Origin of the sequence: Mycobacterium paraffinicum (assembly GCF_025822865.1) — a bacterium.
In the GTDB taxonomy this organism is placed as follows: Bacteria; Actinomycetota; Actinomycetes; order Mycobacteriales; family Mycobacteriaceae; genus Mycobacterium; species Mycobacterium paraffinicum.
The window spans coordinates 1-55,312 of sequence record NZ_JACKUR010000041.1 but is presented as its reverse complement, the minus strand read 5'-3'; the positions used below and the strand labels follow the sequence as shown (position 1 = coordinate 55,312).

The following is a 55,312-nucleotide window of genomic DNA, read 5'->3' as shown; positions in this document are numbered from 1 at the left end:
CGCCTGCGGCGCGCGCGGCAGTGGGCCGTGTTCGAGGGTCGGCACGACGCACCGTGATGTGGCGGTCAGGACCCGCAGCCGCGCGTCGCCGACGGCCAATTCCGCACCAACCCAATCGTTTTCGGCGTAGGGCGGATAGCCCGGCGGCGTCGTGATCACCAGGTTGGGCCGATACCGCAGCGCCTCGACACCGATGTGGTCGAGCGTGGCGGTGGTGATCGCGTGCAGCGGGGCCTCGTCGGTGAACGCGTCGCCCGGGGTCGCCTTCGCGATTTCGAGAATGCGGCCGCTGACCTCGGCGTCCAAGCCCAGCTCGAGCAACTTCTCCGGGTCCGGGCGCACCAGCGTGGCGCCCTCGGGGCGCTGGGCGATCAGTCGAACCGGTCGCCCCACCAGCCGCGAAAGCAGATCATCGATGGCCGGGTCGTCGGCCGTCACATTCGTGCCGTCGGGCAGCGCGACGTTCACCCGACCGGCGTCTGCATTCGCGGTGCACTTCAGCAGGCCGCGCCACAACCGGGCGTTCTTGGCACTGGCGACATGCCCGGTGGCGGCGTCGAGCAACGCCAGCCGCCGGTCGCCTTCGGCACCGTGCTCGTCGACGAACATGCTGGGCACGGCTTCTCCGAGCATCGACTTCACCGGGTAGCGGAGCAGGCTGTGCACCCGCATGTCCAGCGCGGGGAATCCTGAAGATGCCGTCGAATCCTCCACTACCCTTCCCCACTCGGCGAGACCGCACCAACTATCCCGCTCAGCGTATGCGGGAGGGGCGCTAAAACCGGTGGTGGGTCAGGAAGCGATCAGCCCGGGCAGTAGGTCGACTCCGCCGCGCTGACCCAGCCGGTCATGTCCGAGAACGAGAAGCCCTTCGAACTCATGCTGGAATGCAAATCGGCCGCGATCGCATCCGGTGTTTTGCCGGCCATCCGGTCGGCGCAGACTGCGTGTCCCATCGCGATCATGTCGGAGTCACTCCCCGACGGCCAGGTGAATCCGAGGTTGTGCAGTTTCGCAATGTATGCGTCGTCCGTGCTGTCGGCCGAAGCAATGGCGGTGGTTGCGGTGAGGGCAGCGCCAACCATGACGGGAATTGTCAGTTTGGCCAGCCAACGCTGTGCAAGCATTTCGTGCCCTTCTTTACTTGTCGGTGTCGAGGGAAGGTCAGTATATGAGTGAGCGATGCCGCGAATATTAAAACTAAGAAAATTGCTGCGGCCGGTGCTTAACCGGCGGCGGGGACCACATTTGCCGACCCCAGCGTGAGTATTGATCGCACCCGCACGGCCGCCACGGATGCCCCAAAGCCGGCGCTCAGCCGGGAGCGGTGGTGACGACAATCGATTCCTGTCCGGTTTGCCAGCCGGTCATGAAGGTCGGAATGGCGACCTGTTCGTCGGGGTGATCGGCGCCCGGGTCGTTAAGGTGGACGATCTCCCTATTGGTGTCGATACCGGTGACGACCAGGAAGTGGTCGGCCTTGGTCCGCTGGTCGCTGGTGTTCCAAATGACGGCGGAGTTGACCCAGGCGATCACCTTGCGATTACCGACGAGGTATCGCTCCAGTGCCGGTAGACCGGTCTGATCCGGATGCGCCACGTAGGTCATCTCCGATTTGATGCCGTAGTGGTCGAGTAGCACTACCGCATCGGCCATTTCGATGCCGCCGTCGCCGTTGGTATGGCTCGGGTCGTCGCGCGGCGCGTAGATGGGGCCCGGATTGGTCTGTGAGGGCGTCGACTCCGCCAGCTTGATCATCTGCTGTTCCGTCGGGGCGTGGCCGGTGATCTCGCCCACCACGTCGGCCACCGACATCAGCCCGCAGTTGTCCTCCAGCGACTGTGGCTGCCAATACTTTGCGGCCGCGGCGGGATCACCGTAGATGCCGTCTTCCATCGACGGTTGCGCGCCGGCCGGCTGCGTCGGCGTGGGATTGCTGGGGGCGCTGCTGGTGATGGCCGACGACGCGTTCGCTCGCGGCGTCGAGGGCGGCGCAGGGCGGCACGATGAAACCAGGAACACACCGGCTACGCCGACGCACGCGGCGACCACCGCGGCGCGGGCCGTGGACGCCGTCGTGAATGTGAACATGGGCGCTCGCGAAGTTCGACGAGAAAAGCTTGGGAGCGTGCAAACGGTAACACTTCGGCGCGCCCATATCGGCGAATGATGCCGCGCCGGTGGCGCGGCGCTTACGTGCTCAACAATTCATGGGGTTCGGCCGATATCAACCGCGAAATGACGCCTCAACACACAAAAAGCATGCGAAACAATTGCCCGTGACATCTGTCGATATTGGACGTCTTTCTACAGGCGGCAGTAAATCCACCGCGATCACCTATCCCCCTTTTTGGCTATCAGTGCGGGAGCAGGCGTTGCTTTTGCTCGTTGAATTCGTCCTCGGTGATGATTCCCGCGTCGCGCAGGGATGCCAGCTCCCGCAGCTCGGCGGCGATGCTGGTGATCGGGCCACCCGCCGGGACCTGCGGCGCCGCCGTGCCATCCTGCGTCGCCTTTTGCGTTGCGGCCCTGAGTCGTTCGGCGCGGCCCGCGAGACCCGCGCCTGTCGTACCGGCCATGGCGCGCCCGGCCATGCTCGCCGCGGCCATTTCCCCGAACAGGCTTCCGGAGCCGCCGGACGAGGCCTGCGCGGCGGCACCGACGGTGGTCGCGGGCAAGGCCAGGGCCGCGGGGCGTACCGCTGGGGCGGCCGCCGCCCAGCCCGGGGGCACTGACAAACCGCCGACCATGTTCGCCTGGCCCAGGCTCGCCGTCGCGGCCGACCCGCCCGCGAGATTGGTGATCACCGGGAAGGGCGTGGGGGGCACGGGCGCCCACCCGGGCCAGGACTGGACCCCTGCCCAGCCGCTGACGATGTCATCGGTGTGGAAACCGGTCAGGGCGCCGGAAACGTCGTACGGCAGCGCTACGACGGCGGCGGCGAGCCCCGCCGTCCCGACTTCCGGGTCGACGAACACTGCACTCAGGTCGGCGGCCAGGCCCAGCAGGTCGCGCCCACCGAAGCCGAGGTCCAGGGGGCTGGCCAGGCTGAGCAGCGCGTCGGGCGTCGCGGTGAACGCCTGCTGGGTTGGCGAGAGGGCGCTCTGCACCTTTCCAGCCGAGGTGCCGGCGGCCTGGTTGAGGGCGGCCGCTTGCCGCACCGACCCGCCCGAATCCGTGCTCTCCTGCGGCGGGGCGAACGGTGTCAGCCTCGCCGCCGCCGACGCCGACGCCGCGTAGCCGTACATGGCGCCGGCATCTTGGGCCCACATCTCCGAGTACTGCGCCTCGGTGGTCGCGATCGCCGGCGTGTTCTGCCCCAAGATGTTCGTTGCGATCAGGGACATCAACAGGCTGCGGTTGGCCGCGATGACGGGCGGCGGCACCGATTCCGCGAACGCCGCCTCGTAGGCGGCGGCCGCGGCCTTGGCCTGGCCGGCGGTCTGTTCGGCCTGCGCGGCGGCGGTCCGTGTCCAGGCCACGTACTGGGCGGCCGCGGCTGACATCGCCGCCGCCGATGGCCCCAGCCAGGGCCCGCCCGTCAACGCCGTCACCTCCGCCTGATACGAGTCCGCCGCGGAATGCAACGCGACGGCCAGCGCGTCCCAGGCCATCGCGGCGGCCAGCATCGGCGCCGCCCCCGGCCCGGTATACATCCGCCCGGAGTTGATTTCCGGAGGTAGTGCTGCGAAATCCATGAGACGTCTCCTCCGGACGGTTCAGTGGTGGCCACAGTGTTAACGGATCGTTGCTGGCCGTAGTGGGATTGCCCAACAAGCAGCAAACAAATCTCGATCCATCTAAGTAGTACAGGTACCGCGATGACGGCTGACCGAGCCCTGCCCCCTAGCCGCGGAGCCTTCGCGGCAGGCGCTCGAGCATCGGCGGTGACCAGGACTTCTAGGACGTCGGGGTGTCCCAGAGCACCCGCTAAGTTACCGCTGGATCGCGGCGAAACCCGTCAACCGCACCGGACGCGCCACGCCTGCGTCGCGCGGCACCGGCGGGGTCCGCGTCCGGCGGCCCGACCCGGCCGTTCTGCTTGGATCGATACCGTCACCGCGAGTTAGGTCGGAGTGAATGAAATTTGTGCTGGCAGCGTACGGGAGCCGGGGCGACGTCGAACCCTGCGCCGCCCTCGGCCGCGAGCTGTCGCGCCGGGGTCACGACGTGCGCATGGCGGTACCGCCCGACAGGCTCCCCTTTGTCGAATCCGCAGGCCTTGAGGCCGTCGCCTACGGGCATGACACGCGAGAGCAGATAGCTGCGGCCACGAATCTCGTTCGCCGCGTGCAGGATCCGATCAGCGCGCTACCGCATGTCGCCGAGCGGGTCACCGAGGTGTGGGCGGAGAAAACCGCGGCGCTGAAGACACTGGCAGAAGGTGCCGACCTGCTGATCGCCGGCATGAACGAGCAACGTCTTGCCGCCAACATCGCGGAGTTTTACGGCATGCCGTTCGCCGCGGTGCACTTTTTCCCCGCGGGGGCGCTGGAAATCGGCGGAGTCCAGGCGCACATAACGAACGTCGCCGAAGGCGCGCAACGGGAGGCGCTTGGCTTACCCGAGGCCGCCGGATCGTCCACCCGACAGGTGTTGGAGATTCAGGCCTATGACGCGCTCGGTGTACCCGAGCTGGCGGACGAATCGGCGGAATCAGGGCATCGACGGCCTTTCGTGGGGCCGCTGACCCTGGAAACGCCGACCGATATCGACAACGAGGTGTTGTCATGGATCGCCGAAGGACCGCCGCCCATCTATTTCGGCTTCGGCAGCACGCCGGTCACTTCGCCTCCCGAGACGGTCGCAGTGATCAGCGGGGCCTGCGAGCAGCTAGGTGAACGGGCGTTGATTTGCAGCGGCCCAAACGATTTCACCCACCTCGTGCGGCCCGGCCATACCGAGATCGTAGACGCGGTCAACCACGCGGCGATCTTTCCGGCATGCCGCGCGATTGTGCACCATGGGGGCGCCGGAACTACCGCCGCGGGCCTGCGGGCCGGCGTTCCCATGTTGGTGCTCTGGCTCTGGCTCGATCAGCCAATCTGGGCATCCGCGGTAACCCAGCTCGGAGTGGGTATCGGCAGACCCTTTTCGGAATCGACCTACGATTCGCTAGTCGCGGATCTGAGCTCCCTACTCGCCGGGGACCACGTCGCTCGCGCCCGCGAGGTCGCCGCCCAGATGACCAAACCCGCCGAAAGCGTCGCCAAGGCTGCCGACCTAGTGGAAGACGCCGCCCGCTCGGACTGATCGACGCGTAGGTCCGATCAGTGGTGCAAAGCGGCCGGGTCGTGTAGAAGGTTCTGGTGCAAGATCCACCTCCTGACCCTTTCGACCCATCGATGCTTTACGAAGCGATGGTCAGGCGGTTGTATCGCCGTTCGTCGGCCGAAGGCCACATCAGGGTGCCTGCCGTGCCGAGCTTGCTCGACGAGTACGTCCAGTTGTGCGGCAACATCTGCGCCACGCTGGGCGTCTGGCACACCCCCGAACAGTCGGCTGAGCTCAGGTCCACGCTGGAGGCCGAGCTGTCGAAGGGTTTCAAGGCCTCTCCCCGTTCGGACATCGTCATCTCGTTTCACGCGCCGTTCGGGATCAGCGTGAACATCCATGCCAAAGCCGAATGGCGGACACGCGATGCCGATTACGACGAGTGGGTGGCGGTGCGTCCACCGCCCCTGTTCGGCACCGAGCCTGACGCGCGGGTGTTGGCGCTGGCCGCCGAAGCGGCCGACCCGACGGCTTGCCGCGTGCTCGATGTCGGAGCGGGGACCGGGCGCAACGCCCTGCCCCTGGCCCGCCGCGGCCACCCGGTGGACGCGGTCGAGATGGCGGCGAAGCTCGCCGGCGTCATGCGCTCGGAGGCAGAGAGCGAATCGCTGAGCGTGCACGTGATTCAGAGCGATGTCTTCACCGCGATGGAAACCGTCCAGGAGAAATACCAGCTGATGGTCCTCTCCGAGGTGGTGCCGGACTTCCGAACGACGCACGAGTTGCGGGGGGTCTTCGAGCTCGCCGCCGAATGCCTCGCTCCCGGCGGGCGTTTGGTGTTCAACGCATTCTTGCCCCGCGAGGGCTNCGTCCCCGACGACGCGGCGGTGCAACTCGGTCAGCAGTGCAACACCATGATCTACACGCGCGACCAGATGACGGCCGCGGCGGCCGGGCTACCCCTCGAGCTGATTGCCGACGACCCCGCCTACGAATACGAGAAGGCCCACCTGCCCGAGGGTGCCTGGCCGCCCACGGCCTGGTTCGAGGGATGGGCCAACGGCCTCGACGTGTTCGACGTCGACCGCGACCACTCGCCGATCGAGTTGCACTGGCTCGTTTACCAAAAGGTGGACTGAGTCCAGCGCGTCGAACCTGTATGTTCTGCGAGAATTTGGCGGAATTTTCGCGCTGAGTGCACGTCCGGTGCGGGATCTAGGCGGTCAAATCGCGGGTGGCCGGCCCCTCGAGGAGGGTGCCGTCCGGGGCGAAGCGCGACCCGTGCAGCGGGCATTCCCACGCCTGGTCGGCGTCGTTCCAGTTCACGATTCCCCCGAGGTGGGGGCACACCGGCGACACCCGATGCTCGGTGCCGTTAACACGGCAGCGTGCCTCCAGGTGCCACGGCGGCCCGCTGACCACACCGCCCTCGTCAGTCCCGGGGCTGCGGCGACCGGTGCGTAGCAGCGGGGTGACCCAGCCCTTGGCCAGGTCGAAGCCCACCTCCAGGTTGGCCTGCATTGCGGTCGGGATGCCGGACAACTCGTGCGGGCTCCAGCTGGCGAACGCCCTGGCCCAGTCCATCCGTCCACCCAGGATGCGGCTCGACAGCGCCAGCGCCGCGGCGGCGCCATTCGTCATCCCCCACTTGTTGAATCCCGTTGCTACAAAGATGGTTTCGCTCTTGGGCAGGATGGGCCCGACGTAGGGCAGCTGGTCGATGGGCGTGTAATCCTGCGCCGACCAGAAGTGCGTCTGCTCCGCACCCGGATAGTGCTTGCGGGCCCACGACGCCAGCTCCTCGAGCGCCTTCGACGGGCTCTTCTTGCGTCCCACGGTGTGGCCGGCCCCGCCTACGATCAGCCGTTCGCCGTCCGCGACGGGCGCGTAGCGCACCGAGCGGGTCGGCGAGTCGGTGGAGATCATCATCGGCCGCGTGATGTTGCCGGGGACCTTGAACGCCATGCAGTAGGACCGGCTCGGCTTGACGCGCGCGAAATATCCGCCGCGGTCCAGGATCGGGATGCCGGTGGCGAGAACCAGTTGTCCGGCTTGGAGTTCCACGTCGCGCTGGGCGGCGTCGTTGACGTGCACCCGCACGCGTTCGCCGCGGGTCGACACCCGCCGGACTCGCGTGTGCTCGACCAGCCGCCCGCCGCGGTTGAGCAGCTCGGTGGCCAGCGCGTCCAGGAACGGCATGGGATCGAACTGCGCCTGGTCGGGCAGCCGGACCCCGCCGTGATACGGGAACGGCACGCCGGCGTCGTCGTCCCAGACGGCCGGCAACCCCAGCGCCTGGCAGGCCTTGAGCTCCAAGCGCGCGGACGGCACCCCTTTGGCGGATTGCGCGTAGGTGTAGGCGTCCTCGCGCTGCACCGGTATGCCTTGCGACTCGCAATATTCGACCACCCAGTCCTGGCCTTCGCGGTTCCCGTCGACGTAGGCGCGGGCCAATTCCCTGCCATGCCTGGGCAGGATCTTCGACAAGTGGGTGCCCTGCAGCAGGCTGATCTTGGCGGTGGTGTTCCCGGTGGCGCAGGCTCCGACCGTGCGCGCTTCGAGCACCAGCACATCCTTGCCGGCGCGGGCCAGCAGAACCGCGGTCATCAGCCCGGTGATGCCGGCGCCCACCACGATGACATCCGCCGAGCGGGAACCCTCGTCAAGCTTGCTTGCGGCCCAAGGCTGTTCGGCCCGATCGGCCAACCATAAAGACGTCACGCGTGGCCTAGTACCCCGGCTGGACTCAGGGAAACACCGCCGCGGCCCGACGGACGCTGTCAGACCCGCTTCAGCTGCGCTTTCGCCTCCTTGACTGATTCTCCCGCGGCGCGGCCGGCTTGCTCGGCCCGCTCGTAGTGCGCTTCGGCGCGTTCGAGTTCGCGCTCGGCGGTTCGCAGAGCCGCGAGCGCCTCGTCGCGGCGCTGCCGGGCCGCAGCGCGCTCCGCCCGGCGCTCCGAGAGCCTGGCCTCGGCGTCGGCCTGCTCGCGCTCGGCGGCTGTCACGGCCGCGGTCAGCTTCTCGAACCGGCGCTTGGCGGCCGCGTCGCGCGCGGGCTGCTTCGCCGGCTGTGGTCGCGACGTCGTTGAGCGCTCCTTCGCCTTTCCGGCCCGCGCAGCCGTTACGGGCGCCGCGGCGCCGAAGTCGCCAAAGCCCGACCACTGCTCGGGCCGGGCCAGCCGGCCGAGGCGCTCCCTGACCTCGGGGTCGGCGATGGCCGCTTGCAGCGTGCTGGTGATGTCGTCGCGCACCGCCGAGGATGGGTTGCTGACGTCGGCGGCGTGCAGTGCGGCCCGAGTGAGCTCGCCGACGAGCTGGTGCTGCTCGGCGGACAAGTCCCGGATACGAGCGCCGTCCATCGCGGCGTGCGCGGCGCGCAGGCGGTCACCCAAGTCGGTCAGGCGCCGTTTGGTGTCGCCGTGGCGCAGCGCGAGCCGGTTGACGATCCACGCCGCGGTGGTCGGTTTGTTCGCCGCGGAAATCCGCTTGGCGCCGGCGTCGTCCCCCCGGCGCTTGGCCGCTGCGGCTAACTTGGTGCGCTGCGCCGTGAAATCCTTCGGCGGCGCCGCGTACAGACTGTCGAGTTCGTCGTCGGCCATGACGCCATGATCCCCGCCGCCGCGCCGGTCGGTTTAAAAACCGCACGTCCGTGGCACCTGATGGACAACATCGTCCTGCTGGGCAGCGATTCGACCCGGCAACCAACAGAACGCAGGGGGTCCGACAGCTCAATGATGTCCAAGACCAGTGACCGGTCCGTCCGCCGGATCCTCGCGGATCGCAAGGCCCGCCGATTGCTGATTGCCGCGCTGGTGGTGGTCGCGGTGGTGGGCGCCATCGTCGTCGCGGCATCGCTGGACTGCTTCAGCGGTGGCTGCGGTCACCGCAGCGCCTCGTCGAAAACCTCCGGGCCGGCGCAAGTCACGATCACGCCGGGGCCCGATGCGCGCGACGTCGACCCGCTCGCGCACGTGATGGTCAAGGCCGAGGCGGGGACGTTGACCGACGTCCGCATGGTCAACGAGAGTGGCAAGCCGGTGCAGGGCGTCATGACACCGGATAACACGGTATGGAAGCCCACCGTCCCGCTGGGCTACGGCCGCACCTACACCCTGACGGTCACCAGCCGGGGCCCCAATGGCGTTGCGTTGACGCAAGTTTCGTCCTTTTCGACGCTGAAGCCGTCCAACCAGACCAAGGTCTCGTTCACCACCACGTCGGAGGCCGCCCTCAAAGACGGCGGGACCTACGGCGTCGGGATGGTGGTCGTGGCCCACTTCGACGAGCAGATCGCCGACCGCGCCGAAGCCGAGCGGCATCTGGCGGTGACCACCGATCCCAAGGTGGAGGGGTCGTGGTTCTGGGTCGACGACCAAACCGCCCACTGGCGGCCGGAGCACTACTACGCGCCGGGCACGACCGTCACCGCCGAGGCCAAGATCTACGGAATCGCCTTGGGCGGCGGCCTGTTCGGGCAGGACGACACCAAGGTGTCGTTCCGGATCGGCGACGCGCACGTCTCCATCGCCGACGACGCCACCCATCAGGTCAGCGTCTTCAACAACGGAGCCTTGGTCCGCACCATGCCCACCTCGATGGGGATGGGGGGCACTGAAGACGTCGGCGGCAAGAAGATCTCGTTGTGGACCCCGTCCGGCGTCTACACCGTGCTCGACAAGGGCAACCCGGTCGTCATGGACTCCTCGACGTTCGGGCTGCCCAAGAACTCCCGTCTGGGCTACCGCGAAACGATCAACTACGCCACCAAGATCAGCACCGACGGCATCTATCTGCATGAGCTCGACTCCACCGTGTGGGCGCAGGGGCATCAGGACACCTCGCACGGATGCCTGAACCTCAACGCGGACAACGCGAAATGGTTCTACGACTTCTCCGTGCCGGGTGATGTGGTCGAGGTCCGCAACAGCGGCGGCCCGCCGTTGACACTGGCCCAGAACGGCGACTGGACGATCAGCTGGGACGAATGGCGCAAAGGCAGCGCGCTGAAGCCGACCTGAGACCAGCGTGATGTAGCCCATTCGTCACCGCGAGTTGTGCCTCACTTCACAATAAACTCTTGACTCGTTCCAGATAAGTGCGCCATATTGGTGCGGTGTCATCGACGGCCGATTACGCGGAGCGACTGCGGATGGCCGATCTCCGGGTGACCCGGCCCAGGGTCGCCGTGCTGGAGGCGGTGGACGCTCACCCGCATTCGGACACCGAGACGATCTTCTCGGCGGTGCGCGTAGGCCTGCCCGATGTTTCCCGCCAGGCCGTGTACGACGTCCTCAACGCGCTGAGCACGGTGGGTCTGGTCCGCCGGATCCAGCCCTCCGGGTCGGTCGCCCGCTATGAGTCGCGCGTCGGCGACAACCACCACCACGTCGTGTGCCGGTCCTGCGGCGTCATCGCCGACATCGACTGTGCGGTCGGCGAGGCGCCCTGCCTCACCCCGTCCGACGACAACGACGTTCTGGATGGCTTCGTCTTGGACGAGGCCGAGGTCATCTATTGGGGCGTGTGCCCCGACTGTTCGACTGCAGGTTCCTAGCTCGCAGCCCAATCACCCCTAAGAAAGGAATGCTGTGCCATCCGATATCTCCGAAGGTCGGCCGCCCCATGAAGACAGCAAGACGGCTAGCACCAGCGAAAGCGAAAACCCCGCAATCGCCTCCCCCAAGCCGAAATCGAACGCACCCCTGACGAACCGGGACTGGTGGCCCGACCAGGTCGACCCGTCGATGCTGCAGCCGCACAACCCCCGGTCCAACCCGCTGGGCGACGACTTCGACTACGCCGCCGAGTTCGCCAAGCTCGACGTCAACGCGCTCAAGGCCGACGTGATCTCGGTGATGACCACCTCGCAGGACTGGTGGCCGGCCGACTACGGCCACTACGGCGGCCTGTTCATCCGGATGAGCTGGCACGCTGCCGGCACCTACCGCATCTTCGACGGCAGGGGCGGCGGCGGCCAGGGCATGCAGCGGTTCGCCCCGCTCAACAGCTGGCCGGACAACGTGAGCCTGGACAAGGCTCGCCGGCTGCTGTGGCCGGTCAAGAAGAAGTACGGCAACAAGGTCTCCTGGGCGGACCTGATCATCTTCGCCGGTAACTGCGCCCTGGAATCGATGGGATTCAAGACCTTCGGCTTCGCGTTCGGCCGCGAAGACGTCTTCGAGCCCGAGGAAACCCTCTGGGGCGAGGAGGACACCTGGCTGGGCACCGACAAGCGGTACTCCGGCGAGCGCGACCTTGCCCAGCCCTACGGGGCCACGACGATGGGTCTGATCTACGTCAATCCGGAAGGGCCCGAAGGCAAGCCGGATCCCATCGCCGCGGCGATCGACATCCGCGAGACGTTCGGCCGCATGGCGATGAACGACGAGGAGACCGCCGCGCTCATCGTCGGCGGGCACAGCTTCGGCAAGACCCACGGCGCCGGCAGCGGCGATCTGGTCGGACCCGAGCCCGAGGCCGCTCCGATCGAACAGCAGGGGCTGGGCTGGAAGAGCTCGTATGGCACCGGCGTTGGCAAGGACGCCATCACCAGCGGCCTGGAGGTGGTCTGGACGCCGACCCCGACCCAGTGGGACAACACCTTCCTGGAGACGCTGTACGGCTACGAGTGGGAGCTCACCAAGAGCCCCGGCGATGCCTGGCAGTTCGTCGCCAAGGACGGCGCCGGTGCCGGGACCATTCCCGATCCGTTCGGCGGGCCGGGCCGGGCGCCGACGATGCTGGTCACCGACATCTCGATGCGTGAGTCGCCGATTTATCGCGACATCACGCGGCGCTGGCTGGACCACCCGGAGGAGCTGACCGAGGCGTTCGCCAAGGCCTGGTACAAGCTGCTGCACCGCGACATGGGACCCATCAGCCGCTACCTCGGGCCGTGGATTCCCGAGCCGCAGCTCTGGCAGGACCCGGTTCCGGCCGTCGACCACGAGCTGGTGGACGAAAAGGACGTCGCCGAGCTGAAGAGCAAGGTCCTCGGGGCGGGCCTGTCGGTTCCCCAGCTGGTCAAGACCGCCTGGTCGGCGGCCGGCAGCTACCGCAACACCGACAAGCGCGGTGGCGCCAACGGGGCGCGGTTGCGGCTTGAGCCGCAACGCAACTGGGAGTGCAACGAGCCCTCGGAGCTCGACAAGGTGTTGCCCGTGCTGCAAAAGATCCAGCAGGACTTCAACGGCTCGGCTTCTTCCGGTGACAAGGGCGGCAAGAAGATCTCGCTGGCCGACCTGATCGTGCTGGCGGGCTCTGCGGCGGTCGAGAAGGCGGCGAAGGACGCCGGGTACGAGATCTCGGTGCACTTCGCGCCGGGGCGCACCGACGCCTCCCAGGAGAACACGGATGTGGAGTCGTTCGCGGTACTCGAGCCGCGGGCCGACGGCTTCCGCAACTACATCCGGCCGGGAGAGAAGGCTCCCCTGGAGCACCTGCTGATGGAGCGGGCATACCTACTCGGTGTGACCGCCCCGGAGACGACGGTGCTCGTCGGTGGCCTGCGTGCGCTCGGCGCAAATCACGGCGGCACCAAGCACGGGGTGTTCACCGACCGGCCCGGCGCGTTGACCAACGACTTCTTCGTCAACCTGCTCGACATGGGTACCGAGTGGAAGCCGTCGGCGACCGCGGAGAACGTCTACGAGGGCCGCGACCGGGCCTCGGGCGCGATCAAGTGGACCGCGACCGCGAATGACCTTGTGTTCGGGTCGAACTCGGTGCTGCGCGGATTGGCCGAGGTCTACGCCCAGGACGACAGCCAGGGGAAGTTCGTGGAGGACTTCGTCGCGGCCTGGGTCAAGGTCATGAACAACGACCGGTTCGATCTGAAGTAACACCCGGATACCAAGCGGCGCCCCGCGGGCCTAGGCTCGCGGGGCGCCGTGCGTTAGGTCGGCGAGCGCGGTCGTTCCCGCGACACATAACCGACGCCGACCACACGCCGCAAACTCGTTTATGTGTCGTGACGTCAACGGGCTCAGCGCGCGAAATCCCACTGGCCGAAGTCGGGCGCCAGGACCTCGTCGATGTCCACGTTGATCCCGCCGAGCAGCGGGCTGGGGTTGCTCGGGCTGTTGACCACCGACTGGTAGAGCACGGCCGCGGGTTCGCGCTGTCCATGCGACCACGATTTCGTCTGCCACGCCCACCGGTGCCCGGGCGTGGTCGAGTTTCCAATGACGCCGTCGCGGATCGCCCAGCCGCACGCACCGGCATGGCCGTAGATGCCGGTGCGGCCCACGCCCAGTACCGAGTTGATTCCCCGAAACCATTGCACGCCAAAGCTATTCCAGACGCCGACGTCGATGTCGTCGTCGATGCTGAAAAAGATCGGGGCCGAGGCCGGACCCCCGGCCGCGGCGTGTAGCCGCGAGGCGGTCTGCGCATCGGCCACACCGCCGTCGTAGCCGCGCGTGCAGTCCGACGGGTCGGGCCACCCGGGTTTGCCGTACTGGAAGTTACTGACGATCTGCAGGCCCGCGGCGCGCAGCGAGTCCGCGTACTCGCGGGTGATGGGCTTTGCCTCGAAATTGGCCCCCGGCCGTGATTCCGACACATAATTCACCACCCCGCCATAGCCCGCCGATTTGATCTCGTCCGGGGCAATCCTGCGTTCGGCGAAATCGATCAGCCGCATGTCCGCGGCGAATGCCTTTGGCGCCGCGGCGCTGGTGGCCAGCGTTCCGAGGCCGAGTAAGGCCGGCGCCGCGGCAAATTTCAGGACGTCGCGCCTCGACACCCATCGCCGCGCGCCGCGTTCGCCTGCTGCAGCCGAATCCTGCACCGCGCGATGGTAACAAACAGCGCCCGACCTGGACGAACTGCGCCGCGGGTGCGCCGGCTGGCCCCGGCGCGTCGGCGAGGCCGTCGGCCGCCGACCCGACCGCCCGGGCTCGCCCCGCCATGGGCTCAGAGCTCTGCTCCCGCGGCGGCCGCACCTGCTCGTCACCCGCGGCTGGGCACAGCGTCAAACACCCGTGCCCCGCCGGGGCCGGCCGAACGGTTCAAACCCGTTCGGGGCCGAGTGGCATGATCTTTGGGTGCCGGATTTCCGTCAGACCATTTACCCGGGATCCGGTGACGCCCGAGCTCGTTGCGCTCGATTAGGTGATCGAACTATAGTCTGGACACATGTCCAGTTTGCTGTCACGGGGTTCGGGAGCCCGTTGACCGCGATGGATTCGGCGCCATTCCGCGGTCATTCACCAGCAAAGAAGAGTTGAGTATGCGAATTGCCCTGCTGTCCTACCGTAGTAAGACCCATTGCGGCGGACAGGGCGTCTACGTGCGCCATCTCAGCCACGGTCTGGTGGAACTGGGTCATGACGTCGAGGTGTTCTCCGGCCAGCCCTACCCCGACCTGCTCGACCCACGGGTGCGGCTGACCAAGGTGCCGAGCCTCGACCTATACCGCGAACCCGACCCCTTCCGCGTGCCGCGGCCCAGCGAGATCCGCGATTCGATCGACCTGTTGGAACTGCTCACCACGTGGACGGCTGGATTTCCGGAACCGCGGACGTTCACCATGCGCGCCGCCCGGTTGCTGGCGGACCGGATGGCCGACTTCGACGTCGTCCACGACAACCAGAGCCTGGGCACCGGTCTGCTCACCATCGCGGGCGCGGGACTGCCGGTGGTTGCCACCGTGCACCATCCCATCACCCGTGACCGGGTGCTTGACCTGGCGGCCGCGCGATGGTGGCGAAAACCGTTGGTGCAGCGCTGGTATGGATTCCTGGCGATGCAGCAGCAGGTGGCGCGCCAGATCCCGGACCTGCTGACCGTTTCGTCGTCGTCGGCCGCCGACATCGTGAGCGACTTCGGGGTCTCGCCGGACCAGCTGCACGTGGTGCCGCTGGGCGTGAACACCGAACTGTTCAAGCCGGGATCCGTTCCCCGGCAACCCGGGCGGGTCATCGCGATTGCCAGTGCGGATACGCCGCTGAAGGGTGTGCGCACCCTGCTGCATGCGGTCGCCCGGCTGCGCACGAGCAGGGACCTCGAGCTGCGGCTCGTCGCCAAGGTGGAACCCAACGGGCCCACCCACAAATTGATCGCCGAGCTCGGCATCTCCGACATGGTCCACATCACCAGTGGGCTTTCCGACGCCGAGCTCGCTGAGCTGTTCGCCTCGGCCGAAGTCGCCTGCATTCCCTCACTCTACGAAGGGTTTTCGCTACCGGCGGTGGAGGCGATGGCCAGCGGCACCCCGATCGTCGCGAGTCGGGTCGGTGCGCTCCCCGAGGTCCTCGGCACCGACGGCGCGTGCGCCGAGCTGGTACCGCCCGCCGACGTCGACGCGCTCACCCGCGCGCTCGGAGACCTGCTGGACTCGCCGGAGAAGCGACGGAGCCTGGGCAAGGCGGGACGAACCCGCGCAGTCAACGTGTTCAGCTGGGAGGCCGTGGCCGCCCAAACCGTGCGGGTGTATGAGCGGGCGATCGCACGCAACGGCGCCTCGGCCACTCCCGAAGGGGAAACGCAATGCTGACAGTCGATTTCGACCGGCTACGGGTGGGGGCGGCGACGAAGGTCATCGACGTCGGCTGCGGAGCCGGCCGGCATGCGTTCGAAGCGTACCGGCGCGGTGCCGACGTGGTCGCGTTCGATCGCGATGAGAGCGAATTGCGTTCAGTGGACACCATTTTGCGCGCGATGGCCGAAGGCGGTGAGGCGCCCGCCGGCGCGTCGGCGAAGGTGGTCCTGGGTGACGCCCTGAAGTTGCCGTACGCCGACGAGACATTCGACTGCGTGATCGCGTCCGAAATCCTGGAACACATACCGCACGACGACGCGGCCATCGCCGAACTGACCAGGGTGCTCAAGGTCGGTGGCACTCTGGCGGTCAGCGTGCCACGCTGGCTTCCGGAGCGGGTGTGTTGGCTATTGTCCGACGAATACCACAGCAACGAGGGCGGCCACGTGCGGATCTATCGGGCCAGCGATTTGCGTGCCAAGATCTCGGATGGCGGAATGCAATTGACGCATTCCCACCACGCGCACGCACTGCACTCCCCCTTCTGGTGGTTGAAATGCGCTGTGGGTGTGTCGAACACCGATCACCGAGCCGTGTCGGCGTATCACCAACTCCTGGTTTGGGACCTGATGCAACGACCGAAGATCACGCAGCTGGCGGAATCGTTGCTCAATCCGCTGGTCGGTAAGAGCGTGGCGATGTATTTCGTCAAACAACCGCCGGCCGAAAGCGAAGCGACGGTGGGATATTCAGTTGCGTCGGTCTAACCCACCATCGGTCCCGGGCGTCCTCACCCCCGAGCAATGCCGTCAAACCGCGCTGTCAATCGCGGCCATGCAGGAGCCCACCGGGGCCATCCCCTGGTCTGAGGGGGGTCATACCGATCCATGGGATCACGTGGAGTGCGCGATGGCGCTCACCGCCGCCGGACTGCTGGAACCTGCCCGCGCCGCGTTCGAATGGAGCCGCCGCACGCAGCGCCCGGACGGCTCCTGGCCCATCCAGCTCCGCGCGGGCGTCGTCGAAGATGCCAACAGCGACAGCAACTTCTGCGCCTATATCGCCACCGGTGTGTGGCATCACGTGCTCGTCACCGGCGACCGGCGCTTTGCCGCTCAGATGTGGCCGGTCGTGCACAAGGCAATCGACTTCGTTATCGACTTGCAGGTCGGCTATGGCGAGATCTGTTGGGCCCGCAGTGAAGCCGGGCTTCTGGAGGAAGCGCTGCTGACCGGTTGCGCGAGCGTGTTTCACAGCATGCGGTGCGCCTTGGCGCTGGCGGCCCTCGTCGGGGAGCCTCAGCCGGAGTGGGAACTGGCACTGGGCCGGCTCGGGCACGCGATAGCCGCGCACCCCGAGGCCTTCACCGAAAAGGACCGCTACTCGATGGACTGGTACTACCCCATCCTTGGTAGCGCGCTGCGCGGGCCCGCGGCGGCCGCTCGAATTCAACAGCGGTGGGACGACTTCGTGGTCGGCGGACTGGGCATCCGCTGTGTGGTGGACCGGCCGTGGGTAACCGGCGCCGAGACATGCGAGCTGGTGATGGCGCTGGACGCCATCGGTCAGCGGTCCGCCGCCCATCGACAGTTCGGCGCCATGCAGCATCTCCGCGAGGAGGACGGCTCTTACTGGACGGGTTTGGTGTTCGCGGACGGCAAACGCTGGCCCGAGGAGCGCACCACCTGGACGGCCGCGGCGATGATCCTCGCCGCGGACGCGTTGTCGAACACCACTGCGGGCGCCGGGATTTTCCGTGCCGAGGCTTTGCCGATGGGCCTGCAGACCGACTTCGACTGCGAATGCGTCGCTACAGGTTCCGGCTGGTGACGTGAGTCCGGCTAGATCTGCTCGCCCGGCTGACCGCTGACCCGTTCCAGGACCCTCAGCGATCCGGTAGCCGAAACCTCTCGGAACCGGCCGGAATCGATTGCGCGACAGTAGATGTAGTAAGGGGGTCGTCCGCCGTCCCTGGGGTCCGGGAAGACGTCGTGGATGGCCAGCGCGCCGCCGACGGCCACCCACTTCGCCCATCCGTCGAAATCCTGGTTCGCGGCGGCCTCACTGTGGCCGCCGTCGATGAACAAAAACCGCAGCGGCGATCGCCACCCGGAGGCCACGATCGGCGACTTACCCACGACCGCGACGACGTGATCGTCCAGCCCCGCCGCATCGAGCGTCCGGCGGAATGTCGGCAGGGTGTCGAACAATCCCGTGACCTCGTCGACCAGCGAGGCATCGTGGTACTCCCAGCCGGCCTGGTGCTCCTCGGAGCCGTGGTGGTGGTCGATCGTGTAGAGCACGCCCGCGGTTTGTTGGGCCGCGGCGCCGAGCAACAAGGTGGATTTGCCGCAATACGTACCGATCTCGACGGCGACGCCGCCGTCGAGATACCGCAGCGCGGCGTCGTAGAGCGCCCGTCCCTCGTCGGCGGGCAGGAACCCTTGCACCTGTTCGGCCAGCGCGAACAAGCGCTCGGGCGCATTCGCGTCGACGTGACTCATCAGCTGAACCTATCGTTCGCGCCACCGGCGCCCCCACGGTGGTCGAGGTGGCCGCCGCGCGACCGGACTGAGGTCGCTTTGCCTAAGCCCAGCGGCCGGACCGGAACCGCTTTACCATCATGCTGTGCTTGCCCGCAGACTCGGTGACATCGGCCTGGCGGCGGTCCTCATCGCGGCCGCGCCGGCGTTGCCCGCTGCGCTCCCGTCGTCCGCAATTCCCAGCGCCGCGGCCGCGAACTGCCCACCGGTGCAGGTGGTCTTCGCCCGCGGCCGGATGGAGTCGCCGGGACCGGGAGCGCTGGGCAACGCGTTCATCAGTTCACTGCGATCCAAGGTCAACAAGAACATCGGCGTCTATGCCGTGAACTACCCCGCCGACACCGAGGTTGCTCAGGGTGCCAACGACATGAGCCACCACGTCCAGGACATGATCAACAATTGCCCGAACACCCGGCTGGTGCTCGGCGGCTACTCGCTCGGCGCGGCGGTGACCGACGTGGTCCTCGCGGCGCCCATCAGCGCGTTCGGCTTCGACAGCCCCCTGCCGCCGGGCGCCGACCAGCACATCGCTGCCGTGGCCCTCTTCGGCAACGGCAGCCAGTGGGTCGGTCCGATCACGAACTTCAACTCGACCTACAACGACCGGACCATCGAGTTGTGCCACGGCGCCGACCCCATCTGCAACCCCGCCGACCCGAACACCTGGAAGGCGAACTGGCCGCAACACCTCGCCGGTGCCTACATCGATGCGGGCATGGCCAACCAGGCGGCCGACTTCGTCGCCGGCAAGCTCTGATCGATCCGGCGCGCCGGATCGCTACACGCGTTGGAGCGATCTAGGCCTGCGACGTAACCCGTTCCGGCGATCTCGCGGTCCGGCGCCGTCGTGCCCGCACTCCCACGAACCCGAGCACCAGGCCCGCGCCGATCTCGGCGACCGCGGTGACCCACGAGAACCAGGTGACGTTGATGCGCGGCCCGGACGTGAAGCTGTCCTGGAAGTCCGGCAGGAACGTCGGCAGCACGTGGGCGTAGACGAACAGCGCGGCGCTGCCGAAACCCACCGCGATCGCCGCCTCGCACGCCCGCGGGTGATGACGCAGGACGAGCACGACGGCGACCAGCACGATGATGCCCTGGATGGTGCCGCCGACCATGATCGACGGCGGCGATGCCGCCATTCCGCGCCGGAGATGATCGATCGCGTGCAGGACGTACGCGGCGGCGAACCCGATCATCGCCGTGGCGAGCGGACGGTTCGCTGTACTCGAAAACCAATTGTTCGACATCGCTTCTCCCAATCGACTTCTACTACCCACGGTAGTAAACGATGGGAACGATGTAAACGGGCGCAATCCGAAATCTCGTGGCACGGCCGTGGCTGTCACGCGACGACTCCGTTCGGCGGGCGCGCATTGCCCCGAAGAGATGGACGGAGTTATCCAAATGATTATTAGCGCGTGCGAACAAGCCCGCGCCCAGAACGCTTTTCGCGGAACTTGCGCACGAAAAGGTTCAGGCCGAGGTGTTGGTGTTGGAGTAGAGCTTGAAGTCGCGAATCAGCGGAATGACCTCGCCACCGGCCACCGCGGCACGCTGGCTGGCGCGGAAAGCGGGATGACGGCGCATCGCCTCACGGCGTTCGCGTTCCTGGCGCCGAGCCGCAGCCCATACCGGGTGGGACTGAAGGGAAATAACCGTCGCTCCCGTTGAATTCGCCACGATCGTTAACTCCTCCCAGTGCAACCCGCAAAAGCTACGCCTGTGGTTATCGGCTTGTGATCTCAGGATGCCCGGCCGATCCTGAGACCAAACCATCCACAAAGTTGAGAATTAGCCATGAATTTCGACTAATCCTTCAGCCGCTACCGCGCCGCCGTCCGTGCAGGCCCACCGGCGATTCGAAACGTTAGCGGCGAGCACCGACAGATTTCGGAGTTCGGTCGAGACGGCGGTGGCTGCTATCGTCCCCGCGTATGCCTAAGATGGACCGCCGCCGCATGATGTTGACGACCGGGATCGGCGTGCTGGCAGCCGCGCTGCCTGCGCCGGAGGCCCTGGCCCGCCCGGCTCGCACACCCGCTCCCGCCGCTCCCAGCGGCCAAACCGGCACCTACATTTTTCACGACGAATTCGACGGGCCCGCCGGCTCGGCGCCGGATTCATCGAAGTGGACGGTGGCGAAGGCCCGGGAGACCATCAAGGATCCGACATATTGGGAGCTGCCCGAGCACATCGGGCAGTACCGCGACGATCGCCGCAACGTCTTCCTCGACGGCAACTCCAACCTGGTTCTCCGCGCCGCCAGGGACGGTCCCACCTATTACAGCGGCAAAGTCCAAAGCCTCTGGCGGGGTGGCGTCGGCCATACCTGGGAAGCCCGTATCAAGCTCAACTGCTTGACGGCGGGCGCCTGGCCGGCCTACTGGCTGGGTAACGATGACCAGGGCGAGATCGACGTGATGGAGTGGTACGGCAACGGCAGTTGGCCCTCGGCCACCACCGTGCACGCGAAAGCCAACGGCGGCGAATGGAAGACCCACAACATTGCGATGGACAGCGCCTGGCACACCTGGCGCACGCAGTGGGACGAGGCCGGCATCCGGTTCTGGAAGGACTACTCCGACGGGGCCCAGCCCTATTTCGACGTGCCGGCGAGCTCGCTGCCGGATTGGCCGTTCAACGGGCCGGGCTACACGGTCTACCCGGTGTTCAATCTGGCGGTCGCAGGTTCCGGCGGCGGCGATCCAGGACCGGGAAGCTATCCCGCCGACATGCTCGTCGACTGGATCCGCGTCTGGTAAGCGGGTTCAGTGGGTGAGCAGGGCGACCGCACTCGACGATTTGCCGCCCGGACGGCGCAAATCCGGCCGAGGCAGCCAGGCAAGCGGACGCATCCAGATCGGTAGGCGATGCAATCGGTGGGCGGCCACCAGTACCGACTCGGCCTCGACGGTCCGCCAACCAAGGTCTTCGAAAAAGGCCAGGCCGTTGTCGGGTGCGAATTTGAACGGGGCGTTTTCCGAGATGCCGGCGACGTTCTTGTTGATCCGCTTCTTCAGGCCCGGAAAGGCGAAATCGAGCATCCACCACGCGACCTCGGGGCGCTTGATCGCGTCTGAAAGCCCGGCGACGGCGGTGGGCTCGAGGTACATCGACAGACCCTCGGTCAGCACGAAGGCCTTCGTCGCACCAGCGAGCGCGTCGTTGAAGAACGTGTCTCGGGCGCGCGGGTCGGCGAGGTCAACCGCTATGCGGCGGAGCCGGCAGCGCGGGGTCTGATCGCCGAGTACTTGCGTCTTTTCCTCGAGCAACTTGGGCAGATCGGCCTCGATCCAGGTGAGATCGGGTGGGAGGTCTAAGCGATAGGGCCGGGTGTCCAGACCGGCGGCCAGGTTCAGCACGCGGTCGCAGCCGTTCGCGAGCGCGTCGGTGATGGCGTCGTCGATGAGCTTGGTGCGAGCGACCAACCAAAAACCGCTGCGATCGGTCCAGCGGACGTTGTCGACGATCGCTCGGCCGTGTTCGCCTGCGAGGCGCTCCGCGAGGTGGTCGCTGAACAGCGCGTCGGGGCGGGCCGATTCGATTGCCCGATGCAACGCCGTCCATCGCGCGGTGTCCGAGACGTGGGTGATCGTGTGTATGGGGGCTGACATACGTGCGTTATAGCAGCCGCCCAGCCTCCCTACTGACCGGCCTTAGGTCCGGCGAACCATGCTTCCATCACCGCCCGGGTCTGCGGAGGTGGATAGACGGTGTCCGGCGTGCCGAGCGGACCGACCTTGACCGTCCACGTCGCCGACGAGCGGTCGATGCAGCTCCCTGCGCCCTGGCTGGGCAGCCACAGCACGCTGATGTTTGCGTAGGGGTCGCCGCAGTAATAGGCGGCCACGTACCCGTCGGCGCGGCCACCTCCCGCGCCGCCGTTGCGGAGCCGGCACTGGGTGCCGTCGTCGAGGGTCAGAGCGAACGGCTCGGGTGTGGCAGTCGGCTGCACCGGCGGGAGCGAACCGTTGTACTTCACCCGGTGCATGGTCTTGGTCCAGGGGTTGTTCACGCACAGCAGTGATCCGGGTGTCGACGGCCAGCAGGTGCCGGCGCCGGCCGCGCTGGGCGAGCAGGAGTAGACGTTGTCGGCCATGGCCGATGGCGACGGTTCGCAGCCTTCGACGGTGACGACGTTGCCCGCCGGGGTTGACTCCCGATACCCGTTCATCGGCTGGCCGTCGGGCCCCACGGCCATCACGCTGATCTGCTGGGTGGGCGGCGGGTCCGCGGCGGCCGGCCCGGGCAGCGCTAGGGCCGCGATCGTCAGCGCGGCGATAGGGACAGCGACGATCCGCGACATCACGTTCACCGCGCAAAGCCTTTCGTTCGGCGGCCCCCTTGTTGAAGGGTACGGTGCGCATATGTCCGATCGAAACCGTCGTTTTCTGCTTCGCGAACGCCCCACCGACCGCATCGGCCCGGGCACCTTCGAACTGAATGAGGAGGCGGTGCCCGAGATCGGCGACGGTGAGGCGCTGGTGCGCGTCGACTGGATATCGCTCGACCCCACCAATCGCATGTGGATCAACGAAACGCCGACCTACCTGCCGCCCGTGGGCATCGGCGAGGTCATGCGCGCCGCCGGCCTGGGCGAGGTCGTCGCGTCGAAGAAAATCCGAACTATGCCGTCGGTCAGACCGTGCAAGGCCTCCTCGGCTGGCAGGAGTACGCGGTCCTCTCGGACACCGCGATGGTGAACCCGGTCGACGTCGCGGAGGGCATCTCGCCGAGCGCCTACCTGGGTGCGCTCGGGATGACCGGGCTCACCGCGTGGATCGGGATCCGCGACATCGGCAGGCCGCGGCCGGGTGAGACGGTCGTCGTGTCCGCGGCGGCGGGCGCGGTCGGGTCGGTCGCCGGCCAACTCGCCAAGGCCGCCGGGGCTCGCGTCGTCGGGATCGCCGGTGGGCCCGAGAAGTGCGCGCTGCTCACCGACCGGCTCGGCTTCGACGCGGCCGTCGACCACCGCGCCGACGACTGGGCCGCCCAGCTGGCGGCGGCGACGCCCAAGGGCATCGACGTCGACTTCGAAAACGTCGGCGGCGACCTGATGGACGCGATCTTTGCGCGCCTCAACATCGGCGCCCGAGTCGCGCTCTGCGGCCTGATCTCGGGCTACAACGCGGCCGATCCCCCGCCGGGCCCGCGCGCATTCGGCAATCTGCTCATTCAACGCGCCACGTTGCAGGGTTTCATCGTGCTCGATCACTTCGGGCGCGCGCCGGAAGCGATGACTGAAATCGCGAGCCTGATCGAGGGCGGAAAGCTGACGCCGCTCGAGACCGTCGTCGAGGGCTTCGAGCAGCTACCGACGGCGATCAATATGCTCTTCGACGGCAAGAACGTCGGCAAGCTGGTGGTCAAGGTCGGCTGATCTCAGCCGAATTCGAGTAGGGCGAAGACGCCGCGATAAGGCTTCGCGGGCGGGAAGCGCCAGAACGCGGGGTACAGCCTCCCGAAGAAGAAGCCGCGGCCCGCGGGCATCGGTACATCGTGCACGGCGCGGATCCCGGGCACGTTTTCCGCGAGCTTCGCCAGTTGACGCACCGAGAGACTGAACGGCATCGGCGGTACCCGGTAGCGCTTGGAGGATCGCAGCCCCCCTCGCGCGACCTTCTTGACGATCGTCGGCGGCAGGTCGAAGAACATCCGGCCACCGGGAAACCGCCTGGCGCACTGGCTGATCAGTCCCAGCGCCTCGTTGGGCTGTAGGTACATCAGCAGCCCTTCGGCGGTGACGAACACGCCGTTGCTCGTGTCGACGTCGTCCATCCAGCGGTAGTCGAGCGCGGACTGGGCGAGATGAGTGATCCGCGTGGATTGCGGCAGCAGCCGCTGCCGAAGGTCGATGACCTGGGGCAAATCCACCGAAAGCCAGCTGAATTGCGCGCCGGGTAGCGCGCGGTCCAGGCGCCAGAAGGACGTCTGAAAACCTTCGGCAAGCGCGACCACGGTCGCCCTGGGATGCGTGGTCAGGTATTCGATCGCGCACCGGTCGACGGCCAGCGAGCGCAGCGCCATCTCCTGGCCCCTGCGCCCGAACTTCTCGAAGTCGAAGTCGAAGGACTCCATCAGCCTGATGGCCATCGGATCGTCGATGATCGGGTCTGGCCGCCCGGCCTGATATGCCCTGCCGTAGAGGGTCAGCAGCGCCGTTTCCGAAACACCGGTCAGCAGCCTGCCATCTACTTTCTGGTTGTCTCCATTCGTCATGACGCCAAACCGTAACCGGCTCAGCGCCGAATGTAGCTGCCCACGCCCCGTTGCATGCCGAGCGGCTAGGCCGGTGCGGAAGCCGGATCGATCGGAATCGCGATCTCGTTGCGACGCCGCATCGGCAGCGTCCAGGGCGGATCGTAGAACCAGGCCTCGGCCTCTCCGGCGGTCTTGATTCCGTTGTCCCGCAACGTTTTCACGAGCTCATCGGTGCGGGACGCGACAGCCTTGGGGCTGCGGTCACCGCTGAATCGCAGCACGGCTATGGTCGCGGGCGGCACGGTGACGAGGCGGACTTGATCGTCCTTAGGCGCGGGAAGGGTTTCCATCGTCCACTTCTCTGGCATGAAAAACCGGATCACCCAGCCACTCTCGGTGCCCGCTGACTGGACGACGGGCGCGGTCATCGCGATCTGCTGGCCACGACGGCCCGGCTGCTGGCTGACGGGTGCCGTCATCGAGATCGATTCGTTGCCCCGATTGCCGCCGAATATGTACCCCGCCAGTCGTCGGAACCCCACGTCACGAGCGCGGTTTTCCTCGGCGTCGACTGTCGTCTCGGCGGCAATCCGCGGACCGTAGCGGCGTATCTCGACGGTGCCGGTGAGCGGATGGCGCGTGTACTTCGGTTCCTCGAGGCCAACGCGAATCCCGCCCACCGCCAGGACCGATTCGGCGACCTGCTCGGCGAGCTTGATCGGGTTCATCATCAGGACCATTTGACCCATCAGACCCTGGTGACGCAAGTGAGGCCACTCCCCACCGGCGGTGTCACCCGACTCTTGTCCTTCTTCGTGGGTGCGGCAGCGCGCGTCCGTCCCGGGTGGCGGGTTGGGATCGGTAGCCGATCAGCGGGTCTGTACTTGGCCCAACGACGACGCCAGTCCGGCGGCGCGCCCCACGAAAGGAAGTCAGAAATGAAGATCGTCCCGGCCAGCATCGAAGAGCAGATCAATCGGGTGGACCGGCAACGCAGCCTGTACATCGGGCTCAGCGCCGGCGCCGTGGCGCTGTGGAGCGCCTTCCGGCTGATCTGGGCCCTCTACATCGGGATGACATTCGGCTGGTTCTTGGGGTCGATGGTCTTCCAATTGGTGTTGTGGGGCGTGATCGGTGCGGTCTCGGCGGTTGCGGCCGCCGGGTTCCTGACCCGCTACGCCAAGGGATCTTGACCCGTCCATAGGGCGGCGCGAAGTTCCGGACCTCGTGGAGGTTCGGAACTCTTGCGTTCGAGGGCTAGAGCTGGGCCCAGACCGACTTCGTCTTCAGGTAGGCCTCGATGCCCTCGCGCCCGAACTCGTGACCCCAGCCGGACTGCTTGTAACCGCCGAACGGTACGTCGTGGTCGAACACCAACTGGCAGTTCACTTGGACGCTGCCGGCCTGCAGCCGCTTGACGATTCGGTGGGCGCGGCCGAGGTTTTCCGTCCAGGCCGTGGCCGCCAGGCCGTAGGTGGTGTCATTGGCCATGGCCACGGCCTCGTCCTCGTCCTCGAACGGCAGGATGGCGACCACCGGTCCGAAGATCTCCTGCTGATACAGCCGCATGCCGGGGTCGACGTTGGTCAGCACCGTCGGGTGCACGAAGTAGCCCTTACGGTCCAGGCGGTAGCCGCCGGTCACTACTTCGACACCGTCACTCTTGCCCTCGTCGATAAAACCCATGACGCGGGTCAGCTGCTTCTGGCTGATCAGCGGCCCGCTGACGCAGCCCTCTTCGCTGGGCGCGCCCAGCTTGAACGTGTCAGCCATCAGCGCGATGCCTTCCACCACTCGGTCGTACACCCCACGCTGCACGAAAATCCTTGAACCGCATACGCATCCCTGCCCGGAGTGCACGAAGATGCCCAACGACGCCATCATGATCGCCTTGTCCAGGTCGGCGTCGTCGAAGATCAGCACCGGCGACTTGCCGCCGAGTTCGAGCATGACCTTCTTCAGGTTGCCGGCCGAGGCCCGCACGATCTCCTTGCCGACCTCCGTCGACCCGGTGAAGGCGACCTTCTCGACGTCGGGGTGCGCGGTGATCGCTGCACCGGCGGTGTGCCCGTAACCGGTCAGCAGGTTGACCACTCCCTCGGGGACGCCGGCGTCGTGAATCAGCCTGTCCAGCAATAGCGCCGACAGCGGGGTCTCCTCGGCGGGTTTGACGAGCATGCTGCACCCGGCTGCCAGCGCGGGCGCCAGCTTTGCGCTGGCGTTGAAGATCGGGCCGTTCCACGGGAAGATCAGCCCCACCACCCCGAAGGGCTCCTTGAGGGTGTAGGCGTGCATGTTGACGAAGGCGTCCGTGGCGATGCCGTCCGTCTTCACGTCGTACGCGACGCCGTTGAGCTTGGAACACCAGCCCGCGTAGTAGCGGAAGAATTCCGAGCAGGTCGACATCTGCAACTGCGCCTGCATCAACGGCATGCCGGTGTTGAGCGAGTCGAGTTGGGCGAACTCTTCGGCATGCTCGTCGATCGAATCCGCGATGCGCCACATGATCTTGGCGCGCTCGCGGCCCGGCAGCTGGGACCAGACGCCGGACTCGAAGGAAGCCCTCGCCCGCGCGGCGGCATCGTCGACCGCCGCTTCCCCGCAGTCGGTGAACTCGGTGATCGTTTCCTCCGTGGCGGGGTCGATGACCGCGATGACCTCGCCCGTTCCCGGGCGCTTTCGGAGGTCGTCCAATACCGTCTACAGCGTCATCCGATCCCTTCCGTAACGCGGCGCCGTTCGGCCGGCGCACAATGCTGAGCACTTGCTTAGCACTGTGCGTGCGGCGCGGTCAAGGCCGCGTTCACGGATCAGACCGCGGCGCCGGGCCGCGAAAACGGTTGGTATCGACTACCTAGGCAGCACTCAGCGCAGTTCCTGGATGCGGATCAGGTTGCCCGCGGGATCGCGGACCGCGCAGTCCCGCAGCCCGTAGGGCTGTTCTGTCGGCTCCTGGACGATGTCGACGTCGCCGGCCTGCAGCTGCTCGAAGGTGCGGTCGAGGTCCTTGGTCGCCAACAGCAACATGGCGTAGCTGCCCTTGGCCATCATCTCGGCGATGGTGCGCCGCTCGTCGTCGGTGATGCCGGGGTTGGCGGTCGGCGGGTTCAGGACGATCGACGTGTCGGGCTGGTTCGGGGGGCCCACGGTGATCCACCGCATCTTGCCCTTTCCCACGTCGAGGCGGACTTCGAAGCCGAGGGTGTCGCGGTAGAAGGCGAGCGAGGATTCCGGGTCGTCGTGTGGCAGGAAGCTCGAGTGAATCGTGATATCCATGGCGTCAGGCTAAGCGGGGCGCGGTGCCCGAAGCTTCTCGATTCCTGATCGGTCTGGTCACCTGCATGACCACGCACGGCGGCATTCCGGCCAGCGCGTCCATCCCCTGGCGCCGGTAGGTGCTCGGCGGCACACCAACCAGTTCGGTGAAGCGAGTGCTGAAGGTGCCCAACGAGGAGCAACCGACGGCGAAACACACGTCGGTGACGCTCAGGTCGCCACGCCGCAGCAACGCCATCGCGCGCTCGATGCGCCGCGTCATCAGATAGGAGTACGGCGACTCGCCGTAGGCGCGGCGGAACTCGCGGCTCAGATGGCCGGCGGACATGTGCACCTCGCGCGCGAGCGCCTCCACGTCCAACGGCCGCGCGTACTCGCGATCGATCCGGTCGCGAACGCGGCGGAGCAGCGCGAGGTTGCGCAGGCGCTGCGCCACGTCGGTTCCTTGGCCCACCGGTAATCCCTAGGCGCCGACCAACTCTGGATGGAACTTGGCCGCCATCCGCCGCAACCCGTCACGCCAGTCGACCGTAGTCCCGCCGATGAGCTCGTGCATCCGGTCGCTGTCCGTGGGATTGCCGCGCAGCGCCTGAGCGCTCACCTCGAACACCGGTTCCTTGCCCACCAGCGAGCCGAGGTAGCCACACCACTCCTGGATGCTGACCGTTTGGTCACCGCACCAGTTGACCGTGATCGCCGGGACCGACGCCACCTCCAGCAGCTTCGGGATGGTCGCGATGATGTCGTCCTCGTGAATCGGGTTGTAGCGCGGGGGTTCTCCGGGCGGGACCGGGATCGGAATGCCCGCCAGCATCATCTCCATGTGGTAGAACGGCCACCCGCCGTTGTCGCCGTAGGGGACGTTGAGCCGGGCGATGGTGGTGGGCACTCCAAGGGCCCGCGCCATCGAACGGGCGACGACCTCCCCGGCGATCTTGGAGATGGAGTAGGTGGGGAACAAGCACTTGTGGTTGTCGCCCAGGGCGGCGGCCTCGGTTCGCGGATTGTCGTCCGGCGGGTCATAGACGGCGGCGGACGAACAATGCAGAAACGCCTTGGCATCGCGGCAGTGCGCCATGAGCAGACCGACCGACTCCGCGTTGGCCGCGAGGTCCTTGTCCCAGCTCCCGCTCTTGGCCACCGCCAGGTTGAGAACGTATTCGAAATCGGTTGGCAGACTCGCGAAGTCACCGGCTGCCAGGTTGACCTTCTCGCAGCGGACGCCCGCCTTCTCCAGGCCCTCCCGTGCTGCCGGATCGGTGAAGCGGGCGATGCCCCACACCTCGTTGTCGGCCGCGAGCGCCCGCGCAATGGGGGTCGCGATTTGACCGGTCGGACCGGTGATCAGGATCTTTGAGCCGCGCATGCGCTGATAGTAGCGACTCACAGCCCCGGTTGGTCTTCGATGATGCCGAGCCAGATCTGCGCGACGTCGATGGCGACTTTCTCGCTGATGAAGGCGTGCTGCGTCCCGGTGTAGATGTCCCGGAAAGCGCGCTCCAACCGAGTGCCCTCCCGGATCGAGCTGGTGCCCGCGACCAGGTGCGCCCACTCGGCGCAGCTTCGGGCCGTGTCGGTCGCAAAGACCGCCGCCACACGCATGTCCGCGCGCAGCGACGGTGTCAGCTCCTCCCCCGACGCGACCGCGGCCTCGGCGGTGGTGAAGGCGTCGAGCACCAGCAGACGAGCGGCGCGCCAGGCCGCGCGGTGGTGCGCCAGCCCCTTCTGGAAGGTCGGGCGGCTGGCCAGCGACGCCATGTCGCTCATCCGGAACTTCGTCGCCGCCAACTCCTGGACGTCGTCGAGCATGCTCTTGGCGACGCCCAGGGCCCACGACGCGTGGCCGGCGGCGGTCACCGGCATCAGCCCCATCCGGGTGGCCGGCGACGTCCCGCGATACGGCTGGCGCACGAAGAGCTCGAAGGTGCGGCTCGCCGGTACGAACACCTCCTGGGCGCTGTAATCGTAGGACCCGGTTCCCTTGAGCCCCTGGACAAACCAGCCGTCGTTGAAGCTGATCTGATCCCGGGGAATCACCGCGACCCGCATCTCGGGGAAGCCCTCACTGATCCAGCGCATTTCGCCGTTGTCCATGGGAAAGAACCCGGCCGCGACGTACTGGGAGTGCCCGATGCCCGAGCCGAAGTTCCACGACCCGCTCACCAGGTAGCCGCCGTGGACGGCGGATCCCTGCCCGTTGGGGAAGAATTGGCCGCCCATCGTGACGCGGTTGTCGTGCGCCGTGAACACCTCGGCAAAACCCTCATCGGGCAGATAAGCCGCGGCAGCGAAGGAAGACGGCAGGTTGGCGATGCCGACCCACCCGAAAGAGCCGTCCTGCCAAGCCATTTCGATCCAGGTCTCGATCATCTCGGTGAACGACGGTTCGGTGCCGCCCGCCGGGGCCGGGTTGAACGCGGACATCAGCCCACTCGCCCACATCTCGTCGACGATCGCCGGGGTGAGGGTGCGCATCCGCTCGGATTCGGCGGCCTCGGCGCGCACCAGGTCGCGCATACCGCGGGCGAGCGAGACGACCCGGTCATCGGTGTCGGCAATCGACGTCATCCACCTGTCCCATCATCGCGACGGCATCAGCGGGAAACTGATATCGGTGACCGTACCAACCGCTTAACGTTGGAAAGAATGAATCGCGGGACACGGGGCCGGAAGCGGTGCGGCGAAATCTCGCCTTACCGTAGGGGGCGTGCGCTGGATCGTTGACGGCATGAATGTGATCGGGAGCCGCCCGGACGGGTGGTGGAAGGACCGCGGTCGCGCCATGGCCGCATTGGCCGACCGCCTCGACCGCTGGGCGGCCGCCCAAGGGGACCACGTGACGGTCGTGTTCGAGCGGCCGCCGTCGAGCGCCATTCCCGCAGCGGCGATCGAGATCGCCTATGCGCCCAGGGCGGCCGCCAACTCGGCCGACGACGAGATCGTCCGGCGCGTTCAGGCCGACCCCCGGCCGCACGACATTCGGGTGGTGACGTCGGACAAGGGGCTGAGCGACCGCGTGGTGAGCCTGGGCGCCTCGGTCCACCCCGCTGCAAGCTTCCGCGACCTCATCGACCCCCGGGGGCCGCGAGCCTCATGAACGCCGGCCGAGGCGGCCCCGCAGTCAACCGGGTCTGCGCATCCGCGGGGATCGACATCCCGATCATCCAGGCGCCGATGACCTATATCGCCGGCGCCCAGCTGGCCGCTGCGGTGTCCAACGCGGGCGCGCTGGGCGTTATCGAGACCACATCCGAGCAGGGCCGGGCCGACCTGCGGCGCGTCCGTGACCTCACCGACCGTCCGGTGGGCGCCAACATCGCCCTGATCATGAACCGCGACCCGGCCACCGTGGATCTCCTGGTGGCCAACGACATTCGTTTCGTCACCACCTCGGCCGGGGATCCGGCGCTGTTCCTCGGCCGGCTCCACGATGCCGGGATCACCGTGTTCCATGTGGTGGGCACCCTCGCGGCCGCCCGGAAAGCCGTCGACGCCGGAGTGGACGGGCTCGTGGTCGAGGGCGTCGAGGGCGGCGGGTTCAAGAACCGATTCGGTGCGTCGACCATGGTGCTGCTGCCGCTGGTGGCGGCGCAGGTCGACGTGCCGATCGTGGCGGCGGGGGGGATCTGCGATGCGCGCTCGATGGCGGCCGCGTTCGTTCTCGGCGCCGAGGGCGTGCAGATGGGCACGCGGCTGCTCGCCTCGGCGGATTCCCCGGTGCACGGCAACCTCAAGCAGGCGGTCGTCGCGGCCGATGACACCTCTACCGTGCTGCTCCCCCTCGACGGCAAACGCATGATGCGGGTGATCCGGACGGCCGCCGCCGAAAGGCTGGACACCGCGATGTCTTCCGCCGACGGCGCCGCGGCGCTGCAGCGAGTGCAGCGGCTGTATTTCGACGGGGACATGGACGCCAGTGTCGCCAACACCGGTCAGGTGGCCGGGCGGATCCAGGACATCCCGCCGGCCGCCGACATCATCAAGCGGATGTGGGCGGGATGCGGCGAAGCGCTGGCGGCCACCGCGGATCGGCTCGGGCCGCCGGGACTCAGCTTGGGCGACTCTTGACGTCGAAGACGACCTGTTCGCCTTCGACTTTGGTGATGCGCATGTGCGCGGTGTAACCCTTGCCCTCCGGGCCGGTGAAGTGACAGTCGAACTCTTGGCCCACCTTGGCTTCGACACCGGAGGGACAGCTCACGTCGGTCGGGTGGAATCCCGTTTGGCGCGAGACGACGTCGACGACGGATTGCGCCGCGCCGTCGGGTTTGACCGTCGACTTCGCGCTGCATCCGGCGACCTGCAGGGCCACCAGAGTCGCCAGCACGCCCGCGACGACCGGAAATCTGCCGCAATCCATAGCCGGTCAGGCTAACACGCGGTCGGCGCGTTAGAACAGCTCACGGCGACGGACATTGTCAGCTCGCAAACGAGTGACTGGACGCCTCCGGTCGGGCCGGATGCAGTCGGCGGATCGGGTTAGCCGGCCGCGGCCAGGGCCGCGTCGTAGTTGGGCTCCTGGGCGATCTCGGGGACCAGCTCCGTGTAGGTGACTTTCCCGTCGGCGCCGACCACGACGATGGCCCGGGCCAGCAGACCGGCCATCGGCCCGTCGTTGATCGTGACGCCGTAGTCCTCGCCGAAGCTGCTGCGGAACGCCGAGCCCGTCTTGACGTTGTCGATGCCCTCGGCGCCACAGAATCGGGCGAACGCGAACGGCAGGTCCTTTGACACGCACACCACCGTGGCTCCGCTCGCGGCGGCACGCTCGTTGAAGGTCCGGACGCTGGTCGCGCACACCGGCGTGTCCACGGACGGGAAGATGTTGAGCACCACGGCTTTACCGCCGAGCTGGTCGCTACTGACCGCCCCCAGGTCGCCGCCAGTCAGGCTGAAGGCCGGCGCCGGGGATCCGACGGCAGGCAGCTCGCCGACGGTGTTGATCGGGTTTCCACGCAACGTTATCTGTGCCATGCGGACAGTCTGCCAACCCCGCTTCGGCCGCCATGGGCCAGGTCCCATGTCCTAATTGGTGGGTTGCAGGGCGTAGACGACATGGGGCTGCGTGCCGAACACTTGAGTCCATGACTCGCAAGGTCGTCATCGCCGGTTTTCCCGGCGTGCAGGCGCTCGACGTGGTGGGACCGCACGACGTCTTCACCGGCGCATCGCTGCTGACCGGGGGCGGGTACGACGTGGTGGTCGGCTCCGTCGGCGGCGGCCCCGTGGCCACCCCTACCGGGCTGGCCTTCGTCGCGTCGCCGCTGCCGGACCCGAACGACCCCACCGAGAAGATCGACACGGTCGTGCTGCCCGGGGGCGGAGGTGTCGAGGCGGCGCGGTCGGATGCCGAGCTGATCGGGTGGATCAAGGCCGTCGCCGGTACCGCCCGCCGCGTGGTCACCGTATGTACCGGCGCGTTTCTGGCGGCCGAGGCGGGGCTGCTGGACGGGCAGCGGGTCACCACACATTGGGCCTTCGCCGGTCGGTTGGCCCGCGAGTTCCCCGCGATCGACGTCGACGCCGATCCGATCTTCGTCCGCACTTCGGACACCGTGTGGACGGCGGCCGGTGTCACCGCCGGGATAGACCTGGCGCTCTCGCTCGTCGAGGATGACCACGGCACCGAGGTTGCGCAGACGGTCGCCCGCTGGTTGGTGCTGTATCTGCGCCGCCCCGGCGGGCAGACGCAATTCGCCGCGCCGGTGTGGATGCCGCGCGCCAAACGCAACGCGATCCGCGCGGTGCAGGAGGCGATCGAGGCGGAACCCGGTGGCGAGCACAGCATCGACGAGCTGGCCCGGCGCGCGGCGATGAGCCCGCGCCACTTCACCCGCGTGTTCACGGCCGAGGTCGGCGAGGCGCCCGGCCAATACGTCGAACGCGTCCGCACCGAGGCCGCGCGCCGGCAGTTGGAGGAGACCGACGACACCGTCGTCGCGATCGCCACCCGCTGCGGATTCGGCACCGCGGAAACCATGCGGCGCAACTTCCTTCGCCGGGTCGGCATTCCGCCGGACCAATACCGCAAGGCCTTTGCCTGAACCGAAAGGACGACACCATGACCCAAATCGCGATCGTGGCCTATCCGGGATTCACCGCGCTCGACATGATCGGCCCGTATGAGGTGCTGCGCAATCTGCCGGACGCCGAGGTGCGGTTCGTCTGGCACGAGGCCGGCCCGATCACCGCGGATTCCGGCGTGCTGGTCATCGGGGCCACCCACTCGCTGGCCGAAACACCCTCGCCCGACGTGGTTCTGGTGCCGGGCGGCCCGTCGACCCCGGTGCATGCCCGCGACGAGGTGCTGCTGGACTGGCTGCGCCGGGCGCATCGGACCGCCCGATGGACGACGTCGGTCTGCTCCGGGTCGGTGATCCTGGCGGCCGCCGGCCTCCTCGAAGGCCGGCGGGCCACGTCGCACTGGCTGACCATTCCCGCACTGAAGGCCTTCGGCGCTGTCCCGGTAGCCGACGAACGCGTCGTGCATGAAGGCGACATCGTCACCAGCGCGGGCGTCTCCGCTGGACTCGATCTCGCGTTCTGGCTGGCGGCGCAGATCGGCGGCGAAAGCCGCGCCAAGGCAATCCAACTCGCGATCGAATACGATCCGCAGCCGCCGTTCGACTCCGGCCACATGTCCAAGGCGTCGGCCACCACGAAGGCGGCCGCGACCGCGCTGCTGTCCAGGGACAGTGTGAAGCCGGCCAACGTGAAGGCCGCCACGATGCTGGCGTGGGAGCAGGCGTTGGCGGCCGTGCGGTCGCGGCGGCGGGGGCGACAGCCGGTGACTGGTTAGTCAGGCGCCCGGCTGCAGGATTTCGTCCGACTCGAGCCGGCCGCCGGCCTGCAGCCAGGCGGCCACCACACCGGGCGCATCCCGGTTGGGGTTGTAGATGTCCTCCTCGCTGGAGAACAATCCGTTCCCGGCATAGACCAGCCGGGTCCAGTTCGGAAACCAGAAGGGTTCACCCTCGGGGTCCGTCGGATGGTCGAGCAGATTCTTGATCATCACGACGACGGCGTCGTTGTCCTCGTCGTAGGCGGTCCAGTCGGACGGAAACCGCATGTGCGGAAACGGTGCCATGACGGCGACGATCCAGTCCCGCACGGCCTCGCGGCCATGGAACACCCCGTAGTGGTGTTCGGTGTAGACGACATCCTCGGTGAAGAGATCGGCGAAAGGTCGCCAGTCGCCCGAGGCGCTGCACCCCTCCACTACCCGCGTGTAGTTCTCGACGGCTTGCTCGATTTCTGCCCTGGTGAATTTGCCCATGGCCGACACACTAGAACGTGTTTCGGTTACAGGAAGCTCGTCTGGATAGGGATATGGCATGAACGTCTTGAAGTTGTTTGATCTGCGCGGCAAGCGGGCGCTGGTGACTGGGGCATCCAGCGGAATCGGCAAGAAAGTGGCGCAGGCATATCTGCAAGCGGGTGCCGACGTGGCCATCGCGGCGCGGCGAGCCGAGGGTCTGGAACAGGTGGCCCGGGAGATCGCGGCGGACGGCGAGGGCAGGGTTGTGCCCGTCCGCTGCGACGTGACCCAACCCGATCAAGTGACCGAGATGCTTCAGCGGGTGACCGCGGAGTTGGGCGGCGTCGACATCGCGGTCTGCAACGCCGGCATCATCACGGTGAACCGGATGCTGGACATGCCGCTCGAAGAGTTCGAACGCATCCAAACCACCAATGTCACAGGCGTTTTCCTGACGGCGCAAGCGGCGGCCCGGGTGATGGTCCGGCAGGGTCAGGGTGGCGCCATCATCACGACGGCCTCGATGTCGGGCCACATCATCAACGTGCCGCAGCAAGTGGGCCACTACTGCACGTCCAAGGCGGCGGTCATTCACCTGACCAAGGCCATGGCCGTGGAGTTGGCGCCGCACAATATTCGGGTCAACAGCGTCAGCCCGGGCTACATCCTGACCGAACTCGTGGAGCCGTTGACGGAGTATCACCGGCTGTGGGAGCCGAAAATTCCGCTGGGACGGATCGGCCGGCCCGAAGAACTGACCGGCCTCTACCTCTACCTGGCCAGCGAGGCGTCCAGCTACATGACCGGCTCGGACGTCGTGATCGACGGCGGATACACCTGCCCGTAGGTCATGCGACGACGATGCGGCGGCCGAAACGGGCTCGCACACCGGGCGAGAAGAGCGCGCGCAAGGGCTCGCCCGCGGGCCGAACCAAGCTGGCCGCCACCAGCTCGTCGTGCAGCTCGACGATGTCGGCCGTGTGCAGCGGCCAGGTCTCGTGTTCGTTCGGTACCCACCAGGTGCGGCCGGCCGTGCGGGTGTGCGCGCCCCATCGGGCGGTGAGCCAGATTTCCAGCGGTGTCGGTATGACCGGGGCACCGATGACGATCTCGACCCGGCTGCGCAGGCCGCAGCGGGGCCACCGGCGCACGCTGTCGTAGGTGACGCGGTCGCCGTGGCGGTACGTCCGCATTTTCGCCCAGGTGTACGGAACGCCGAGGCCGCCCCGGGTGACCGGCACGACCGCGAGCCGCGCCGTTTCCAGCGACCGGAACAGCACACCGTGCCGGCCGGCGTCGTCGACCGAATACAGCCGGACGTTCGTCTCCGGGAAGCTGCCGAAGTACGGAAGTCGCAGCACGGAGCCGACTTTGGTGCTGCCCATGACGAAGGGGACCAACCCGACGTAGGTCATCCCGTCGGCGAAGACGTCGGGCCGGGTGCCGGGCGGGTACATCGTCTCGACGGTATCGGGCCGCACCGGCCAATGGATGAAGGTCAGTTCACGCCAGCACTGGTCGAAGGTGACGGGACCGCGAAGCGGCGGCGCGGTGACCGGGTATCCCTCCAGGCCCTCGCCGCCGGGTTCCGGCGCCGGCGACCCGGGAGTCGCTGTCATCCGACCATCGTGACACGCCGACCGGCCGCCGGGTTCAAAGCATTATCAGCCGCTGATGATCCACTGTCGCGCCTTCTCGATCTCACCGGCGGGGAAATGCTCGATTTTGGCGGACACGAAGTGTGATGTCAGGTGCTCAGCAACGTCCCCGAGATGAGAGTCGGTGACGACGGCGATCTTCTTGACGTGCTTCTGATGGTCCCGAACAAAGCGGAAATGGGTGACCATGGCCCCAAAACTGTCCCATCCTGGGAATGACGAGACGTTGAGAATGAGGCCGGCAAGGTCGCCCTTGGCTTCGATCTCGGGGTCAACGGCCTTGGCGAGTTCGTCGAAGTCGTGTTTGTCCAGCGCGGATTTTGGCCGCACCTCGAGGATGGAGTGTTCGCCGTCCAGGTCATATTCGATCATGTTGTGCTCCAAGCGGATCGCTGCGTTCAGCCGAAATGGCGATGTCTTTATGCTGCCGATCGCCGGGCGTCGTGCGTAAGGGGCCAAAGTCATCGAGGAGGCGGTAGAGTGCCCTATTTCTCCAGCTCTCCGGAGATCCCGCGCTCGAGGCTGGCCTGCGTCATGGATGGCAGGACGACAATGCCGTCGAGTTCTTTGCGCGCGAGGTTGTAGGCATTTCGGCGTTCCTGCGGCATTGCGGCGGAGTCCGACGCGACCCGTAGCAGGTTCTGAGCGCGCACGATTCGCTGCTGGTCTGCTAGGGAGAAGTCGCTGCCGCGTCTGCGTATCGCTTCCGTCTCGGCGGCGTTGAAGGCGGTCACGTAATCCTCGACGGCGGCCCGGTACTGCGCGGCGGCCTGGTGGTCGTCGAGGAGGTCTTCGGCTTTGACGGGGCGCAGGAAGTCGGCTCGTAACTTGGCTTTGTGGAAGGCGACCGTGAGCGGATCGCGCATGTTCGTCATCAGCGGGAAGTCGAGCAGCTTGGCGACATCGAGTTCATACTCGAGCCACCGCGCATCGGTGCGGCTGTGCTCCTCGAGGACGCGGCGCAGCGACCGCCACTGGGCGACGTGATTGTTGCCGGTCTCCGGTGTTTCGGCCCGTTCGGCATGGGGCGGAGGTTCGGGCCGTCGACGGTGGGCGCCGAACGCGCGCACCGCGGCGACCGTGGCACCCGCCAGAGGCAGGATCACGATCAAAAGTTCCGCCAACCGGATGAGTAGACCCACACGGCCAGGATGCCACCGCGGCACCGCCACGGTGGAGGCTCACCGTCACGAGCTGCGGTTTGAGCGCGTAAGCCGGCCACAGGTCCACGTTGTATGGGAGCGGCTGCTACAAAATCCCGAGGCCGCGCAGGGCCTTTAGCCCGAACCAGATCCCGAAAACCACGCCTACGACGATCACGATGGGCCGATCGTGGTCCTGTAGCCAGCGCAAGACCCGATCCAGCACTTCTCGTGACCGCCGCGGGAAAGCCGCTGCCGCGCCGACGATGAGCAGGTTCACGCTTGCGGCAAGCGCCACGAAAAGAACGTATGAACCGATATTGGCGGGCCGGCTCAAGTTCGCGTTGCCGATCACGCTGATCGCCGCCAGCGTGAAGACCCAGGCTTTCACCGACACGGTGATGACGCCGCCGCCGATGAAGAAGGCCTTGGTGGGGGTGGCCGACGTCAACATGGTCATCCACTTCGGGGGCGGGGCGTTGGGATCGTCGCCGCTGAACAGCTCGCGCGCGGCGGTGACCAGAAACAGCACCGCGACCACCAACAGCACGGTGGACACGATCAAGTGGTGCGGGTGATCCGGGTCGGCGCTGCGGGCTCCCCAATGCAGAATCGTGCCGAAGATAAGGCCTTGCAGCAGGCGCGTGCTGACGTGCCCCGCGACCCAGGCGCCGGCCGCCCGCACGCGCGACGGCGTGCCCAGCAGCATGATCGTGATGACGATTTCGATCGGTTCTAGTGCGCAACCAAGGATCAGCGGGATAAGGCTGCCCCACATGGCGAGCACTATTGCGCTCCCAGCGCCGCGCGCATCTCCGCCTCGGCGATCGCCGAGGCCAGATCGGCGGGTTGCGGGCACACGGTGGCATCGATTCGGTCGATACGGCCCGTGAACCGGAAATCGTGCCCGTACGGCGCAACCGGGGAGCCAGTGTCGGTGCCGACATCCAGGGTCTCGCCGCTCATCGAGAATCGGAACGGCACCGTGCGTTCGAGGCGGCCGCGGGCCACCTCGGTGCCGTCGACGTGCAGCGAAACCGAGGCGCCCTTACCCAGTCCACCGCCGTCGTAGTCGAACGAAAGCCCCAGCGCGACTGTGCCTTCCGGCAGCGGCTCAGCCGCCGCAACAGTGGTGAGCTCATGCCCGAAATAGTTGTAGACAAAGTGCGGGATGCGGTCGCGCAGGTACAAACTCCATCCCGACATCGCGCCGCCGATGCTGATGACCACTCCCTGTGCGCCACCCGTCGGGATGGCCAGTTGTGCCCGCAGCTCGAAGGAGGTGCTGGTGTAGCTCAGCGTCACCGGTTCGGGGATGCGCACCTGCCCGGCGTAGTAGGTGACCGAGGTGCGCTCGGCCAACAAGCTTGGCCGGTTAGCGGGCAGCGCGCGGGCCAGCGTCGCGTCGCTGAGCGGGTAGACGCCGTGTTTGCGCGCCTCGGCGTCGAACACCGCCTTCATTTCGGCGAGCTTGTCGGGGCGTTGTGCGGCAAGGTCGACGCCCTGACTGAAATCGTCCGCGAGGTGGTACAGCTCCCACCTTTCAGAGTCGCCGAATGGGGTTGGGCGCTGGGCGCGCACCCAGGGCAGCCGTCCGTGGAAACACGAGGCGATCCAACCGTCGTGGTAGACAGCGCGATTGCCGAAGATCTCAAAATACTGCGTGGTCCGCCGACTGGCCACGCCGGCGTCGTCGAACGAATACCGCATGCTGACACCCTCGATCGGCTTCTGTTCGACACCGTTGACGCTTTCCGGCATCTCGATGCCGGCGGCCTCGAGGATGGTGGGGACGATGTCGATGACATGATGGAACTGGCTGCGCTGCTCCCCCCCGGCCGCGATGCCCCGCGGCCACGAAATCGCCAGTCCGTTACGGGTTCCGCCGAAGTGCGACGCCACCTGCTTCATCCACTGAAACGGTGCGTCGAGCGCCCACGCCCAGCCGACGTTGTAATGGTTTTCAGAGCGGGGTGTGCCGAAGTCGGCCACGTGGGCCAGCAGCCATTCGGGGTCCTCGGGCATCCCGTTCTGGAACGCCGGTGAGCTCCAGGCGCCGTGTATCGTTCCCTCGGCGGACGCGCCGTTGTCGCCGCACAGGTAGACGAATAGCGTGTTTTCCCATTGCTTTAGACCATCGATGGCGTCGATGACCCGCCCGATCTGGGCATCGGTGTGGGCCAGAAAACCGGCGTAGACCTCCATCAGCCGCCGGGCCACCGGCTTGTAGCGGTCGTCGTAGTCTGCCCACGCGGGTATCTGCTCGGGCCGCGGTGTCAGCCTGGCGTCGGCGGGGATGACGCTCATTTCGAGTTGGCGGGCATATGTCCGTTGCCGCAAGGCATCCCAGCCGTCGTCGAATTGGCCGGCGAACCGGTCCGACCATTCGGGCCACACCTGATGGGGACTGTGGGTGGCGCCGGGGGCGAAGTAGAGAAAGAACGGCTTGTCCGGTGCCGACGTTTTCTGTAACCGGATCCAATCGATCGCCTTGTCGGCGAGATCCTCGGTCAGGTGGTAGTCATCGCGGCCAAGGTACGGCTCAACGGGCGTGGTCTGGTCGTAGAGCGCGGGCTCGTACTGCGACGTGTCCCCGCCCAGGAAACCGTAGAAACGTTCGAATCCGAGTCCGGTCGGCCAGCGGTCGAACGGGCCGGCGGGTCCAATCTCCCACGTCGGGGTGAAGTGTGCCTTACCGAACAGCGCCGTGCTGTAGCCGTTCATCCGCAGCACCTCGCCGACCGTGGCGGTGCTCTGCGGTATGAGGCTGTCGTAACCGGGGAATCCGTAGGCGATCTCGCAGATGGTGCCCATGTGCGCGCTGTGGTGGTTGCGGCCGGTCAACAGAGCGGCGCGCGTTGGAGAGCACAGCGCGGTGGTGTGGAATTGGTTGTAACGCAACCCCGCACCGGCGACACGGTCCAGCGCGGGTGTCGGGACCGGCCCGCCGAACGTCGATGCGGCGCCGAATCCAACATCGTCGAGCAATACCACGACGACGTTGGGTGCGCCGGCGGGCGGATAGACGATGGACGGTCGTGACGGCGTGGCGTCGGTCGCCGACGGGTTGATGACCCCGTCGAACCCGTCGTCCTCGCGGGGCAGGTTGACCATCGCGCCTCCTGGTGCTGGTGCAGCGGGAATTCCCGGCCGTCCCCCACGCAACTCGGCGCCTTCACCGTAGTCGGCGGCGAAATGCTTGGCGATGTCACGTCTGCGGGCGCACCCCGAGGACATCGCGAAACAACGCTTGCCGCAACGCGAGTTCGCGCGGGTCGCTCCACAGGTGAAAACCCAGCCGGTTCATCACGTACGCGAAGCCGACGCCGGTGTCCGGGTCGGCGCAGCCGAAAGAGCCGCCGAAGCCCGGAGTCCCGAAGGCCCGGCCCGAAGATCCGAAGGCAAAGTGCGGTACGGGTTTACAGAAGCCGAGGGAATACGCCACGTCGACGTTCATCACCTTGTCGCGAACGCCCTTGCTCGGCGAGAGCGCCGGCGCCGCCAGCGCGTCGACGGTGTCGCCGCCGAGGCCTAGCTCGGCTCCCCCGGTGGCCGCGCTGCCGTACATGTGCGCCACCGAACGGGCGGTGCCGATGCCGTTGGCCGACGGGATCTCGACCGCCCGAACGTCCTCGCGGTTGTAGTCGCCGTTGAACGCGTTGACGCCGCGCGGGACCGCGATGGCGCGGGCCGTCAGGCCGACGGGGTTGAGCGAGGCGCCAACGAAGCCGGGCGGCATGACGTTGAGATGCAGCAGCGTTTCGGCGCGCACCCAGTTGTGGACGTGGGCGACCCGCTCACGGTCGACCGAATCCGGCAGGCCGATGTGCAGGTCGAGCCTCAGCGGCCGGGCGATCTCGTCGGCCATGAAGCGGCCCAGCGTGCGGCCGGCCGGGTCCGTTCGGCGGATCAGCTCGGATTCGTACCAGCCCAGCGTGATCGCGTGGTAACCGTGCCGCGAACCCGGTCGCCACGCCGGCGCCTGGGCCGCCAGGATGGGCGAGAGCCTGGCCGGGTCGGCGACGTCGGCCAGCGCCGGCTTCGGTTTGAGCGCGCACAGGCCGGCCTGATGTCCCAGGAGTTGGCGGACCGTCACGTCGCCCTTGCCCGCCCGCGCGAATTCCGGCCAGTAGTCGGCCACCTTGGTGTCATAGGAGATGAGTCCGCGGGACACCGCGACGGCCACGACCAGGGCGGCGACCCCTTTGGTCGTGGAGAACATGCTGACCATGGTGTCGGCCTGCCAGGGCTTTTTCGCCAACCCGTTCCGGTAGCCGCCCCACAGGTCGACGACCTTGACCCCGTCGCGGTAGACGGCGACGGCCGCCCCGACCTCCGCGCCGTCGCGGAAACTGGCGCGAAAGGCGTCGGCGACCTTCCCGTAGCCGACATCCACGTCGCCGCCGATCAAGTCCGCCGGCACCGCAACCTTGAGCACCATCCACGCCTCCGAAAGGAGACTAAGCCAGCGCCGGACGCGGGCGGCGTTTTTCGGGCCGTCTCAGCCCAGCCGGGTCAGTGGGCGCCCAAGCCGCCGCTCAGGTACTGGGCGCGGCAGGCCCGGCGCGCCAGCTTGCCGCTGGTGGTACGGGGAATGGCGCCGGCCGGCAGGAAACACACCTCGGCGACCGGCAGCCCGTGGCGGCCCAGGACCGCGGCCCCGATGGCCTCGATGGCCGGCCGCGGGTCGGCGCGGCTGGTGCCCGTCGCCCGCTCGGCGATGATCACCAGTCGCTGTTCGGAATCCTCGCTCGGCACGGCGAAGGCGGTCACGTATCCGCGCCGCACCAGCGGCGAGGCTTCGGCAACGGTCGCCTCGATGTCCTGCGGGTAGTGGTTTCGGCCGCCGATGGTGACCATGTCGACGATCCGGCCGGTGACGTACAGCTCGCCGTCGAGATAGGTACCCAAGTCCCCGGTCCGCAGCCACGGGCGATCGAGCACCGAGCCCTCGGCGTGGCTGCCGTCGGCGAGCCGCGATCGCAACCTTGCGCCGAACGCTCGCCCGGTTTCGTCGGGCAGTCCCCAGTAGCCCCGGCCGACGTTGTTGCCCTGCAGCCAGATCTCGCCGACCTGGCCGTCGGGGAGCTCTGACCCGGCGGCCGGGTCGACGATGACGGCCCATTCGCTGCGGCCCACCTGGCCGCAGGAGACCTGCGCCACGGCCTCGGGGTCGCCCGCCGCAACCCGCACCGCGCGGCCGGCGCCCAGTTCCTCGCGGTGGAAGTAGGCGGCGGTCGCCTCGGCGGCGGGCGCGATGGTCGCAACGAACAGGGTGGCCTCCGCGATGCCGTATGACGGCTTGAACGCCGTCGGCGGCAATCCGTACGGGGAGAACGCCTTGTTGAAGGCCGTGATCGCCTCGATGCTGACGGGTTCGGACCCGATGATCAGCACCACGTTGCTCAGGTTGACGTCGTCGCCCGGCGCCGGCAGTCCCCGCTGCGCGGTCCATTCGTAGGCGAAGTTCGGCGCCGCGGTGACGGCCCGGCCCGCCTGGGCCGACAAGGCCTTGATCCAGCGCTGCGGCCTGCGGACGAACGCGGTGGGCGACATCAGCGTGGAGTGTCCGCCGTACACCGCGGGAAAGCCGATCATCGACAGCCCCATGTCGTGGTAGAGCGGCAACCAGCTCACGCCGTGCGTGTTGCGGTCCAGCAGGTCGATGGAAAGGATCATCTGCACGAGGTTGGTGCCGACCGCCCGGTGCGTGATCTCGACGCCGACCGGGGGCCGCGTCGAGCCCGACGTGTATTGCAGGTGGGAGATGTCGTCGTGGCGTAACTCGGTGGGGGCGAATGAATCCCGCGCCGAGTCGGGGATCTCGTCGATGACGATGACCCGTGGCTGGTGCTGTTGCGGGAGGGTGCTCAGAAAGTCCTCGACCGCGTTCCTGGCCGCCGCTGTGGTCAGCACGGCCGTCGGCCGCGAATCGCGCAGGGCAGTGTCCAGTCGTTGCGCGTGGCCGGGCAACTCGGGCGCGAACAGCGGCACCGCAATGGTCCCGGCCTTGATCGCCGCATAGAACCCCATTACGTAGTCGAGGCTCTGCGGCGCCAGGACCGCGACCCGATCGCCATGGCCGGCGACTTGTTGGACGCGCGCGCCGATGGCTTCCAGCCGGACACCGAACTGGTTCCACGTCACCTCGTCGACGCATCCGTCGGCCGAACGGTTGTAGTCCAGGAATCGGTACGCCACGGCGTCACCGACGTTGGCGATGTTGCGGTCGACGAGCGAGATCAGCGTGACGTCCGGCGGCACCATGATGTTGCCCGCGGCATCCAGGCAGTCCTCGATCTCGAGCAGGCCGGGGACCGCCTTGGCGTGCTGCCGGGAACCGAGCTCCATGGCCCCTACTGTAGGCAAGGGGACGCGGCAACCGCCGTGCCGCGAACGTGAGTGTCGGCATGCCACGCGCGAAGGACCTTCGGTGGGAATCGAATTCGCCGGTCGGCGCCGGCCCGTCGGCTACCGTTGTGCGCCCTCGTCGCGGTGCCCACGGCGTGGGCGGTAGCCTACGCGCGAGCGGCACGCAGGGTCGTCGATGATTGCACCGGGAGTTGGCCATGTCAGGCAGGACGTTTTCCTTCGAGATCAACCGCACCAGCACCGCGCCCGCCGCGACGCTGTTCCGGCTCGTGACCGACGGCGCCAACTGGTCGAAGTGGGCCAAGCCCATCGTCGTTCACTCGAGCTGGGCCCGGCAGGGCGATCCCGCGCCCGGCGGAATCGGGGCCGTCCGCAAGGTGGGCATGTGGCCCGTGCTGGTACAGGAGGAGACCGTCGAGTACGAGCAGGACCGCCGGCATGCCTACAAGCTCGTCGGCCCCCCGACTCCGGCCAAGGACTACTCGGGCGAGGTGGTCTTCACGCCGAACCCCTCGGGCGGCACCGACATCCGCTGGACCGGTTCGTTCACCGAGGGGGTGCGCGGGACGGGTCCGGTGATGCGGGCCGCCATGGGCGGAGCGGTCCGGTTTTTCGCCGGCCGGCTGGTGAAGGCCGCCGAGCGGGAATCGAACGCGGGGCGGTAGCACGGGGGGCATGACGGCCGCGGGAGGCGGCCGCCGCGCTACTTCGCGTCGACCTCGTCCTGATATTTCTTCGTCATGTGCGCGACCGCGTCCAACTGCGACTGCGCGAAGCTGTGGCGGGCCTGTCCGGCGCGCGCGGCGGCGTCCAGCGTCGGCTGCGCCTGGCCCTGGAAATGCGGCATGACTTCGGCGGCAAACAGTTCGGCGGACCGTTTGGTGGCGGCCGGGTTGGCCCACTCGTGGCCCATCTGCAACATGCAGCCGAACCCGCCGGATTGATCCCACAGCCGCTGAACCTGCTCGCGCGCCCGCTCGGGCGTGCCGATCACGCCCGCCCCGTTCTCGTTGATGACGTCGATCATTTCGTCCAGCTGTTCGCCGGGCATCGTCATCTGCGGGAAGGCGGCCACCTTCTGGAAGTAGCGGAACCACGGCTCGATGCCGAACTTGACCTCTTCCCGCGCCTGCTTTTCCGTTTCGGCAAGGTGGAACAGGCCGACCAGGCTCCAGTTCTTGCGGTCGACCTGCGTGCCGAAGGCCGCCGCGCGCTCCTCGACGATGCCCCAGTGATACGAGAGCGCGTTGAAACCCTCGACGGTCAGCGTCGCGCCGATGGACAGCAGGCCGATGCCGTGCTTGCCGGCCAGCCGCGCGCCCGTCGGTGACGCGACCGCGGCCACCGACAGCGGGATCCCGCCATCCGAATAGGGGGCGAGCTGCAGCTTGGCGTCGAACAGTTGGTGCGTGGCCGTCTTGGCGCTCACGGTCTCCCCCGCCAGCAGCCGCACGACGATGTCGAGGTTCGTTTCGAGCAGTTCGCGGGTGTCGGTGGGCGTGAGTCCGATCATGGACGAGTCGCTGGGCAGGGAGCCTGGCCCCACACCGCCGATGATGCGGCCGTGGGTGAGGTGATCCAGCAGCATCAGCCGGTCGGCGACCCAGAGCGGGTTGTGGTACGAGAGCGAAATGACCCCGGTGCCAAAGCGAATGCGCTTGGCACGCTCGGCCGCGGCGGCGATGAAGACCTCGGGCGAGCTGATGATCTCGCTGCCGGCCGAGTGGTGTTCGCCCATCCACACCTCGTCGAAGCCGAGTGCGTCGAGGTGCTCGATGAACTGCAAGTCGCGCTGCAATGCGAGCGTGGGATTTGTGCCCGCCCGATGGAACGGGGCGATGAAGTATCCAAACCTGAGCTTCGCCATCGAGGCTCCCTTGCATCCGATTGGCCTGAACCATAACTCGAATGCGGTGTTCGGCCTAGGCCGTCACGGAAGAACGCTCGGCGATCATCGGTTTTCAGCCGGCGGGGCCAGGTGATCCCGGCCCGCCGACTAAGGGGGCAAGTCTCTTCGCGGGGCGTTACGTCGGCTCAGCGCGTGGATGTCAGTAGCCACCGCAGACGTTGCCGACGCACCCGCCGCCGCCGCCCGGGCCGCCTCCGCCACCCCCGACGCCGGGGATGCTGCCGCCTCCGCCGCCGGGGCCGCCGCCACCCGTGGGACCACCGGGGACGCCGCCGCCTCCGCCGCCCGGGCCACCGCCACCGGTCGGCCCGCCGGGGACGCCGCCGCCACCACCGCCGGGGCCGCCACCGCCGGTGGGGCCGCCCGGAGCGGTGCCGCCGCCGCCAGGTGTGGACGGAGCCACGCTGGACGACGGCGTGGTCGTCGGGGTCGTGCTGCTGCTGCTCGGCCCTTTATTGCCGCCACCGCACCCGACGGTGAGCACGAGCATGGCCGCACCGCCGAAGAGCGCGACCGAAGTCCTGGCTGCAGATCTCATCGAAGTCCCCAATCCCCACTTGCGCCACGGCAACTGGTTCATTTCTCCTTACCCCGGCACGCGCCCCGGCAAACGGGATTCGATGCGGGACTTCAAGCCCGGAAACGGAGATGGCCCATCCACCGGGATGGGCCATCGGTACAAGCGCGGGTGCGGCTGGCGTTAAGCGAAAACACTACGGAAGCGAGTGCGTGGGAGCCGATGGCCCATCTCGGGCTAATGGGCCATCGGCGAGCCAAATCGTATCCTCGGACAACTGTTGCTATGCGGGAATTTGCTGCATCGGTAATAAGAAATTTTCTTATTCGTAAATTGGATACCGCATTCGCGTCGTGACACGCCGCCGTGAGCCGCATCAGCAGCCGCAGCCGGACCTGCGCCCACCTGCGCGAACGGCGTCCGCTCCTAGGCTTCCTTGGTGATCAGCTTGCGCAGCGCCACCCGGTCGGGAGTCAGCAGCTCGGCGATGCGCGGCTTGTTCACCTCGGCGACGATGATCTCGCCGACCTCCTGGTAGACCTCGCTGAAGATGCCGTGGGACTTCATCTTCTCGGTCTGATAGAGGTTGTCCTCGGTCGGCGTCACATAGTAAACCGCGTCCGCCTTGAACCGGTGCACCAGCCAGAGGTGAATCAGCGTCATCAGGCGCTTCTGGCGCAGCTTCTCGGCGAAGGTGTTCTGGTCACGCACCTGCAGGATGCTGCGGCCGTGCCGGTCCTTGATGGGATCGACGACGACATTGGCCAGCTGCTCGTTCCCGTTGCCGTAGATGCCGAGCTCGAGAACGTCCGAACCGGCGCGGCGGGGCCGCAGGGTCACCCGCAGCTTTTCGCCGAGCCGGTAGTTCTCGCTCCACAGCGCCAGCCACTCCTCCAGCAGCTTCTTGGGCACCTCGGTCTGCGCGAGGTGTTGATGCTGGGTCGAGCCCTTGCCCATCGCCTTGGTGGTCGCCGTACGCCCGGACGACGCTTGCAGCGCCGCGTCGCTGCGTGGCCCGCCGACCAGGGTCTGCGGGGTTCGGTAGGGCGATTCGACCAGGCGCATCTTGCGCTGCAGCCGAGCCAGCGCCAGCATGCCGTCCTGCTGCAGCGACGTGGCGAACTCCTCGGCCGCGACACCGTCGATCTGGTGCCCGCCGTAGGTGATGAAGTTGAAGACGAAGCCCATCTTGCCGAGTTCCTCGGGGAAGCGCTTCATCTCCTCGTCGCTCATCCCGGTGGTGTCCCAGTTGAAGGACGGCGACAGGTTGTAGGCCAGCATCTGCTCCGGGAATTCGGCATGGATCGCGTCGGCGAACTGACGGGCATCGGCGAGATCGGCGGTCTTGGTCTCCATCCAGAGGATGTCGGCGAACGGCGCCGCCGCGAGCGACTTGGCGATGGCGTACGGAATGCCGCCGCGGATCTGGTAGTAGCCCTCCGGCGTCTTCGACAACTCCGGGTCCCACGGCGGATCGACGCCCAGTTCCTTCGCCTTCTCCCGCGCGGCGTAAAGCGATGCGCGCGCGGCGAACTCGCGCCACTCGTCGGGGGTCATGCTCGGCGACTCGTCTTCGGTCTCGCCGAACGAGAGCACCTCCGCGACGGCCTCGCTGTAGGTCATCAGCCCGGCGTCGTCCTCCCACGCCGCCACGAATCGCGACTCGACCTGATCGAAGAGATCATCGATCGAGCCGTGTCCGTCCTCCCGCAGGGCGTTCACGGCTTCGGAGATCAAGCCCTGGATGCCCTGGCGCTCGAGCCATGCGCCGGCGGCGGCGTACTCGGAGTCGGCGAGGGCGTAGAGCAGGTGGCCGTTGAGGTCCTTGACCCCGAGCTCGTAGAAGCGGCGGACCAGCGCCAGGAAACATGCCTTGTACGAAGGGATGTTGAGGTTGGTGGCGCCGAGCAGGAACGGCTGGTCGCGCTCGTCCGCGCGGCTGTCGATGAGGTTGGCCGCCTCGGCGTCGGTGCGGGCGACGATGATGCCGGGCACCTTCATGACGTCGAGTTGGAACCGGGCCGCGTTGAGCCGCTTGATCTGTTCGTCCGACGGCACCAGCACCTTGCCGCCCTGGTGGCCGCACTTCTTGGTGCCCGGGCGCTGGTCTTCGATGTGGTAACCGGCCACGCCGACCTCGACGAAGCGGCGGATCAGGTTGCGCACGTGCGGGTCACCGCCGTGCCCGGTGTCCGCGTCGGCGATGATGAACGGCCGGTAGTCGTACGCGGGCGTGGTGGCGCGCTGCCGTTCGGTCATGTTGAGGCGCTGGTACTGCTGGTTGCGGTCGGCGGTGAGCAGGGCGCGCACCAGCACCGCCGCGTCGTCGGGCACCTGGCTGAGCGGATAGCTGGCGAGGTCGGGACCGGGATCTTCGGTGGTGGAACCCTTGGCCGAGGTTGCCCAGCCGCCGAGGTAGATGCCCTCGATGCCCATCCGCTTCATGGCCACCGCCTGGCCGGGCGAGTAGGGGCCGAATGTGGTGATGCTCTTCTTCGCGGCGAACAGCTCGCGCAGCCGGTCGTAGAAGGCGGCGGCCGCGTTCCGTGCCACCGGGTAGTCGGTCGGGATGGTGCCGCGCTGCTCGACTACCTGGCGGGCTGTGTAGAGGCGCGTGATGCCGGTGAAGCGCGGGTCGTCCATGTACCGCTGTGTGGCGGCGATGTCGTCTTCGAACGATGTCCGGACTTCGGTGTCCGAGTCAATGATGGCCATGGCCCTACGCTCCTCTTCGGCAAGATTCCCCTGGACGGAGTCTATCCCCGGAGATGACCTTTCAATCAGGGGCCGAAAGACCCATGCCAAAACTGTTGCCGGACGCCCGTATCCGCAACCCGGCGACGGCGCGGCACGGCCGCGGGCCGCCAGGCGGACGGTCTCGGCGTGCACCGCTTGCGGCGCAACATTTTTCGCGCGCAAGACCCCGCTCAGCCGGGACTGCCGGGCGCGCGCCGGACCAACCACTCCCGCTGGCGACGGACGAATTCCGCGTCAACGACCCTTCCGTGGCCCGGCACGTAGACCGCGTCCGCCCCGCCGGCCGCGAGCACCCGGTCGAGGGTGGCCGGCCAGGCGGCCAGATCCGAGTCGGCGTCGATCGCGGGATCGGCGGACTCCTCGACAAGGTCGCCGGTGAACACGACGACCGGGTCGTCACCTCCCCCGGGGGCGACCACCACCAGATCCGAGGTGGTGTGGCCACGTCCCAGGTGGGCGATCGTCACGGTGCGGTCGCCGAGGTCGATGGTGGCGTCGAAGACTCCGCGCCGCGGGGGCCGCAAGGCGGCGATCGCTCGGTCTATCTCCGCGGGGTCGGCGCCGTGGCGCAACGCGTCGTCGCGCATCCGGTCGGTTCCCGACGACAGGCATTCGACCACCTCGGGCGCGCAGTAGATGTTCGCGTCCGCAAACGCCGAAGAACCCAGGACGTGGTCAAAGTGCTTGTGGGTCAAGACGATAGCGCTGACCGGGCGGCCGGCGAGCCGTCGCACGCCTGCGTCGATTGCGGCCGCCTCGGCGAGCGTCGTGCCGGTGTCGACCAGCAGTGCGCCGGTGCGGCCCCACACGAGTCCGACCGTGACATCGCAGAACGGCAGCCGGCAGCGATGCACGCCGGCCGTCAACCGTTCCCAAGCGAGATGCACACGAGCAAGGTAGCGTCAACCGGGCCTCAGCGGCCGGGGAGGAATCTCTAGATGCGCGCAGTCGTCATCACCAAGCGTGGCGGTCCGTCGGTGCTGCGGGTCCAGCGGCGGCCCGATCCCCCGCCGCCGGGGGCGGGGCAGCTGCGGGTCGCGGTGCACGCGGCGGGCGTGAACTTCGCCGATCACCTCGCCCGCGTCGGCATGTATCCGGATGCGCCGAAGCTCCCGGCGGTCGTCGGCTACGAAGTCGCCGGCACCGTCGAGGCCGTCGGCGACGGTGTCGATCCCGGCCGCGTCGGCGACCGGGTGCTGGCGGGTACCCGCTTCGGCGGCTATGCCGAGATCGTCAACGTGGCCGCGAAAGACTCGGTGCCGCTGCCGGCCGCAATGAGCTTCGAAGAGGGCGCCGCGGTCCCGGTCAATTACGCCACCGCGTGGGCCGCGCTGCACGGGTACGGGTCGCTGCGCACCGGGGAAAGGGTGCTGGTGCACGCCGCGGCCGGCGGGGTCGGTATCGCCGCCATCCAGTTCGCGAAGGCCGCCGGGGCCGAGGTGCATGGCACCGCGTCGCCGGCGAAACACGAGAAGCTGGCAGAACTGGGGGTGGACCGGGCGATCGACTACCGCCGTGACGGTTGGTGGCGTGGCCTGGATCCGTACGACGTGGTGCTCGACGCCCTGGGTGGCACGTCGCTGCGGCGGTCCTACGCGCTGTTGCGGCCGGGCGGACGGCTGGTCGGGTACGGGGTGTCGAACCTGCAGCATGGCGAGAAGCGCTCGCTGCGGGCGGCCGCCCCGCACGCGCTGGCGATGCTGCGCGGGTTCAACCTGATCGACCAACTCTCCGAGTCAAAGGCGGTGATCGGCCTCAACATGCTGCGGCTGTGGGACGACCGCGGCACGCTCGAGCCGTGGATCACTCCGCTGGCCCAGGCGCTCGCCGACGGAACGATCGCTCCCGTCGTCCATGCGGTGGTGGCGTTCGCCGACGCGCCGGAGGCGCACCGCATCCTGGCGGCCCGGGAGAACGTCGGCAAGGTAGTTCTGGTGCCGTGAGTTTTTAGCGGCGCTGCAGTGGTTATCTATCTCCCATGGCTGTCACCGAATCCCGCGAGGTCGTCATCGAAGCGACACCGGATCAGATCATGGATGTGCTGTTCGACATCGAATCGCTGCCCGAGTGGTCCTCGGTCCATCAGAAGGTGGAGGTTCTCGAGCGGGACGATCAGGGCCACCCCACCAGATCCAAGCAAGTGGTCAAACTTGTCGGTGTCAGCGACGAGCAGGAGTTGGCGTACACCGTTCACGACGACGGTGTCAGCTGGACTCTGGTCAGCGCCAAACAGCAACGCGCGCAAGACGGTCGCTACACGCTGACGCCCGACGGGGACTCCACCCGGGTGAACTTCGATCTCACCGTGGACCTATTGATGCCGGTGCCCGGGTTTTTGATCAAGCGGGGGTCCAAGAGCCTGATGGACACGGCCACCAAGGGATTGCGTAAGCGAGTGCTGGAGCGCAAGGGCGGCAAGTAGCTGCACCCGGGCCGTCGAATCGGGCGCTTCCGGATGGGCGCCGCGAGAGCGACACTGTCCATATGAAACCGAAACCCGTGAGCAACTTTCGACGGGTCGCATCGCTCGCCGGTGCGTTGGCGATCCTCGGTGCGGTGGCCGGCTGCGGCGGCCACGCTGACACCCGCATGACCGCGCCGTCGACGCCGAAGGTGACGACCCTCGGGCGTACCGTCCCGGCCGCCCCCGCCGACGGACCGCTGACCATCAGCAGTCCGGCGTTCCGCGACGGTTCGCCGATTCCCGTGCAGTACACGTGCAAGGGGGCGAACATGGCCCCGCCGCTGACCTGGTCGGCCCCGATGGGTGCCGCGCTCGTGGTCGACGACCCGGACGCCGTCAACGGCCTCTACGTGCACTGGGTGGTAGTCGGAATCGGCCCCGGTTCCGGCAGCACCGCCGACGGGCAGACTCCGGCCGGCGCGACCACCCTGCCGAACACCGCCGGCGAGCCCGCTTACAAAGGCCCCTGCCCGCCGGCGGGAACCGGCACACACCACTACCGGTTCACCCTCTACCAGCTTCCCAACGACTATCAGCTGCCCGACGGGCTCGCCGGCGTCCGGGCGGCGCAGGCGATTGGCGGCGCCGCCACCGCGCAGGCGCGACTGACCGGAACCTTCGGAGGCTGAGGCCGCCCCCTTTCAGGCCATATCGTCGAGCGCCTGATAACCGGCGTTATAGCCGGGCGTGAACGTGATGCCGGGCCCGCCGTGGCATCCCGCACCGCCGAGGTAGAGCCCTTCGATGGGAATCGGAAAGTCGAGGAATCCCTTGGGTCCGGGCCTGTTCGGGCCCATCAGGTCCGGATGCAGCAGTCCGTGGCAGAAGTCGCCCGCGGGCGCACCGAACATCGTGTTCATGTGGTAGGGCGCGAACGTGATGTGCCGGATCACGATGTCCTTGAAATTCGGGGCCAACCGGGTGATCTTGTCGATAACACGCTGTGCCATAACATTTTTGAGTTGTCCATGATCCTGGCGGTCGACTTCGACCGGGAAGGCGTACGCGTAGGCGCTCGCGGCGTGCTTACCGGGCGGCGCCATGCCCGGATCGTGCACGGACGGGATCTGCATCCCCATCGACGGGTTGTCCGGCACCACACCCCGACGGCAGTTCTCCCAGTTCAGCTGTTGTTCCTCGGGCGAGCCGAAAATCCCGACCGACTGCTGCATCCCCTCCTCGTTCAAAAACTCATAGGGCGGAGCGAATTCGGGCAGCCCGTCGAGGGCGAAATGGATCTGCACGAACGACGCGCGGTGATCTCGGCCGGACAGACGTGAGATCAGCTCCCCCGGCACGTGTTCGGGGGCGATCAGCTCGGTGAGGGTGACGTCCGGCGCGAGGTTGGAGACCACGATCGGCGCGGTGATGGTCGAGCCGTCGCGCAACCGCACCCCGGTCACCGCGCCGTGGTCGACGAGGATCTGCTCCACCTTGCTGCGGAAGCGGATCTCACCGCCGTTTGAGACGAAGAGCTCACGCAGGTGTTCGGTGAGCGCGCCCATGCCGCCCTTGAGTTTGGTCATCATCGCCGTGCTGTCGTCCGGTACCGCCAGCGCGAACGCCAGGCAGGTGGCACTGCCCGGCGTGTAGGGGCCGCGGTAGGTGGAGTTGACGGCCAGGAACGCGAGCATCCCCCGCATGACCGCGTGCTTGTCTTTGTCGGGCAGGTAGCGGTCGATGACGTCCATCGCCGACCCGAACAACATCTCGTGAATCGCGCGTCGTTCCGCGTCGTTTGCCGCGCAGGCGTACATCTCGTCGAGGGTCTTGGGTGGTGTGCGAACGTCGAAGCGGCCCAGTGCCTTTGCGGGTCCCTGGCTCCAGCCGATCAGTTCGGCCATGCCGGTGACGGCCTCGATGCCGTGCTTGGAGCCCAGGTGCGTCATCAGTTGCATCGGGTCGCGGTAGAAGATCATCGGCTCCTCGCCGTGGTCGCCGATGTTGGTCGACATCACCTCCGGCTCCACCGTGGGCAGGGTGTCCAGCCCGAGATCCTTGGTGATCTGGCTCGCCGTCGGGAATTGGACGGAGCCGGCGATCTCGTACCGGAAGCCGTCGATCAGTTCGACGGTCGCCGCCATGCCTCCCGCATAGGTGTTGCCTTCCAGGCACAGCGTCCGCAGACCCGCGCGCTGCAGTACCGCGGCCGCGGTAAGTCCGTTGTGGCCCGCTCCCACCACGATCGCGTCGTAGTCCGACATGGCGTCCTCCCTCGATTGGCGCGTGACAAGGATATGTCAGTACTGACATGATTGGAAGATGTCAGTTCTGACAGGTTTCGGCCGGCTGGGATACCATTCCGGGGGGATGAACGCGCCGACGAACCGTCATGAGCTACGCCGACGATCGACGCACGAGGCGCTGCGCCAAGCGGCATTGAAAAGCTTTGCGCGCAAGGGGTTTACCAACGTCACGGTGACCGAGCTGGCCCGGGAGGCCGGCGTCACCGAACGGACTTTCTTTCGCCACTTCCCCACCAAGGAGGCGGTGCTCTTCCAGGATTACGAGACGCAGCTGGCGTGGCTGGCCGAGGCGCTGGCCGACCGTCCCGCGTCCGAGTCGCTGTTCGATGCGGTGCTGGCGAGCGTCGCGGCCTTCCCGCACGACCTCGAAGTGGTCCGCCAGGCCGCGACGGCCCGCGCGGAGTTGATCAGCGCGGAGCGCATCGCGGGCCATCTGCGCGTCGTGCAGTCGTCGTTCGCCCAGGTGCTGACCGATTTCGTCAGGGATCGAAACCCGGGCGTGGCCAACATCGATCTGCTCGCCGAAGTAACCGGCTCCGCCCTGGCCGCCGCGCTCGTTGTGGCAGTGGAGAATTGGGGCCGCAACGGCTGCAGGGGCGACCTCGGCGAACTCGTCGCGTCCAGCCTGGAGCTGCTGCGCTCGGGTTTTGCCTTCCCTCCTCCTTGAGTGTGCACTGAGGGCGACGACACGCCGGTGAACCGCGCCATGGGCGCACACTCGACGCCGTCAGCGCACACTCAGACGTGTTGTGCGCTCTCGAGGGCCGCCTCGACGAAGCGGCGCAGCACGGCGTTGCGGGCGCGCGGCAGGAACGCTATCGAGACCGGGCTCGTGGGCGCTCCGCGCAGCGCGACGAACCGGACGCCGGGATGGATGTTGCGCCGCTCCGCGACGTCGGGGATCACACCGATGCCGCGATCGGCCGCGACGGATTCGAGCCACTCGTCGAAATTGGTTGTTTCAACGATCGTTTTCGGTCCCTCACCCGCCGGCCACGACCATGGCCCGGTGGTCCCGCTGGCCGTGTTGACGACCAGCGGCCACCGCGGGACCTCGGCCCAGTCCAGCTCCGATCTGGTGGCCAGCGGCGAGTGGACCGAACACACGGCCACGCGGGCCTCGTCGAACAGGTGCACCATCCGCATCAAGCGATCAGTGGTCCTGTGGGTGAAGGAGGCGACGAAGTGAGCGTGGCATGCTTCATCGCCGACCAGAGGACCAATGTCGTGTGCCACATGCTGTGACATGCCGTGTGCTGCAGGTCAGCC

Annotated in this window: 55 protein-coding genes and 1 pseudogene (1 of these 56 cut by a window edge); 22 read left to right on the top strand and 34 right to left on the bottom strand. The window is 67.4% G+C overall.

All coding sequences use genetic code 11. The features are described 5' to 3' along the window. The 4 genes from H7J89_RS24850 to H7J89_RS24835 all read right to left on the bottom strand — a co-directional run. Window positions 1-672 carry the 5' portion of an MOSC domain-containing protein gene (locus tag H7J89_RS24850; RefSeq protein ID WP_276042579.1) on the bottom strand. It extends 132 nt beyond the left edge of the window, so 672 of the gene's 804 nt are visible here — the first part of the coding sequence; its start codon is at window positions 670-672; the stop codon falls past the left edge of the window. 131 nt (window positions 673-803) lie between these two features. Further along, entirely contained in the window at window positions 804-1,085 is a 282-nt protein-coding gene (locus H7J89_RS24845; RefSeq protein ID WP_264047685.1) for a DUF732 domain-containing protein, read from the bottom strand. 229 nt (window positions 1,086-1,314) lie between these two features. After that, window positions 1,315-2,091 carry a cysteine peptidase family C39 domain-containing protein gene (locus H7J89_RS24840; RefSeq protein WP_264047683.1) on the bottom strand — a complete coding sequence of 259 codons (777 nt, stop codon included), beginning with the start codon at window positions 2,089-2,091 and terminating at the stop codon, window positions 1,315-1,317. Window positions 2,092-2,357: 266 nt separating this feature from the next. After that, entirely contained in the window at window positions 2,358-3,698 is a 1,341-nt protein-coding gene (locus H7J89_RS24835) for a PPE family protein, SVP subgroup (protein WP_264047681.1), read from the bottom strand. A gap of 382 nt (window positions 3,699-4,080) precedes the next feature. On the opposite strand from H7J89_RS24835, the gene H7J89_RS24830 reads away from it, so the two are divergent. Next, window positions 4,081-5,253 (top strand): glycosyltransferase, encoded by a 1,173-nt coding sequence (locus H7J89_RS24830; RefSeq protein ID WP_264047678.1) that lies wholly within the window; start codon window positions 4,081-4,083, stop codon window positions 5,251-5,253. 56 nt (window positions 5,254-5,309) lie between these two features. Continuing rightward, window positions 5,310-6,353 (top strand): class I SAM-dependent methyltransferase, encoded by a 1,044-nt coding sequence (locus tag H7J89_RS24825; RefSeq protein WP_264047677.1) that lies wholly within the window; start codon window positions 5,310-5,312, stop codon window positions 6,351-6,353. 76 nt (window positions 6,354-6,429) lie between these two features. Here H7J89_RS24825 and H7J89_RS24820 read toward each other — a convergent pair whose 3' ends face one another. Together H7J89_RS24820 and H7J89_RS24815 are read right to left on the bottom strand one after the other, a co-directional pair. Further along, a complete protein-coding gene (locus H7J89_RS24820; RefSeq protein WP_308205146.1) occupies window positions 6,430-7,935 on the bottom strand; it encodes an FAD-dependent oxidoreductase in 1,506 nt (501 codons plus the stop codon). A gap of 59 nt (window positions 7,936-7,994) precedes the next feature. Then, the gene (locus H7J89_RS24815) at window positions 7,995-8,813 is read right to left on the bottom strand and encodes a hypothetical protein (RefSeq protein ID WP_264047675.1); all 819 of its coding nucleotides are present in this window, start codon (window positions 8,811-8,813) and stop codon (window positions 7,995-7,997) included. 132 nt (window positions 8,814-8,945) lie between these two features. On the opposite strand from H7J89_RS24815, the gene H7J89_RS24810 reads away from it, so the two are divergent. The 3 genes from H7J89_RS24810 (at window position 8,946) to katG (ending at window position 13,055) form a co-directional block, all read left to right on the top strand. Next, the gene (locus tag H7J89_RS24810) at window positions 8,946-10,232 is read left to right on the top strand and encodes a L,D-transpeptidase (protein WP_264047891.1); all 1,287 of its coding nucleotides are present in this window, start codon (window positions 8,946-8,948) and stop codon (window positions 10,230-10,232) included. 95 nt (window positions 10,233-10,327) lie between these two features. Then, window positions 10,328-10,768: a Fur family transcriptional regulator gene (locus H7J89_RS24805; protein WP_067206463.1), complete on the top strand. Its 441-nt coding sequence runs from the start codon at window positions 10,328-10,330 to the stop codon at window positions 10,766-10,768. A 34-nt stretch (window positions 10,769-10,802) separates the two neighbouring features. After that, window positions 10,803-13,055, top strand: coding sequence for a catalase/peroxidase HPI (gene katG / locus H7J89_RS24800; protein ID WP_264047671.1), 2,253 nt, complete (start codon window positions 10,803-10,805; stop codon window positions 13,053-13,055). A 143-nt stretch (window positions 13,056-13,198) separates the two neighbouring features. Here katG and H7J89_RS24795 read toward each other — a convergent pair whose 3' ends face one another. Beyond that, window positions 13,199-14,005: a DUF1906 domain-containing protein gene (locus H7J89_RS24795; RefSeq protein WP_264047669.1), complete on the bottom strand. Its 807-nt coding sequence runs from the start codon at window positions 14,003-14,005 to the stop codon at window positions 13,199-13,201. A gap of 441 nt (window positions 14,006-14,446) precedes the next feature. On the opposite strand from H7J89_RS24795, the gene manT reads away from it, so the two are divergent. The 3 genes from manT to mmpH are packed head-to-tail and all read left to right on the top strand — an operon-like array spanning window position 14,447 to window position 17,527. After that, window positions 14,447-15,712: an MMP alpha-(1->4)-mannosyltransferase gene (manT, locus tag H7J89_RS24790; protein ID WP_264047666.1), complete on the top strand. Its 1,266-nt coding sequence runs from the start codon at window positions 14,447-14,449 to the stop codon at window positions 15,710-15,712. Beyond that, window positions 15,706-16,464 (top strand): class I SAM-dependent methyltransferase, encoded by a 759-nt coding sequence (locus tag H7J89_RS24785; protein ID WP_264047664.1) that lies wholly within the window; start codon window positions 15,706-15,708, stop codon window positions 16,462-16,464. Before manT ends, H7J89_RS24785 begins: the two co-directional genes overlap by 7 nt. Continuing rightward, complete coding sequence (mmpH, locus tag H7J89_RS24780) at window positions 16,451-17,527, top strand: MMP endo-(1,4)-3-O-methyl-alpha-D-mannosidase (RefSeq protein WP_264047662.1); 1,077 nt, start codon at window positions 16,451-16,453, stop codon at window positions 17,525-17,527. The genes H7J89_RS24785 and mmpH overlap by 14 nt, the downstream gene beginning before the upstream one ends. An 11-nt stretch (window positions 17,528-17,538) precedes the next feature. On the opposite strand, the gene H7J89_RS24775 is transcribed toward mmpH, so the two are convergent. Further along, window positions 17,539-18,201, bottom strand: a complete 663-nt coding sequence (locus H7J89_RS24775) for a class I SAM-dependent methyltransferase (RefSeq protein WP_264047660.1) — start codon at window positions 18,199-18,201, stop codon at window positions 17,539-17,541. Window positions 18,202-18,325: 124 nt separating this feature from the next. Between H7J89_RS24775 and H7J89_RS24770 the strand changes: the two genes are divergently transcribed. Further along, on the top strand, window positions 18,326-18,997 hold the full coding sequence (locus H7J89_RS24770; protein ID WP_264047658.1) for a cutinase family protein: 672 nt from the start codon (window positions 18,326-18,328) through the stop codon (window positions 18,995-18,997). A gap of 40 nt (window positions 18,998-19,037) precedes the next feature. Here the strand turns inward: H7J89_RS24770 and H7J89_RS24765 are convergent, their stop codons facing one another. Further along, window positions 19,038-19,490 carry a hypothetical protein gene (locus H7J89_RS24765; RefSeq protein WP_264047656.1) on the bottom strand — a complete coding sequence of 151 codons (453 nt, stop codon included), beginning with the start codon at window positions 19,488-19,490 and terminating at the stop codon, window positions 19,038-19,040. A gap of 687 nt (window positions 19,491-20,177) precedes the next feature. Here H7J89_RS24765 and H7J89_RS24760 point away from each other — a divergent pair. Then, window positions 20,178-21,005 carry a glycoside hydrolase family 16 protein gene (locus H7J89_RS24760; protein WP_264047654.1) on the top strand — a complete coding sequence of 276 codons (828 nt, stop codon included), beginning with the start codon at window positions 20,178-20,180 and terminating at the stop codon, window positions 21,003-21,005. Between the two features lie 6 nt (window positions 21,006-21,011). On the opposite strand, the gene H7J89_RS24755 is transcribed toward H7J89_RS24760, so the two are convergent. Together H7J89_RS24755 and H7J89_RS24750 are read right to left on the bottom strand one after the other, a co-directional pair. After that, the gene (locus H7J89_RS24755) at window positions 21,012-21,857 is read right to left on the bottom strand and encodes a class I SAM-dependent methyltransferase (RefSeq protein ID WP_264047652.1); all 846 of its coding nucleotides are present in this window, start codon (window positions 21,855-21,857) and stop codon (window positions 21,012-21,014) included. A 29-nt stretch (window positions 21,858-21,886) separates the two neighbouring features. Beyond that, window positions 21,887-22,549: a hypothetical protein gene (locus H7J89_RS24750; RefSeq protein WP_264047889.1), complete on the bottom strand. Its 663-nt coding sequence runs from the start codon at window positions 22,547-22,549 to the stop codon at window positions 21,887-21,889. Window positions 22,550-22,610: 61 nt separating this feature from the next. Here H7J89_RS24750 and H7J89_RS24745 point away from each other — a divergent pair. After that, a pseudogene (locus H7J89_RS24745) lies at window positions 22,611-23,623 on the top strand (NADP-dependent oxidoreductase). A gap of 2 nt (window positions 23,624-23,625) precedes the next feature. On the opposite strand, the gene H7J89_RS24740 reads toward H7J89_RS24745, so the two are convergent. After that, window positions 23,626-24,462: a class I SAM-dependent methyltransferase gene (locus H7J89_RS24740; RefSeq protein WP_264047650.1), complete on the bottom strand. Its 837-nt coding sequence runs from the start codon at window positions 24,460-24,462 to the stop codon at window positions 23,626-23,628. A gap of 65 nt (window positions 24,463-24,527) precedes the next feature. Continuing rightward, the gene (locus H7J89_RS24735) at window positions 24,528-25,184 is read right to left on the bottom strand and encodes an SOUL family heme-binding protein (protein WP_264047887.1); all 657 of its coding nucleotides are present in this window, start codon (window positions 25,182-25,184) and stop codon (window positions 24,528-24,530) included. A 198-nt stretch (window positions 25,185-25,382) separates the two neighbouring features. Here H7J89_RS24735 and H7J89_RS24730 point away from each other — a divergent pair, with 198 nt between their 5' ends. Next, window positions 25,383-25,637: a hypothetical protein gene (locus tag H7J89_RS24730; protein WP_066954494.1), complete on the top strand. Its 255-nt coding sequence runs from the start codon at window positions 25,383-25,385 to the stop codon at window positions 25,635-25,637. A gap of 64 nt (window positions 25,638-25,701) precedes the next feature. Here the strand turns inward: H7J89_RS24730 and H7J89_RS24725 are convergent, their stop codons facing one another. From H7J89_RS24725 to H7J89_RS24705, 5 genes are all read right to left on the bottom strand, one after another. Then, window positions 25,702-27,138 carry an aldehyde dehydrogenase family protein gene (locus H7J89_RS24725; RefSeq protein WP_264047647.1) on the bottom strand — a complete coding sequence of 479 codons (1,437 nt, stop codon included), beginning with the start codon at window positions 27,136-27,138 and terminating at the stop codon, window positions 25,702-25,704. A gap of 171 nt (window positions 27,139-27,309) precedes the next feature. Then, on the bottom strand, window positions 27,310-27,720 hold the full coding sequence (locus H7J89_RS24720; RefSeq protein WP_264047645.1) for a VOC family protein: 411 nt from the start codon (window positions 27,718-27,720) through the stop codon (window positions 27,310-27,312). Window positions 27,721-27,724: 4 nt separating this feature from the next. Beyond that, entirely contained in the window at window positions 27,725-28,174 is a 450-nt protein-coding gene (locus H7J89_RS24715; RefSeq protein WP_264047641.1) for a helix-turn-helix transcriptional regulator, read from the bottom strand. 9 nt (window positions 28,175-28,183) lie between these two features. Then, window positions 28,184-29,086: an NAD-dependent epimerase/dehydratase family protein gene (locus tag H7J89_RS24710; protein WP_264047639.1), complete on the bottom strand. Its 903-nt coding sequence runs from the start codon at window positions 29,084-29,086 to the stop codon at window positions 28,184-28,186. Between the two features lie 17 nt (window positions 29,087-29,103). Next, entirely contained in the window at window positions 29,104-30,288 is a 1,185-nt protein-coding gene (locus tag H7J89_RS24705; protein ID WP_264047637.1) for an acyl-CoA dehydrogenase family protein, read from the bottom strand. 139 nt (window positions 30,289-30,427) lie between these two features. On the opposite strand from H7J89_RS24705, the gene H7J89_RS24700 reads away from it, so the two are divergent. Together H7J89_RS24700 and H7J89_RS24695 are read left to right on the top strand one after the other, a co-directional pair. Further along, window positions 30,428-30,817, top strand: a complete 390-nt coding sequence (locus H7J89_RS24700) for an NYN domain-containing protein (protein WP_067743561.1) — start codon at window positions 30,428-30,430, stop codon at window positions 30,815-30,817. Then, window positions 30,814-31,788 (top strand): NAD(P)H-dependent flavin oxidoreductase, encoded by a 975-nt coding sequence (locus H7J89_RS24695; RefSeq protein ID WP_264047634.1) that lies wholly within the window; start codon window positions 30,814-30,816, stop codon window positions 31,786-31,788. The genes H7J89_RS24700 and H7J89_RS24695 overlap by 4 nt, the downstream gene beginning before the upstream one ends. Here H7J89_RS24695 and H7J89_RS24690 read toward each other — a convergent pair. Beyond that, the gene (locus H7J89_RS24690; RefSeq protein ID WP_066954472.1) at window positions 31,769-32,080 is read right to left on the bottom strand and encodes a DUF4333 domain-containing protein; all 312 of its coding nucleotides are present in this window, start codon (window positions 32,078-32,080) and stop codon (window positions 31,769-31,771) included. The two genes, H7J89_RS24695 and H7J89_RS24690, sit on opposite strands and share 20 nt — an antisense overlap. 119 nt (window positions 32,081-32,199) lie before the next feature. Beyond that, window positions 32,200-32,694, bottom strand: a complete 495-nt coding sequence (tpx, locus tag H7J89_RS24685) for a thiol peroxidase (RefSeq protein ID WP_067206535.1) — start codon at window positions 32,692-32,694, stop codon at window positions 32,200-32,202. 110 nt (window positions 32,695-32,804) lie between these two features. Here tpx and H7J89_RS24680 point away from each other — a divergent pair, with 110 nt between their 5' ends. Together H7J89_RS24680 and H7J89_RS24675 are read left to right on the top strand one after the other, a co-directional pair. After that, window positions 32,805-33,764 carry a GlxA family transcriptional regulator gene (locus tag H7J89_RS24680; protein ID WP_264047629.1) on the top strand — a complete coding sequence of 320 codons (960 nt, stop codon included), beginning with the start codon at window positions 32,805-32,807 and terminating at the stop codon, window positions 33,762-33,764. 17 nt (window positions 33,765-33,781) lie between these two features. Further along, complete coding sequence (locus H7J89_RS24675) at window positions 33,782-34,519, top strand: DJ-1/PfpI family protein (RefSeq protein WP_264047627.1); 738 nt, start codon at window positions 33,782-33,784, stop codon at window positions 34,517-34,519. Here H7J89_RS24675 and H7J89_RS24670 read toward each other — a convergent pair whose 3' ends face one another. Next, window positions 34,520-34,996: a nuclear transport factor 2 family protein gene (locus tag H7J89_RS24670; protein WP_264047625.1), complete on the bottom strand. Its 477-nt coding sequence runs from the start codon at window positions 34,994-34,996 to the stop codon at window positions 34,520-34,522. A gap of 58 nt (window positions 34,997-35,054) precedes the next feature. Here H7J89_RS24670 and H7J89_RS24665 point away from each other — a divergent pair, with 58 nt between their 5' ends. After that, the gene (locus tag H7J89_RS24665; RefSeq protein ID WP_264047623.1) at window positions 35,055-35,825 is read left to right on the top strand and encodes an SDR family oxidoreductase; all 771 of its coding nucleotides are present in this window, start codon (window positions 35,055-35,057) and stop codon (window positions 35,823-35,825) included. Window position 35,826: 1 nt separating this feature from the next. Here the strand turns inward: H7J89_RS24665 and H7J89_RS24660 are convergent, their stop codons facing one another. The 7 genes from H7J89_RS24660 to H7J89_RS24630 form a co-directional block, all read right to left on the bottom strand. Then, window positions 35,827-36,597, bottom strand: coding sequence for a YqjF family protein (locus tag H7J89_RS24660; RefSeq protein WP_264047621.1), 771 nt, complete (start codon window positions 36,595-36,597; stop codon window positions 35,827-35,829). Window positions 36,598-36,642: 45 nt separating this feature from the next. Next, complete coding sequence (locus H7J89_RS24655) at window positions 36,643-37,008, bottom strand: SpoIIAA family protein (protein ID WP_308205150.1); 366 nt, start codon at window positions 37,006-37,008, stop codon at window positions 36,643-36,645. A gap of 113 nt (window positions 37,009-37,121) precedes the next feature. Further along, window positions 37,122-37,778, bottom strand: coding sequence for a hypothetical protein (locus H7J89_RS24650; RefSeq protein ID WP_264047617.1), 657 nt, complete (start codon window positions 37,776-37,778; stop codon window positions 37,122-37,124). Between the two features lie 106 nt (window positions 37,779-37,884). Further along, on the bottom strand, window positions 37,885-38,556 hold the full coding sequence (locus H7J89_RS24645) for a GAP family protein (RefSeq protein ID WP_264047615.1): 672 nt from the start codon (window positions 38,554-38,556) through the stop codon (window positions 37,885-37,887). Between the two features lie 8 nt (window positions 38,557-38,564). Further along, entirely contained in the window at window positions 38,565-40,892 is a 2,328-nt protein-coding gene (locus H7J89_RS24640; RefSeq protein ID WP_264047613.1) for an arylsulfatase, read from the bottom strand. Between the two features lie 94 nt (window positions 40,893-40,986). Next, the gene (locus tag H7J89_RS24635; protein WP_264047611.1) at window positions 40,987-42,219 is read right to left on the bottom strand and encodes a serine hydrolase domain-containing protein; all 1,233 of its coding nucleotides are present in this window, start codon (window positions 42,217-42,219) and stop codon (window positions 40,987-40,989) included. 74 nt (window positions 42,220-42,293) lie between these two features. Next, a complete protein-coding gene (locus H7J89_RS24630; RefSeq protein WP_264047609.1) occupies window positions 42,294-44,129 on the bottom strand; it encodes a fatty acyl-AMP ligase in 1,836 nt (611 codons plus the stop codon). Window positions 44,130-44,347: 218 nt separating this feature from the next. On the opposite strand from H7J89_RS24630, the gene H7J89_RS24625 reads away from it, so the two are divergent. After that, window positions 44,348-44,815, top strand: coding sequence for an SRPBCC family protein (locus tag H7J89_RS24625; RefSeq protein ID WP_264047607.1), 468 nt, complete (start codon window positions 44,348-44,350; stop codon window positions 44,813-44,815). Window positions 44,816-44,853: 38 nt separating this feature from the next. On the opposite strand, the gene H7J89_RS24620 is transcribed toward H7J89_RS24625, so the two are convergent. From H7J89_RS24620 to H7J89_RS24605, 4 genes are all read right to left on the bottom strand, one after another. Continuing rightward, window positions 44,854-46,017, bottom strand: coding sequence for an LLM class flavin-dependent oxidoreductase (locus tag H7J89_RS24620; RefSeq protein ID WP_264047605.1), 1,164 nt, complete (start codon window positions 46,015-46,017; stop codon window positions 44,854-44,856). Window positions 46,018-46,198: 181 nt separating this feature from the next. Further along, complete coding sequence (locus H7J89_RS24615; RefSeq protein WP_264047602.1) at window positions 46,199-46,597, bottom strand: hypothetical protein; 399 nt, start codon at window positions 46,595-46,597, stop codon at window positions 46,199-46,201. 405 nt (window positions 46,598-47,002) lie between these two features. Continuing rightward, entirely contained in the window at window positions 47,003-49,291 is a 2,289-nt protein-coding gene (gene aceA / locus H7J89_RS24610) for an isocitrate lyase ICL2 (protein WP_264047601.1), read from the bottom strand. A 212-nt stretch (window positions 49,292-49,503) separates the two neighbouring features. Then, the gene (locus H7J89_RS24605; protein WP_264047599.1) at window positions 49,504-50,220 is read right to left on the bottom strand and encodes an MBL fold metallo-hydrolase; all 717 of its coding nucleotides are present in this window, start codon (window positions 50,218-50,220) and stop codon (window positions 49,504-49,506) included. Between the two features lie 51 nt (window positions 50,221-50,271). On the opposite strand from H7J89_RS24605, the gene H7J89_RS24600 reads away from it, so the two are divergent. The 3 genes from H7J89_RS24600 to H7J89_RS24590 all read left to right on the top strand — a co-directional run bounded on the left by H7J89_RS24600 (window position 50,272) and on the right by H7J89_RS24590 (window position 52,426). Further along, window positions 50,272-51,276, top strand: coding sequence for a synaptic vesicle VAT-1 family membrane protein (locus H7J89_RS24600; protein ID WP_264047597.1), 1,005 nt, complete (start codon window positions 50,272-50,274; stop codon window positions 51,274-51,276). Between the two features lie 35 nt (window positions 51,277-51,311). After that, entirely contained in the window at window positions 51,312-51,755 is a 444-nt protein-coding gene (locus H7J89_RS24595; RefSeq protein WP_067743598.1) for an SRPBCC family protein, read from the top strand. Window positions 51,756-51,817: 62 nt separating this feature from the next. Then, the gene (locus H7J89_RS24590; protein ID WP_264047593.1) at window positions 51,818-52,426 is read left to right on the top strand and encodes a YbhB/YbcL family Raf kinase inhibitor-like protein; all 609 of its coding nucleotides are present in this window, start codon (window positions 51,818-51,820) and stop codon (window positions 52,424-52,426) included. Window positions 52,427-52,438: 12 nt separating this feature from the next. Here H7J89_RS24590 and H7J89_RS24585 read toward each other — a convergent pair whose 3' ends face one another. Continuing rightward, entirely contained in the window at window positions 52,439-54,001 is a 1,563-nt protein-coding gene (locus H7J89_RS24585; RefSeq protein WP_264047592.1) for a phytoene desaturase family protein, read from the bottom strand. 106 nt (window positions 54,002-54,107) lie between these two features. Between H7J89_RS24585 and H7J89_RS24580 the strand changes: the two genes are divergently transcribed. Next, a complete protein-coding gene (locus H7J89_RS24580; RefSeq protein ID WP_264047885.1) occupies window positions 54,108-54,710 on the top strand; it encodes a TetR/AcrR family transcriptional regulator in 603 nt (200 codons plus the stop codon). Between the two features lie 71 nt (window positions 54,711-54,781). Here H7J89_RS24580 and H7J89_RS24575 read toward each other — a convergent pair whose 3' ends face one another. Next, window positions 54,782-55,291, bottom strand: a complete 510-nt coding sequence (locus H7J89_RS24575; RefSeq protein ID WP_372513838.1) for a LysR substrate-binding domain-containing protein — start codon at window positions 55,289-55,291, stop codon at window positions 54,782-54,784. Between the last annotated feature and the right edge of the window lie 21 nt (window positions 55,292-55,312).

Excerpts from the sequence above, each read along its gene's own strand:
- H7J89_RS24835 (WP_264047681.1), bottom strand. The coding sequence starts at position 3,698 with ATGGATTTCGCAGCACTACCTCCGGAAATCAACTCCGGGCGGATGTAT.
- H7J89_RS24630 (WP_264047609.1), bottom strand. The coding sequence starts at position 44,129 with ATGGAGCTCGGTTCCCGGCAGCACGCCAAGGCGGTCCCCGGCCTGCTC.
- H7J89_RS24840 (WP_264047683.1), bottom strand. The coding sequence starts at position 2,091 with ATGTTCACATTCACGACGGCGTCCACGGCCCGCGCCGCGGTGGTCGCC.
- tpx (WP_067206535.1), bottom strand. The coding sequence starts at position 32,694 with ATGGCACAGATAACGTTGCGTGGAAACCCGATCAACACCGTCGGCGAG.
- H7J89_RS24765 (WP_264047656.1), bottom strand. The coding sequence starts at position 19,490 with ATGTCGAACAATTGGTTTTCGAGTACAGCGAACCGTCCGCTCGCCACG.
- H7J89_RS24760 (WP_264047654.1), top strand. The coding sequence starts at position 20,178 with ATGCCTAAGATGGACCGCCGCCGCATGATGTTGACGACCGGGATCGGC.
- H7J89_RS24635 (WP_264047611.1), bottom strand. The coding sequence starts at position 42,219 with ATGGTGCTCAAGGTTGCGGTGCCGGCGGACTTGATCGGCGGCGACGTG.
- H7J89_RS24615 (WP_264047602.1), bottom strand. The coding sequence starts at position 46,597 with ATGAGATCTGCAGCCAGGACTTCGGTCGCGCTCTTCGGCGGTGCGGCC.
- H7J89_RS24665 (WP_264047623.1), top strand. The coding sequence starts at position 35,055 with ATGAACGTCTTGAAGTTGTTTGATCTGCGCGGCAAGCGGGCGCTGGTG.
- H7J89_RS24755 (WP_264047652.1), bottom strand. The coding sequence starts at position 21,857 with ATGTCAGCCCCCATACACACGATCACCCACGTCTCGGACACCGCGCGA.
- H7J89_RS24645 (WP_264047615.1), bottom strand. The coding sequence starts at position 38,556 with ATGTGGGGCAGCCTTATCCCGCTGATCCTTGGTTGCGCACTAGAACCG.
- H7J89_RS24720 (WP_264047645.1), bottom strand. The coding sequence starts at position 27,720 with ATGGATATCACGATTCACTCGAGCTTCCTGCCACACGACGACCCGGAA.
- H7J89_RS24590 (WP_264047593.1), top strand. The coding sequence starts at position 51,818 with ATGAAACCGAAACCCGTGAGCAACTTTCGACGGGTCGCATCGCTCGCC.
- H7J89_RS24705 (WP_264047637.1), bottom strand. The coding sequence starts at position 30,288 with ATGACGTCGATTGCCGACACCGATGACCGGGTCGTCTCGCTCGCCCGC.
- H7J89_RS24600 (WP_264047597.1), top strand. The coding sequence starts at position 50,272 with ATGCGCGCAGTCGTCATCACCAAGCGTGGCGGTCCGTCGGTGCTGCGG.
- H7J89_RS24735 (WP_264047887.1), bottom strand. The coding sequence starts at position 25,184 with ATGGTCCTGATGATGAACCCGATCAAGCTCGCCGAGCAGGTCGCCGAA.
- H7J89_RS24730 (WP_066954494.1), top strand. The coding sequence starts at position 25,383 with ATGAAGATCGTCCCGGCCAGCATCGAAGAGCAGATCAATCGGGTGGAC.
- H7J89_RS24625 (WP_264047607.1), top strand. The coding sequence starts at position 44,348 with ATGTCAGGCAGGACGTTTTCCTTCGAGATCAACCGCACCAGCACCGCG.
- H7J89_RS24845 (WP_264047685.1), bottom strand. The coding sequence starts at position 1,085 with ATGGTTGGCGCTGCCCTCACCGCAACCACCGCCATTGCTTCGGCCGAC.
- H7J89_RS24640 (WP_264047613.1), bottom strand. The coding sequence starts at position 40,892 with ATGGTCAACCTGCCCCGCGAGGACGACGGGTTCGACGGGGTCATCAAC.
- H7J89_RS24580 (WP_264047885.1), top strand. The coding sequence starts at position 54,108 with ATGAACGCGCCGACGAACCGTCATGAGCTACGCCGACGATCGACGCAC.
- aceA (WP_264047601.1), bottom strand. The coding sequence starts at position 49,291 with ATGGCCATCATTGACTCGGACACCGAAGTCCGGACATCGTTCGAAGAC.
- H7J89_RS24830 (WP_264047678.1), top strand. The coding sequence starts at position 4,081 with ATGAAATTTGTGCTGGCAGCGTACGGGAGCCGGGGCGACGTCGAACCC.
- H7J89_RS24810 (WP_264047891.1), top strand. The coding sequence starts at position 8,946 with ATGATGTCCAAGACCAGTGACCGGTCCGTCCGCCGGATCCTCGCGGAT.
- H7J89_RS24750 (WP_264047889.1), bottom strand. The coding sequence starts at position 22,549 with ATGTCGCGGATCGTCGCTGTCCCTATCGCCGCGCTGACGATCGCGGCC.
- H7J89_RS24575 (WP_372513838.1), bottom strand. The coding sequence starts at position 55,291 with ATGTCACAGCATGTGGCACACGACATTGGTCCTCTGGTCGGCGATGAA.
- H7J89_RS24785 (WP_264047664.1), top strand. The coding sequence starts at position 15,706 with ATGCTGACAGTCGATTTCGACCGGCTACGGGTGGGGGCGGCGACGAAG.
- H7J89_RS24620 (WP_264047605.1), bottom strand. The coding sequence starts at position 46,017 with ATGGCGAAGCTCAGGTTTGGATACTTCATCGCCCCGTTCCATCGGGCG.
- H7J89_RS24585 (WP_264047592.1), bottom strand. The coding sequence starts at position 54,001 with ATGTCGGACTACGACGCGATCGTGGTGGGAGCGGGCCACAACGGACTT.
- H7J89_RS24670 (WP_264047625.1), bottom strand. The coding sequence starts at position 34,996 with ATGGGCAAATTCACCAGGGCAGAAATCGAGCAAGCCGTCGAGAACTAC.
- H7J89_RS24695 (WP_264047634.1), top strand. The coding sequence starts at position 30,814 with ATGAACGCCGGCCGAGGCGGCCCCGCAGTCAACCGGGTCTGCGCATCC.
- H7J89_RS24740 (WP_264047650.1), bottom strand. The coding sequence starts at position 24,462 with ATGACGAATGGAGACAACCAGAAAGTAGATGGCAGGCTGCTGACCGGT.
- H7J89_RS24655 (WP_308205150.1), bottom strand. The coding sequence starts at position 37,008 with ATGATCGAATATGACCTGGACGGCGAACACTCCATCCTCGAGGTGCGG.
- H7J89_RS24675 (WP_264047627.1), top strand. The coding sequence starts at position 33,782 with ATGACCCAAATCGCGATCGTGGCCTATCCGGGATTCACCGCGCTCGAC.
- H7J89_RS24595 (WP_067743598.1), top strand. The coding sequence starts at position 51,312 with ATGGCTGTCACCGAATCCCGCGAGGTCGTCATCGAAGCGACACCGGAT.
- H7J89_RS24660 (WP_264047621.1), bottom strand. The coding sequence starts at position 36,597 with ATGACAGCGACTCCCGGGTCGCCGGCGCCGGAACCCGGCGGCGAGGGC.
- H7J89_RS24680 (WP_264047629.1), top strand. The coding sequence starts at position 32,805 with ATGACTCGCAAGGTCGTCATCGCCGGTTTTCCCGGCGTGCAGGCGCTC.
- H7J89_RS24775 (WP_264047660.1), bottom strand. The coding sequence starts at position 18,201 with ATGAGTCACGTCGACGCGAATGCGCCCGAGCGCTTGTTCGCGCTGGCC.
- H7J89_RS24710 (WP_264047639.1), bottom strand. The coding sequence starts at position 29,086 with ATGCGCGGCTCAAAGATCCTGATCACCGGTCCGACCGGTCAAATCGCG.
- manT (WP_264047666.1), top strand. The coding sequence starts at position 14,447 with ATGCGAATTGCCCTGCTGTCCTACCGTAGTAAGACCCATTGCGGCGGA.
- H7J89_RS24690 (WP_066954472.1), bottom strand. The coding sequence starts at position 32,080 with ATGGATTGCGGCAGATTTCCGGTCGTCGCGGGCGTGCTGGCGACTCTG.
- H7J89_RS24815 (WP_264047675.1), bottom strand. The coding sequence starts at position 8,813 with ATGGCCGACGACGAACTCGACAGTCTGTACGCGGCGCCGCCGAAGGAT.